We start from the raw sequence: 57671 nt of genomic DNA, 5'->3' as shown, positions 1-57671 counted from the left end.
CAAACTGACCTCCTCGGCCTGCGAACGGTAACACTGGAGCAGAACTTCCGCTCCAGCACTCGCATCTTACAAGTCGCCAACGCCTTTATTGCGCCCATTAATCACGACGACCAACGATTCTGGGGAGAAGGCGAACTTGGCGAGCCATTGCGCGCGATACGGACGCGCAACGAGGAACACGAGGCAGAATGCGTTGTGTCCGATTTGATAAATCATAAGTCGCAACGCAATCTCGATTATCGGCATTACGCGATCCTGTTCCGCAAATCGGCCCAGGCGGCGTTTATCGAACGGGCGCTACGCGCACGGCGCATACCTTACTATGTAAGAGGCGGAGCATCGTTCTACGATCAAACCGAGATACGCGACCTGCTCGCTTATCTCAAGCTTTTATCAAATCCGCTCGACGATCACTTATTCCTACGCGCGGCCAACTCGCCACGCCGAATGTTCGATCGTACGACGATCGAACAACTCGTACGCTGTGCCGCGAGCAGCCGTCAGACCTTGTTTGAAGCGGCGCTCGATCCGGCGTTGGCAACAATGCTCGACCAACAACGATTGTCGGCATTGCACAGCTTCGTCGATGTGCTAACACGTTTACGCCAACGAGCCGAGTACGACGATCCTGCCGAACTCGTTCGTCAGCTGTTAATCGAGTTGCGGTACGAAGAATGGTTGCGCGATACCTGCAACGATCTAAAAATTGCCGAGCGCCGCATGGAGAACGTTATGCAGATCGTGGCGGCGCTCCAGCGCCGCACAAGACAACAGCCCGAGGCACGCTTACCTGAGCTTGCAGCGCAACTCCATCTCAACGCCGCTCTTGATCCCGAAGGCGAAGACGCCGCCGGCGATTGCGTCGCGCTGTTAACGTACGCTGCAGTAAAAGGACGTGAATTTTCCCATGTTTATATGGTGGGTTTTGAGGAAGAAGTATCGACGGCACCGGCAAGCCACGAGGCATTGAATGCCGAACGCCGCTGCGCCTATGCCGTTGTGACACGGGCTAGCGCCGGACTTACCTTCACGACTACCGAACGACGGCGGATCGGCGGCGAAATCGTCGCGCGCCGTCCCAGTCAACTTTTGAATGAACTCCCGGCAGGGACCATCGCCTGGGCGAACGATGAATTCGACCCACCCAATACCGAAAACTCACTATCGAAATCTGACAGCTTCCTCATAAATACTGCCTATCGACCTAAAGGTTAATCCGAAAAACGCCAGTCACATCGTCAAGACATTAGGCTATGCTCTAGGTATCGCCGACGAAGTGCGGTGACCGACGGGCGAACGGTTGCATGTCGGGGCAAGACCAGCGATTATACCCGTGCCTGATGTGCGGTCGACGAACCAGACAAGCGCTCCGCGTTAAGTATTTGCCGGCTCTATGCCGGCCTTGTGGCAGCAAGGAACGACTTAATCACGACAATGGCCGTCATGTTAGATAAACGCGCTAAACGCACCGACATTCACGATCTCTCCGCTCATCAATTAACGCCGGAGACCTTCGAACCCGTTTACAACACCCTCCTCGGGCTCAAATTTCCGATGGATGTCGCTCAAGTGTTGGAACTACGCTATCTCATCAATCACGCTGTCGACGCGTTTCCTGAGCCGGCGATGACGCCGGACTACCGTGAGTTCTGCGACGCATTGCAAACCGTAATCGACGTCACCGGCGTCGAGAACAAACGCCACAGCGAACGTATGTTGCGGATCATGAGTCTTATGCGCGATCTGCATTACACCTATAGCGTCCATACGCGCGATGATGAAAGCGCGCTGCGTGCGGAGATGACCAAGAACCGACAACATCGGCGTCAGTCGGTTCGTTATTGCTTGCTCTACACCGTTGCCATGATCTTGGCCGCGATCGTTTGGACCGGCTTACAGGAACCCGGTTGGATTATCGAATCGCTTACCGCCGGTTTTGCTATCGGCGCGTGGTTGCATCTTCATACCATGCCCGCGCTCGACCGGAAGTTGAAAGCGCTGGAAAAACGCATGAACGATTTGCAGCGACACCGTGTTCGCTCTATCCATTGGCGCGCTCTTGTTCATAAACTCGCCCTCGTCCTTGGCTTCAAACATAACAGCGAGGTCGAAGTGTTCCGCATCGATAACGACTTCGATCGTCCGTATCATTCGCAAGTTCGTCACTAATTGAATCGCCCTCTTATGAGGGCGATGTCTGTCGATACGAAAGAAAAACATTTCAACTACCCCCGCGGATGATGCCGCGCATGCAACTCTTTAAGACGAGCTCGAGCTACATGCGTATAAATTTGTGTCGTCGACAAATCGGCATGTCCGAGCAGCATCTGCACGACTCGCAAATCCGCCCCATGATCTAGCAAATGCGTCGCGAATGCGTGACGCAATGTGTGCGGTGAAAGTAACTTGGCATCGATGTCGGCTTGGCGCGCGTAACGCTTGATGGCGTGCCAGAAAGCCTGGCGGGTTAACGACCCGCCCCGCGGGCTAACAAATAATGCATCAGTCGATTGTTTCTTAATCAACTGAGCGCGGGCAGTATCTGTATACCGATGAAGCCAGGCGACGGCCTCTTCGCCCAGCGGCACTAATCGTTCCTTATCGCCCTTGCCGATTACCCGAACCAACCCTTGTGCCAAACTGACTTGCGACAACGTAAGCCCCACCAACTCCGACACGCGCAGGCCGGTGGCATACAGCGTCTCCAGCATCGCTCGGTCGCGCAAACCGGTAGCGGTGGTGTCATCCGGCGCGGCTAATAACCGTTCCACCTGCTCCTCGGTCAACGATTTCGGCAGCGTCCGTTCCAGCTTTGGCGATTCAATCAGAGCGGTTGGATCTTCTTCGCGCAATTGCTCGCGCAGCAGATAACGATAGAAACGCCGCAACGTCGAAAGCAAGCGTGCAGCAGTGCGCGACTTCGTCAACTCGATACGTCGACGATGATCGAGGTAAACGACCAAGTCATCGCGCATAGCCTGCGACAAGCTACTCGAACGTTCGGATAAGAACCGGCTGGCGCCAGTCAGGTCGCTGCGGTAAGCATCGATGGTATTGCGGCTCAATCCTTGTTCGAGCCAAAGTACATCGCAGAAACGATCGATCAAGTCGCTATCGGCGCCGCTCATGCGCGTCGATCGAACAGTACGGCGACAACGGCATCATAGGATCGGTGATCAGTCATGAACTGACGATACACCGCGGTTGCTAGCGTCGGAAGACCTGGAACAGGCAACGCGACGGTGGCGGAAAAATCCAGGAGAGACGATAACGGCGTGCGTAGCTATTCGCCACGCACGCCGCTGATACCGATCGAAACGACTAAACCTTCTCGCGAATACGCGCCGCTTTGCCGGCGAGTTGGCGCAAGTAGTAAAGCTTGGCGCGCCGCACGTCGCCGCGACGCTTCACTTCGATCTTAGCGATGGTCGGGCTGTAGAGCGGAAATACACGCTCGACGCCTTCACCGTAGGACACTTTGCGTACCGAGAACGAGGAGTTGAAACCGCGGTTACGCCGCGCAATCACCATACCCTCGAACGCCTGTAACCGCTCGCGTTCACCTTCTTGCACGCGGATGTGGACCGTGACGGTGTCGCCCGGGCCGAATTCCGGAACGGCGGCGCTCATCTGACGTGCTTCAATCTCTTGCAGTATCTTGCTCATGGTTCAACTCCCATCATTCACTCTTCAACTGGTCGCCATTCCGTTTGGAATTCAGCGAGTAACTTTTGCTGCTCTTTGGTCAACGTCAACCGCGCTAAAAGCTCTGGTCGCCGCAACCACGTCCGCCCCAACGCCTGTTTCAAGCGCCAACGACGTATCCGTTCATGGTCGCCGGACAACAATACCTCCGGCACCGTCTGCCCTTCGTACAACTCTGGCCGCGTGTAGTGCGGACAATCCAGCATTCCGCTGACGAAGGAATCTTCTGTCGCCGAATCTTCATCACCGAGCGCGCCGGGCAACTGCCGCGCGATCGCATCGATGAGCACCATCGCCGGTAACTCGCCACCGGAGAGGACGTAATCGCCGATCGACCACTCTTCGTCCACTTCCGCTTCGATCAGACGTTCATCAACGCCCTCGTAGCGACCGGCCAACAAAATCAAACGTTCACGGGCAACGAGTTCAATGACACCGGCATGGTCCAGCTGGCGCCCCTGCGGCGACAGATATAGCACCTTTGCCGGCAGCGCCGAATCCGCACGCGCGGCATTGATAGCCCGCGCCAACGGTTCTGGTCGCATCAGCATTCCAGGACCGCCACCGTAGGGTCGATCATCGACCGAACGGTGTTTATCTTCTGTGTAGTCGCGCGGGTTCCACACCTGCAGCGACAACAACCCCGCTCGAATTGCCCGACTTGGAATACCAAATCCGCGTACAGCCTCGAACATCGGCGGGAAGATGCTGATGACATCGATCCGCATGCTCGTTCCCGAATGGGGCTCAGTCCTCGGCATCCCAGTCGACATGAATGACGCCGCCGGCGATATCCACGCGCTGAATCACTGGCTTACTGAACGGCAACAACCGTTCACGCTCGCCCTGTACCACCATCACATCGTTCGCACCGGTCTCGAACAGGTGGCTTACCCGACCCAACTCCTGGCCCGCGAGATTGATCACGCGCAAGCCCTCGAGCTCGGCCCAGTAGTACTCATTCTCAGTAGCGGCAGGAAGCTGATCCAATGCCACTGCAATCGTTGCTCCCACCAGCGCTGCCGCCTGATCGCGATCGGCAATGCCATCAAGCCGAGCGATGATGCCTTTACCATGCATCTGCCCTTCGGCAATCTCGAACGGGCGCCAAGCGCCGCCGATCTCGATTAGCCAAGGTCTGTAATCCAGAATCGCTTCCGGCGGTCGGGTGTGCGAGTACACCTTTACCCAACCGCGTATACCGAACAGACCGGCCACACGGCCGACGGTGACCCGGCGGTCCGTCGTGGCGGTCATGCAGGAATCAGCTGCGCGGTGCGGCTTTCTTGAGCAAGTCCGCTACACGTTCACTCGGCTGAGCGCCTTTGCTCAACCAGTACTGCACGCGCTCCAAGTCGACACGGAGCTTCTCTTCATTGCCAGCGGCCTTCGGGTTATAGAAGCCGATGCGCTCAATGCAATTGCTATTTGGCGCGCGCCGCCGGTCAGTGACCTCAATGCGGTAATACGGACGCTTATTCGCGCCGCCACGAGCCAGACGTATGGTGACCATTCAGTGTATTCCTCGTACCTGGGAGACCCGGCCACAGACGCCGTCCGGGCCAAATAAAGCGCGGCATTCTAACCGTTTGTGCGGGGGAAACAAAGGGCGAGCCAGGGTATTTGCGCATCTATGCCCGGACACGAGCGCATCGCCGGCGGAACCACTGCCTAAAGACGGCAAGTACAGGCGCAAAACCCCGAAAACCCTATTTCAAGCAAGCTACGGCTGGGAAGGCTGGGTCGGCGCCGGGGAATCGTCCTCAAACAGGGACGGATCGACCGGGGCCAGGCCCTGAGCGCCGTCGCTAACTAGATTACGACGGCGTTGGAGATAGGCCTCGCGAACAAATACGTAGGAATCTTCACCGGCCGCTTGTTCGAGGATATCGCCAGCATCCAGCAGCTGGGTGCGGGTATCGATAATACGCACTGCCAGAAGCTTAGAAGCGGTGCTCTGCTCCTCCATATATGTTGGCGGATAGGCCGCATAGTCGCCGACCAAACCAAATCCATCGCGGACATTGCTTGGGCCCAGGAATGGCAATACCAAGTAGGGCCCCTCGCCTACCCCCCACGCTCCCAAGGTCTGGCCAAAATCCTCGGTGTGCCGCTCGAGCCCGACGTGCGAGGCAACATCGAACAGGCCGAATACGCCAATCGTTGTGTTGGTGACGAAGCGACCAAGGTCAGAGGCGGCGTTTTTGAACTTGCCTTGCAGCACGTTATTCAGCAACACCAATGGTTCGCGCAGATTGCTAAAAAAATTTGAAACACCCTTTCGCACCGGTGCCGGCGTGACCGTGCGATATCCAGAGGCAACTGGCTTCAACAGGTAACGATCGAATTTGTTATTGAAGCTATACATCGTCCGGTTGAAACCTTCGAGCGGATCGTTAACGGCGGTTTCCGATTCGGACTCGGGTGTCGCCTCTTGCGCACCGGTCGGTACCGTCGCGCATCCGCTAAACCCAACGACGAACAGGACCAAGATCAACAATCTGCGAACGAAGGCCATGGAATAGGTGCGCGCCCAAATAAAGTAATAGAGAACCAAGGCTAGCGGATGCGAACCTAGGCTGTAAAGCCGCTGCTCGGATACGGGTAAGGCACTGCACCGATACCAACTAGTGGCTGAAGGTCTATATTTAATTTAAGGAGGTCAGCCATGCCCTACGACTATCCATCGCCGCAAGACGCCGGTATCCGCATCCCATCCGATCTCGTCAGCGATCGTTTCCGCGCCGGTTTTGACCATGCCCTCAAAGGCGGGCAGTTGCACCGGGTCGACTATTTTCGGCGTTCTTTTCGTCTGGGCTTTCGCAGTGCCAAGCTTTACCTACGAGCGGTCCGACGACGCCAAGGGGTCCTGGAATTTCCTACACGCCAGCGTTTACGGTTACGCGCCTATTGGCCTGGCACCTGATCGCCCGGTGACTATCCGAAAAAGCCCAAGGACGGGCTGTTTGATCTTATAATCCGCCGCTCCATCTTCACCGCGATCGCTGCCGATGACCCGCGCCGTTCTGACTGATATTGAGGGCACCACTTCCTCGTTGTCGTTCGTTAAAGACGTTCTGTTCCCCTACTCTCGCGCCCACCTCAGTGAATTCGTCCGCGCGCACAAGCACGAGCCCGACATTCAGCGCCTGCTGAACGACACGCGCGCCGCCGCCGGCGCGCCGCTCGATGATGCCGCCGTCGTCATCCAGTTACTGCAGTGGATCGACGAAGACAAGAAAGTGACCCCGCTCAAGGCGCTGCAGGGTCTGATTTGGGAAGCGGGTTACCGTCAGCGCGACTTTACCGGCCACATCTACGACGACGCGCTCACGGCGTTGCGCGATTGGCGCAAGCGCGGTTTGCATCTTTATATATTCTCGTCCGGCTCGGTAAAGGCACAGCAACTTCTTTTTGGCCACACGGACCACGGCGATCTCACGCCGTTGTTCGATGGTTACTTCGACACCACGATCGGTGCCAAACGCGAGCCATCGGCCTATGAACGCATCGCCGTCACGATCGGCCTGCCATCTAGCGATATTTTGTTTCTGTCCGATATTAAGGAAGAGCTCGACGCCGCGCGTACTGCTGGCTACAAAACATACTGGATAGTACGTAGCGGTGAAGCGGCCGGAGCCGGCGATCACCCGATCGCGCGCCGCTTCGACGAGATTCGCTTATAGGGATTCCTACCTATCTCTCTCGGTGGAACGAGTACTGATGCCATACCACTCGGCGCGGCGTTTCCGGTGCTGCCGTACTTCATCGCCGGCGGTGCCTGGACAGCGCTCATTGGCTCGATCGTGCTCGCCGGTATTGCCCTAACAACCACCGGCGTGGTCGTGTCGGCGCTTTCCGGAATTTCGCTAAAACGCAAGGTACTCGAGCTTGTCGGCGCCGGCTTTGCCGCTGCCGCGATCGCCTATCTGTTCGGCTGGTCGTTGCGGGCACTGACTGGCGTCAGTCTCTGACGGACTATACTCAATGGCAGAAATTAGTGCCTATTCATATAAAAACGAGATCTATGTCCCATGCCATTGTTTCTCGATATCGGCCACTGCGAACAGGCGGCACGCCGAACTGCATCTATGGGGAGCTGCATGGTCCTCGTGCCGGAGGGCCGCGACGGCGGTCATGGCGTGATGCTGGCTTGCGCCGAAGGGGTGCCGGGCCGGCCGGAACCGCAGCAGGCAGCGAAGACGGCCATTACCGCGCTCGGTGACACTTATTACGCAGCGACCAGCGGATCGCTCCAGGACGCACTCACGAACAGCGTGAATGCGGCACATCAAGCACTGCTCACTGCCGGTGAACGTGGACGAGCCGTGACAGCCGCGGTGCTGGTGCTACATGGCCAACGTTGGCTGTTGGCTAATTGCGGCAACGTTCGCGCCTGGCTCTATCGCGATCTGCAACTCAAGCAATTGAGCCGCGATCATCTGCTGCCGCGACCGACGCAGCGCGCGGAGATAACCAAGGCCCTGGGCCTGGCGACAACCCTCGAGGCCGACTACCAAACCGGCCAGCTCGCACAAGGCGACATCTTGCTGATTACCAGCCCCGACCTGCATGAAGCGCTGTCGGGTTCGGTCATCGTCGGCGTGTTGCAGTCGGATAGTACCGCTCAGCAAATGTCGGAAGCGCTGGTACAGCGCGCTATCAGCGGACGTGCTCAAGGCTATGTCGGCGTATGCGTAGCGCGCATAGAACGACTACCGCCGGAGTCGGCAAACGACGGACGCGAGGACATCCGATCGTTTCCGGTGATCGATCCGCCGGCGCTCGACGCCAATGTCGACGGCTTCACGATTCAAGAGATCGTGCACAAGAGTCGCCGCTTCCGGCTCTATAAAGCGCAAGATCGAGAATCGGGTCGCATTGTCGTGCTGCGCTTCCCGAACCCTTCCTATCACGATGACACTCGCAGCGTGCAAACGTTTTTGCGCGAAGAATGGATCGGTAAACGTATCGATAGTCCATTCGTCGTAAAAACGCTCGGCCTTCGTCCCGGACGCCGCACCGCACTCTACTCGGTGATGGAGTACCACGAAGGCGAGAATTTGGCCAAGCGTGTCCGCCGCAAACGCGGTCTTCCGCCGCTGGAGGCGCTGCGCCTGGGCGAGCAACTCGTATCGGCGCTCGAAGCTCTGCATCGACAAGGTGTCGTTCACCGCGATGTGCGCGCCAATAATTTGCTGTACGACAAGAACAACCGCGAGCTACGACTACTAGGCTTGGGCTCGAGTCGAATCGATGCACTGCAAGAAAATTCCGTCGAGATTTCCACCAGCGCCATGAGTTATTGCGCGCCCGAATTGTTCCGCGACGCACCGGCGACCGAGGCCAGCGACATTTATGCCGCCGGCGTGACGATTTATCGCATGATCAGCGCCGAATATCCGTACGGGAAAATTCGAGCGCGCGAAGAGGTCGGTAGACAAGGATATACACCACTCAGTCACTACAAAGCCGGGCTGCCCAATATGCTCGATGAAGTATTGCAACGCGCTTGCGCTAACGATCCAATGGATCGTTATCCGAACATGTCTCAGTTCGCGGCAGCGCTCATCGCCGCGCGCAATGCCCTCGAATCGATCGCCAAGAATAAAGCCACCGAACCCGAACGGTCTAACTTGCCGATTAATTGGCAGTTATGGACCGCCAGCATCAGTCTGCTGCTGTTGTTGCTAGCCTATCTCTATTTCGTTTTGCGCTGACGCGAGACAGCCCAAGCACGGACTTTTTCATAACCCCATAAAGCAAAACGCCCCGGTTCTCACCGAGGCGTTTTTTTCCAAACCCGCAAACGATTAACGTTAGGTCGTGGTCGTGGCAGCCACCTCGTTAACCGCCTTCATGCTGAGACGAATGCGTCCCTGCTTGTCGACTTCGAGGACCTTCACTTTCACAACTTCGCCTTCGCGCAGCTTATCGCTGACGTTCTCAACGCGCTCATGCGAAATCTGCGAAATGTGCACCAAGCCGTCTTTACCCGGCAGAATCGTCACGAACGCACCGAAGTCCATGAGCTTCGCTACCTTGCCTTCGTAAATCATGCCGACTTCAACGTCAGCGGTCAGCTGCTGTACCCGCCGGCGCGCTTCTTCGCTCGCCAGTTTGTCGGCCGAGGCAATCTTGACCGTACCGTCGTCTTCGATGTCGATCGTCGTGCCGGTTTCTTCGCACAGCGCGCGGATGGTCGAACCACCCTTACCGATGACGTCGCGGATGCGTTCCGGATTGATCTTGATGGTGATGATGCGCGGGGCGAACTCGGAGAGCTCGGCACGTGGGGTGGAGATCGCCTGGCTCATGATGTCGAGGATGTGCATCCGACCTTCACGCGCCTGCTTCAGCGCCGCATCCATGATGTCGCGGTTGATGCCTTCGATCTTGATGTCCATCTGCAGCGCTGTCACGCCCTTCGACGTACCAGCCACTTTGAAATCCATGTCGCCGAGGTGATCTTCGTCGCCGAGGATGTCGGTGAGTACCGCGAAGCGGTTCTCTTCTTTGATGAGACCCATCGCGACACCGGCGACCGGCGCCGAAATCGGCACCCCGGCGTCCATCAGTGCGAGGCTCGCGCCGCACACTGACGCCATCGAGCTCGAGCCGTTCGACTCGGTGATCTCGGAGACGACGCGGATGACGTACGGATAATTCGCCATGTCCGGCAATACGGCGGCGACGCCACGCTTGGCGAGGCGGCCGTGGCCGATCTCGCGCCGCTTCGGGCTGCCGACGCGGCCGGTTTCACCGACCGAGAACGGCGGGAAGTTGTAATGCATCATGAACGGTTCTTTGCGCTCGCCTTCGAGCGCATCGATGATCTGCGCATCGCGGCCGGTGCCGAGGGTCGTGGTGACGATCGCCTGGGTCTCGCCGCGGGTGAACAACGCGCTGCCATGGGTACGCGGCAACAGGCCGGTACGGATGACGACCGGGCGCACGGTGCGTGTGTCGCGCCCGTCGATACGCGGTTGGCCACCGAGGATGCGACCGCGCACGGTCTTGCGCTCGAGGGTCTCGATGATCACGCTAACTTTATCTTCGCGATCGGGATCGGTGGCGTCGGCAAGCTTCGTCACTACCGCTTTGCGCACTTCCGCCAAACGATCTTGGCGCGCGCCTTTTTCGGCAATCTGATAGGCCGCGGTGATATCGGCTTCAGCGGCGGCAGCGACCACTTGGTACAACGCCGCATCTTCCACCGGCGCCTGCCAGGCGATCGGCGTCACACCGACTTCTTTGACGAGCTCGTTGATCGCCTTGATGGCGGCACGCGCTTGCTCGTGGCCGAATACGACGGCGCCGAGCATCACTTCTTCCGACAATTCCTTCGCTTCCGACTCGACCATCAACACCGCTTTATCGGTGCCGGCAACCACTAAATCGAGTTGCGAGGTTTTGAGATCGGTGTTGCTCGGGTTCAGCAAATACTGACCGTCTCGATAACCGACGCGGGCGGCGCCGATCGGGCCTTGGAACGGCGCACCGGATAGCGACAACGCGGCCGAGGCGCCGAGCAGCGCGACGATATCCGGATCGATTTCCGGATCCATCGACTTCACGGTAACGATAATCTGAATTTCGTTGACGAAGGCATCGGGGAACAGCGGACGGATGGGGCGGTCGATCAGGCGGCAGGTGAGAATTTCTTTCTCCGACGGTCGCCCTTCACGCTTGAAGAAGCCACCGGGGATGCGGCCGGCGGCGTACGTACGTTCTTGGTAATCGACGGTCAGCGGAAAGAAATCCTGACCGGGTTTTGGGTTTCGCGCCACGACTGCAGTCGCGAGTACCACGGTGTCGCCCATGGATGCCAGCACCGCGCCGTCTGCTTGACGCGCGATCTCGCCGGTTTCAAGGCGAACGGTGTGGTTGCCGTATTGAAAGGTCTTCGTGACTTTTGCCAATGCCCTGTCCTCTGGTTACTTGCGCAGCTTCAGGCGTTCGATCAAATGGCGATAACGTTCGCTGTCCACTTTCTTCAAGTAGTCGAGCAACTGGCGACGCTTATTCACCATCTTGAGCAGGCCGAGGCGGGAATGGTGATCTTTCGGATGTGTCTGGAAGTGACCAGACAGATCATCGATATGCGCCGACAACAATGCCACCTGGACTTCCGGCGAACCGGTGTCACCTTGGTGGGTTTGGTAATCCTGCATCACTTGGGACTTCTTCTCTGCCGTGAAGGACATCTCTACCTCGGTTAATTCACTATTCGTTACCTTCGAAGGGCGCGTATTCTACCCGCGCGTTCCCCCGCTCACAACCCGGATTCCGCTATTTAGGCCGGTAAAAAATCCTTTGGCATCACCCGCCTATGCGGCAAACATTAAAGCTTCTGCGCCAGCAACCGCCGCGGCGCGACCCGACCGTCGTCCAGTACCTGCCCCATCCCGAGAAAGCGATTCTCTGGATCGTACAGGCGGACCCAGCCGGAAGCGTAATCGTGACGTGCCGTAACTGCTTGCCCACGTTGAAGATAATGGGCAGCGAGCGCCGTCAGGTGAATATCCGGGATGGCGCTCAATACCTGATCCGCCGGGATCAACCGGGCCGCACGCGCAGCCGGATCGGCCAATGCCTCGAGTGACTCAAGGGTAACGGCCTGATCGACCCGCAACGTACCCACCGATAAACGCCGCAATTCCGCCACATGGGCACCGCACCCAAGCCGCTCGCCCAAGTCATAGGCCAAACTGCGGATATAGGTACCCTTCGAGCAGGCGATTTCGAGCTCGAGGCGGTCACCTTCCAATGAGTGCACAACGATCTCATCGATCGTCACGCGCCGCACTTCCCGATCTACCTCCAACCCTTCGCGCGCTAATTCATACAGCGGCCGACCTTCATGCTTGAGCGCCGAATACATGGGCGGAACTTGATCGATCTCACCCCGGAATTCGACGAGCGCTCGCTCCAGCATCTGCCGGTCGACGGCTACCGGCCGCACCTGCCGTACCTCGCCCTCGCTGTCGAAGGTCGTGGTGGTTACCCCCAGGCGAAATACGGCCCAATAACGCTTCTCGGCCTCTAACAGAAATTGCGAAAGCTTGGTCGCCTCGCCGAAACAGAGCGGCAATAGCCCAGTCGCCAGCGGATCCAAGCTACCGGTGTGCCCGGCCTTACAGGCTTCGAGCAGGTGTTTTACCAGCTGCAACGCGCGATTCGAGGTCGGCCCGCGCGGTTTGTCCAACAGCAATACACCGTCGACCGGGCGGCAGGCGGCACGACGTTTCATTTGTTGCCCGATCCGCGGTCGTCCTTGATCGCTTTATTGATCAACTGCGTCAACCGATCACCGCGCTCGATCGACTCGTCGAAATAAAACCGAATGGTCGGCGCAATTCGCAATGACAGACGCCCTGCCAACTTATGTCGCAGATGAGCAGCAGCACGATTCAGCGCGTCAGTCACCGGCTTTTCGCCGGCAGTACCGGCGAGCAGCGTGAAATAAACGCGAGCATTTTTGAGATCCGGCGAAACATCGACGTGCGTCAGCGTCGCCTGATGCGTACGCACATCATCGAGCTCGCGTGGGATAAGCATCGCCAGCTCTCGTTTGATGAGCTCGGCGACACGACGGGGTCGGTTACTTTCTTTCATAATAATAAAAATCGCTTTAGCGACCCGACTTCCCCTCCCCCTCAGGGGGAGGGCAAAGGGTGGGGGTGGGTTTAAACGGAGGGGGCTGGAGTCATAGCGAAATCGCTACACCCACCCCAACCCCAACCCGCCCCCTGAGGGGGCGGGAGTTCCTAATGTAACGATATTTTTCTTCTTCTCGTACGGGCGAATCTTATCATCCCCAACCCAATGCCGATAACGCCAATTGGCTATGCAGCACGGGAATTTCCATAACTTCTTCTCCTTTTCGATCGTGTAGGCGGCGAAATGAGCGGTGGACTAGATACATGCTTTTTGCGAGCGTGCTGAAAATAGCGACTAAAAGGTAAAAATTTGCCCAATATTCGCCGGATCATGCGGTCAACGACATAGAGGGCGAACAAGGAGTTGGTCACGGCGTAACGCCGCCACAATCGACGCGGCTCACACAGTAGGCGATAGAGCCATTCCAGACCGGCGCGGCGCATCCACGGCGGCGCCCGCCGCAGGCTGCCAGCGTGGTAATCGAAGGCCGCGCCGACGCCAATCATGACCGCCTTAATACGACCGCGGTGCCGCGCCATCCAATATTCCTGTTTTGGGCAACCGAGTCCGACGAATACGATCTGCGCGCCCGACGCATTAATGCGTTTCACGGCGCCCACATCCGCTCGGATTGCGCCTTCGGCAAACGGTGGCGATTCAGCGCCAACGATGGTTAGTTTGGGAAATGCCGCCACGAGTCGCTCTCGTAGTCGGCTCAAGGTCTGCGGCGTCGAACCATAAAGATATATTTTCTCGCCGGTGCGGGCGGCGCCACGGCAAATCGCCCACATGAAGTCCGGCCCATCGATTCGCGGCTGGCCTGGGTGCCCGGAACAACGCAACAACCAAGCGATCGGCATGCCATCAGGGGTGGCGAGATTCGCATGGTTCAACACCGCGCGAAATTGCGCATCACGATGGGCGGTGACGACGGCATGAACATTACAGTGACACACATAGCGTGACTCACGCCGCGCCGCCCACCGCAATACGGTTTCCGTAGCATCATGCCATCGCAACACATCGATATCGCAACCCAACACGTTTTCGACAGTACGCCGCCTAGTTACATTAGTCCGCCATCCGTACTTAATAGGAGTGTGCATCCATGACCTCCTGATAAATCTGCGTGAGCTCCCTGTAGTTTTGCTCCGGAGTAAACTTCGTTTTATATTCGAAACGCGCGTTCTCTCCCCATTGCCGCAACTGCTCCGGATGGGCTTCGGCCCAGGCGATGCAGCGCGCCAAATCCGTCGCCGAGCCCGCCTCGAATAACAGGCCGGTACGGCGGTCATCGATCAGCTCGGCCATTGACCCCAGGCGGCTGGCAATGACGGGCAGTCCGCAAGCGAAGGCCTCGACCAACGTGCGCGGAAAATTCTCGTACCAGAGGCTCGGCATGACGAGATACGCCGCCCGGCGCATGCGCGCATAGACAGCGTTCGGTTCCTGCCATCCGAGCAGACGAACGCCGGCACGACCTTCGAGCTTGGCTTGCTCTGGGCCGGTACCGATGACATCGACGTGGGCGTCCGGTAACCGGCTAAGTGCGGCGAGCAAAATATCCGTGCCCTTCTCGGACGAGAGCCGACCGACGAACAAACCGCCTTTGCGCATTTGGCTTTCTTGCGCGGGAATATCCACAAAGTTCGGCTTTACTACGATGCGCTCCGGCGGCAAGCCGCCGTCGATGAACTTGCCTCGGCAAAACTCGTTGAGCGCGATATAACGCGTCACCTTTTTTTGATAAGTCCCCAAGACGCGATGCAACGCCAGGCCACTTACCATTACCGCCGACTGCAACGTCGAATCGCGATAGCACTTGCCGAGTACGCCGCGCCAGGGAAGATGGCCGATACATTTTTCACAGACCTTGCCTTGCTTGAGCAGCATTGCCTGCGCACACAGCAGCCGAAAATTATGCAACGTCTGCACCACCGGCACCCCGGCCCGCGCCGCTGCCCAATAGAGCGCCGGCGACAATAGCGGAAAGGTGTTGTGCACATGAATCACGTGCGGGCGGAAGTCTTGTAGCAGCTGTTGTGCCTCGCGCCGGGTGCGCTCGGACCATAACGTTTGCAGCGCCACGGCGGCGCGATTCGCGCCTTCAATCTCGTAGTTATCGCGCAGCAATCGCCGCACCTGATGGCCGTGCTGCTGCAGCAACTGTGTCTCGGCGTCGACCACGGCGTCTTCACCACCGCGCTGTTGATAGCGGCAATGCGCAATCACCACTCGCAGCGGTTCAAGGTTCATAGCTCTTTCGGCCCCGGTCGCGCGTCGATCGACGTGCCGGCAACTGGCTCGGCGACATGTAATTTGCCGCGATGCTCGCGCAGCAGCGACCAATCCGGCCGCAACGCCTGCGCCTGCAATTCTGCGGCCAGCGTCGGCGGCATCGACAACTGTTGCTGCCAGGAGGACTTGTCCTGACCGGTGCGCTGACGCCAGGCGGATAGCCCGTGCAACACCGGTTGCTCGCGCGTGCCCCACCCCATCGACAACGCCGGCGGTTGGGCATCGAGAAATAAATTCCCGTCCGACAAGTTGTCCGATGATTTGCTCGGCAATACGATCGCGCTCTTACCGTTCCAGCCCAGGACGTTGGCGACGACGCGATTGTTCCGCGGCTCGAGCTCCGGCCGCATCACGTTTTCATCGATGATGGCGATACCCTCCATGCCATTGCCGACGACTAAATTATTGGCGATCACTGAACGCGAGCTTTTCGGCAGATAAATGCCGCGCTGTTTATTACCGAAGACGTAATTGTTGTAGATCTGCGCGCCGGCACTCGCTTCGTAATGGATTCCCATGCCGCTGTTGTAGGCGACAATGCTGTCATGCAGGCGGTTGTTCTGGTTTTTCCAATCGAACCAGATGCCATCGCCGTTGTTACCATAGGCGCGATGTCCGCTGATCTCGGAGTCCTGCAGTCCACCGGCGCCGACGAACTTGGCGCCGCCCGCCTCCCACCATTTGTTGAAGCCGCGGGTGTTGTTGTAGCTGGTTTCGTTGTCGATCAAGCGTGCCTGCTTGCCGCGGACCTTCATGCCGACTTGGCCGCAATAATTGGCCGAGCTGCGGCTAATGCGGTTGCGGTCGCCGGTGATGTCGAAGCCGTTGCCGTCGACATAACGCACGTGCACATCGTCGAGCACGATATCGTGTCCATCGAGGGTGAGTGCGCCGGCTTGACTCACGTCGGTGGTGTTGGCGTGTTCAAAATGCAGATGACGAAGTAGCAGATGACTGACACCATTCCCAATTAATAGGTAGGGCCGAGCGCTGACTTCCACGACATGCTGATCCAGGTCATCGTTGCCGACTTTGACGTACAGAATTTGCGCGGCGGCGTCGTAGTAGAAACTGTTGTCGACCAGCTGTGGCACGCCGCCGTCAACGCGCTTGGGCCAGATGCCGCCCTGCGACGCATGCAGCCGCGCCAATCGGTGGTTCTTGCGATGCGGGAACCCACCAAAGATATCGCCGCCGATCTGTTTCAGCGCAACGCCATCGACAAACACCTGCTGACTGTTGATCGACCACTGGCGCTTAACGAACAAACCGGGCGCCAACCGCTGCCAGCCTTGAACGACGTCCGACCCTTTGATCACCACGTTCGCCCCCGGCGCGGCGTCGATGCGAGTCGCCGGCGTGGCATCGCCCAAGTCGCGCAGTTGGGTCTGACGCAAATCGATGGACTCGCGATAAACACCTTGCGCCACGATAAGCGCGTCACCGGGCGCGAGCCGGGAGACGGCGGTGCCTAGGGTTTTGAACGGAGACGCCGACGACCCGCGGCCATTGTCGGTAGCGTGGGCGGCGGCGGGATTAACATAGTAGGTCGCGGCATTCGCGCTGCTGATGCTCAGCAACATCAGCGGCGCCAAAACCAAAGGATGCCATTCTTGACTTAAAAGCCATCTCAAAAATACCCAACACAGCGCCCCGCTTCCCTCATCCCCGGCCCTTCTCCCGGGAGGAGAAGGGCGTAAAACCCCTCTCCCTCCAGGAGAGGGGTTGGGGTGAGGGATTTTTGAGATGGCTTCTAGTTTCATGGCAGCGCCCGCTCCGCCGGTTCCGTGCGTCTCGTCGCCACCGCATAGATCTGATTCATCGCTTCGATTTGTCGATGCCACGAAAACTCGTCGGCCCGCACCGCTGCCGCCTGCGCCATCGATTGACGCAACGATCGATTCGCGGCTAAACGCCGTAGCGCCTCGGTCAACCCAGCGATCGCGCTCGGTTCATCATCGGCCGGCACCGGAATCCCGCACTGCTCATTCACAAGGAATCCGGGGCCACCAAGGTTTAAGCACACGACCGGCACACCGAAACTGAGCGCCTCCAGCACGGCGTTACCGCTCGAATCGTGCAAGCTGGGAAAGAGCAGGACGTCGTACTGCGGGTAGATCTCAAATACCTTCGACTGCGATAGCCACGGTATCCAATCGATCGCCTGCGCAATGCCCAATTGCTCGCTGAGCTGTTGTAGGCGCGCGCGCTCAGGTCCACTACCGACGATCGTGAAACGCGCCTGCGTATCCTGATGTAATAGCTGCGCGAACGCGGGCAAGGCTAAGTGCAGACCTTTTAAATAGACGAGGCGTCCGACGAAAAGCACGCGCAATCCCGCGTTTTTGTCATTCCCGCGTTCGTGGGAACGACCGGAGACATTGCTCGAATGACCGGTAGTCGTGCCAATCTCCAATTGCACGCGGCACTTTGCCTGATACCGCCGCGGGATCGCCGCCAGCGTCTCGTGCGTCTTGCACAGAATGATCGACGCGCGACGAAACACCGCATGCATGAGCGGATCCCATTTCGCCCAGGCATTGGCAAGATCGCGCAATAAATCGATCGCTTTGCCAGCGAACGGAAAACTGCGGCGCAGATGCTGCGGTGCGCACTCGCCGCCGCCGACCGGGCCAAAAATAAAGGGCAGCCCGAGAAATGCCATGAAGCTCGGCTGGCGAAACACGCCAAAGCTAATGTGGTGTGCCAGATCGAAACGGTGCCGACGACAGAGCTTGCGCGCCATCCGGAAAGCGCCCCACTGCCATAGAAAATAATAAAGATGTACACCGCGCCCGCCGCGCTTCCAGCCGCGAGCCCACGGCGGCAGATCGTAATAATGAAAATACAAACGTGGCACCGCGCGATCGCCCAGCGCCGTCTCGATGACGTGGCGATTATTCTGGCGCGTGATGACATGTATCTCGTGTCCGGCAGCGGCGAGATTCACGGCCCAGCGCCAACCGACGCCCGGCTCTGAACCACGGTGGGGTTCGCAGGCATAGGCTGAAAGTAAAACACGCAGACGCGGTTCGGCTCCCACCCGCCGCCGCAAACGGGCAAAGGAATTTGACGGAGTCGCGTTGCCAACGATCAATTGATCCATTGCGCACGCTCCTGCATGAGTCGGCAATAGCTCTTGATCACAGGATGGTTCTCGAGCACGCGGCCGCGCGATTCGCCATAGAACAGCACGGTGTGGAGCAAATAACCGAGGCAATGCGCCGCTACGATCGGGCGCGGCCAGTGAAATTCGGGATAAGCATGCAGCGCCAGCGCTTGCGCCCGGTCCAATGCGGTCTTCAATTGCGTCAGGCTGATGCCGCGCCCTGTCACTGCCAGCGGCGCGAGGAAGAAATGACACACGTCGCGCAACGGCAACGCACCCTCGGCGGCGTATTCCCAATCGAATACGAAAATACCGGCGTCGTGCAAGCGCACATTCCACGGCGCAAAGTCGCCGTGCGCCAACACAAACGGGCCATGCCAATGCGCCAAGCGCTGACTGCAGTCGCTCAAGCTATCCGCCAACAAGCTAGCCATCGACTCGCTCAGGATCGACCGCAGCTGCGCGAGTGAGTCTAGTAAATACCGACAGGCCGGCGAATCGGCAAAGCGCCCGGTCATAACGCGTACGCGCGACAACTCCGTCAGGAACGCCGCGTGCGCCGACGTAAATCCGCTGGCAACCGCACAGCCAGGGGCGACACTCGCGGCGAGATAGCCGCGCCCACTACGCACGCTACCGTGCGCGAGCAAACGCGGCGTTTTGCCGCGCAGTCGCTCTTGCTGTCCGAGCTCGCATAACCAGCGCGTCTCGCGCGCCACCATGTCGTCGGCGCTCTCCTTGAGCGCGATCTTCACCAACGCCAGCGGCGTACCGCCGTCGGACATAATCAACATCGCCGCCTTCTGATACGGACCCGGCGTGCCGATGAGGAACGCGAGTTGCGTGTTGGCCGGCAACGGCAGTTCGTCTAACAAGGTCGGGCCGCTCACCGGCGGTAGCGTCATCTCCGGCAGTAGTTGCGCCTTTGGCCACCAGCGATTGGCCTGCAGCATCGTCTGCGCGTATAAACGCGACAGCGGGTTGCTAATGAAGAATTTAACGCTGCTGCGCTGTACCCCCGGGCCACGCGACGGCACCATCAAGGAGCGCGGCTTGTCGCTGAACAATGCGCGCCAACTTCCCCAACTCTCATGCCGTTTTACACAACGCCACACCTGCGCGTCGGCGTTGCCGACATCGTTATCGATCGACAACGAATCGCCGATCGTGCGCCAGGATTCGGCGAGCTGCAGACTCATCCTGCCTCTATCGCCTGTTGCTGCAACCATTGCCGAACCTCTTGCGGCACGCGTGCGTGATAACCGCCGGCGACGGTCTTGGATAGCACGCGCAGGCCGCGGGCTAACACATGCAACGCCGGGTACAGCGCCGCTGTTTGCCGATGCCAACTGCGTCGATGGCGGATACACATGTCTTCGCGCTGCGCTTGTGGCCGCAAGCGGCGCGTCTTTTGCGCCGGATAAAAACGCATGCACGAGAGATAACGCGGCAGATGGGCGATGGTCGTGCGCGCGGAAAAACGCTCCCACAAATCGCCGTCCATGGAGAGATTGAATCCGGCATCGAGCCCACCGACCGTCTGATACAACGAGCGGCGCCAAAACATCGACGGCTGCGGGATGTAGTTATGGTCGTAGAGAAACACGAAGCGATTAAACGGTATCTCTTTTTTTGCCCGCAGCAATCGCCCGGCATCGTCGATCCATAACGAATCCCCGTAAAGCGCCTGCGCCCGTGGGTGACGCGCAAAAAATTCACCCACCGCCTGCAACGCGCCGGGCAACAACAAGTCGTCCGAACACAGCCAACCGAAAATTTCGCCGTAACTGTGATTGAAACCCTTGATCAAGGCGTCGGTCTGACCGCGATCCGTTTCCGACACCCAATAAGCGAGCTGATCTTGATAACGGCGAATCGTCGCCAGACTGGTATCCGTGGAACCGCCGTCGATGACGAGGTATTCGAGATGCGGATAGCCTTGCTGCAACACCGAACGCAGGGTCGTCTCTAAATAGCGTCCCTGCTGATAGGAACAGGTGACAAGGGAAATGCTTGGCAGTGTCATCATGATTCGTTCGCCTCAGCGCCGACGTAGTACCGCGCGAATGTGATCGCGCGTAAACGGGTCCCAGGGTTGCGCGCCACGCTTGCCTAAGTGCGCCGCCAAACTGGCGTAGGCACCCCGCGCGGTACAATAGAAGAAGACTTTGATCAGATCCTTGGCCGTGTGCAGACTCAGCGGACTAAGACGGCTCTTGTGGCGGCGCTCCTGCAGATAAACGATGTCGAAGCCACAGCGGCGGGCGATGTGCTCGAGCGAACGGCGCGACCAAAATACGTGGTGCTCGAACAAATCCACGTACCACCACTTGCTGAGCCCATAGCGGCGCGGCCATTCGCTGTCGACATTTCCGGTCTCGAGCAAAACCCATCCGCCGCGCTTGACCAGGCGCTGCAAGTTCTTGAACGCCAGCAACGGCGAGTACAAGTGCTCGAGCACATCGAACAACGTCACCACCTGATACGGTTTACCGCTCCAGTGCAGACGCGTGACGTCGGCAAAACCTTGAATGAACTCGCCGGTGAGGTAGCGCATCAAACCCGGGTGCACCACCACGTCCAACGCCGATAGCCGACCGCGAATTCCGCCGATGGCGCAGCTTTTCAAAAAATCACCGTTGCCGGCGCCGATGTCGAGCACATCGCGCAGCCCACTGCCAGCGACGCGCTTGAGCTCGGCCACTTCGAGCGAGAAGTCGTTGGATTCCATCCACTTCATTCCCGTCTGCCGGCGGAATACCTGTGCCAGGAAATCAGGCGTCGGCAATACGTTCTTATAAACTAAGCGACAGTCGGTACAGACCAATACCGCGATACCCCGATCGGGAAAATGAATCCGCTCGTTGCCGAAGAAATAAAAAGTGTTGGATAGCGCGTGACGTTCGCGCACGCGCGTCGAACCGCAACTCGGACAACGATCGACGGTAAGCCACTGCGGCACCGGCGACGATGGCGCAATGAGCTCGGCTAACGGCGCCGGAGAAATCGCCAATTGGGTTGGGTTATCGCTTGGCTCTACGGTTTGCATGCGCGCCATCCTTAGAACGCTGAATGATGTGTTGAAAGACCGGCTTGCTCTCGGCTGTCATCTTGCTAATCACTCTTCCGACCTCCGCACGACATCGCTGCGCAATGCCAGCCCGAGTAAAAATCCGAGGCTGATCCATACGAGATAGGCCATGCCCGGCTTCAACATGATGGGGTTGAAGCTGTAGGTAATGACGGCCGCGAGCGAGATCACGGCCAAGGTGTGCACATAGGGTGCGAGTGGATGCGACAGGTAACGCGAGGCCAACATTCGGCAATAGGCAAAGCGGCCAATGCGTATCAATCCCAACGCCCATAAGCCGATGCCAAGCGCTCCGCCATTAGCCAACAGATCCATGACGTCGCTGTGCGTCGGCAACACATTGCGCGTGCTGCCGACCGTATAGAGCCTGAATTTCTCGACACTCGCGACAACGAACCCCGTGCCCCAGAACGGCGACTCCAGAAATCGTTCCCACGCCAGCGCATAGGTGTGGCTGCGAAACTCGACATTGCCGCTAGGCAGATAGGTCTCGCGGTATTCGAGCAGGAGGACCGCCGCCACGACTGCACCGAGCAGCACCACGAACGCCATGTAGTAGCGCCATACACGATGCACCGGCGAGGTCGCGCCGTTATCGCGCCACCAAAACAATAAACTGAGATAGGACGCGGTCAGCAGCGTCACTAAATAAGAGGTGTTTTTGGCCGACAACGCCGCCAGACCCAAAAAAAATAAGACGCTGCCCCAGCGCGCGAGCCCGCGCCGGAACTGCAGCAAACCATACGCAGCCAACGGAATAACCAGAAAGATCTCTTCGTGATACACCTCACGGCGGCGGAAGTACACGATCAGGCCAACACCCATCGCCAACGCGCCCCACAACAACAACTGGCAGAAGACATGGACGATGCGTTCCGGCGTTGCACTCTGGGTAATGAAACTCGCGCCGGCAAACGTAAGGCCCATGTACAGCCCCATATTGAGAAACGACGTCTGCACGCCAAGCGCGAGCCGCGCGTAGCCGCTGCCGGCGACAATAAATAAGGTCAGCAGCGCCAACGGCCAAGCAACGCGCAAGCTCGTCGTCGCAGTGGGCTCGATACGCTTCGCAGATAAACGCCGCTCGATCAACGTGAATGTAAACAGTGGCAGCGTGAGCAACAACGGTAAATGCTCGAAGTAAGGAATTTGTTCGACGGGCCACACGAAACGGCTGACGACAATCAGCACGGCGAGCGCAATACACAGCAAGAACAATTGTTCCGTCCAACGCAACGAACCGGCGCGGCGCTGCAGACCGACGGGTACGACCGGCGAAACCGCCATGGTCATGGCCATATCTCCAATTTCGTGTCGCGCACCATCGCCGACAGAATTGTTGCCGCCGCTTCACGCGGCAACAATCGGTTAAATCCGACCACGGTATGGCACGGCGGTACGTCACGGGTCACGACCGCATTGGCGCCGATCGTGACTTCGTTACCGATGCGCACACCGCCCAACACCTTGGCGCCGACGCCGATGTAGACGTCGTCACCGACGATCGGCGCCAGGTTCTCGTCCATATCTTTGCCGCCCAGCGTCACCTGCTGCATGACGGTGACGCGTTCACCGAGGCGTGCCTTGGAATGGATGATGATGCCGTAGGGATGCGGCAGACGGGTTGATGGCGCGAGCGTGGCGTAGATATCGCTGTTGAATAGCACGCGCACTAACCGGCTGAAGAACGGTATCTCATGGCGACAGAAAAACAGCAGCACGCGTGCGCCCAGCGGATTATCCGCGGATACGGCGCTCGCATTGAGCCGCATCCGTGTGCGCTCGGCGAGATGCGCGAGCACCGCCGAGCTCGCTTGCGTCACGACCTCCGCTAGCGGTCGCGCTGCGTTCAGCAGCACCGCATTGTCGAGCCGTGCCGCCAAATCGCGATAGGCCGCACGCTGACGCGCCGATTCTGCGAACGTCACCTCCGATTTGCGCGCCTGCGCCACCTCGGCCGGAACATCCAGCACTAACCAAAGATCCGGTGACGGAATCTGCCGGCCGATCGAGCGCGGCCAACGCATCGATGCACGGTAACGATAGCGCCGCGGATCGACCAACAGGTCGTGATAATAACGATCGAACACCACCAGGCCCGAGCGCACTAAGCGCGGGCGAATCTTCAGCAGATAACCCAAACCGTAATCGGCCAGGAAGTAAATCGGCTTAATCAACGAAACGAGCCAAGCATGCGGCGGTTGCGCCTGCGGCTGGGTGACCGGTATCGCCGCCGCCGCCCGTTGAAATAGGCGCGGACGCAAATGGAAGATCTCGACCCGACGGAACGCCGGTTGCAACACCGAGGAAAGTTGCTGAATCAAACTGCTCTTGCCGCTGCCGTCCGGACCGAGCACAACAAGCAGTAATCCCGTCGGTTGCGCTAAACGTGCCCAGCGTCGCTTGAATTCGGCGAACGTGGCGCGCGCCGACTGCCGCAATTGCCGCTGTAACGCCTTCCGCAAACGTGGCAACGAAACCGACAGCGCGCTCCAGTCACCGCTTTCCGCCGCACACGCAAGTTCGGCGACATCGGTCGCACTGTCCCAAAAGTACTTGAGCTGACACCGTGCACCTTGACTATCTTGCCGCCACTGCGCGCTCAAATGGCTAGCGTGACACTCATCGAGCTGTTGCTTATCGACGCGCTTCATCAGGTAATAAATAAATTCGTCGGCCGGCGCGGCGACGAAAAAGCCGCGCGCGCGACCCACGCGATCGCGCGCCGCGGTGCGTTCCGACAACAATTGCTGCGCCGTCAGGAACAGACGGCCGTGGCGGTAATAATCGCCGCAGAAATCCACCGCCAAATAAATCGGACCACCGTCGACGTCGATCCGGCTCAGCACGAAATAATGCGCGTTGTGTTCGTGCGACAGGCATTGCACAACACGCCATTCATGGCGCGCGCAGAACGTTTGCAGCCTACCGGCCAAGCTCGGTAAGCAGTCGGGCGCGATCACGATATCGACATCGCTGGCGATGACGTGCGGAAAATCGCGGCTGTCGCCCATGACGCAATAGGCTATGCCGTGCTCCTCGAGAAAGCGGAACAGGGCCAAGAACAGCTGTGCGGACGAGTGCTCGTTCATCTCAGGCCACCAGTCGCTGGTAGTGTTGCAGCGCGTTCGCCGCGATCGCTTCCCAACTGAGATAGCGCAAGGCATAGTCGCGGCCGCGCAACCCCATGGCACGCCACTCATCGCGCCGTGCCATGAGTGTCGCCAATCCTTGGTGGATCGTGTTCGCCGTCGGTTTTGCCACCACCACACCGCAATCGCTCGCTTGCACGTGCGGGGCAACGCCAGCGGTGCGCGGCACGAGCACCACACGCGCTGCCAGCATCGCCTCCAACGCGCTCAAACCGAAGCCTTCGTAACGCGACGGCATACATACGACATCGTGCTCGATCATGACGCGCGGCGATGGCATATCGAATACCGGCGGGCGAATCTGTACGCGCTCCGGAAACGGCAGCTGCATGACCAGCCGATCGACGGCGGCGCGCTCGCCGGTCCAATCCGGTCCTTGAATAGTCAGTTGGGCGTCGTGCTCGGCGCCGAAGGCAGAAAAGGCGTCGAATAAAACATCCAGGCCTTTGTTATGCACCGACAAGCGACCCCAATACAGCAGCCGCGCCGGTCCCTGGCGGCGCCACACCAAGTCTTGTTCCGGCACTATGTCATCGACCGAAAACCCATTCGGCGTTTCAATCACCGGCCGTTCGATGCCAAGGCGCCGCGACCATACGGCGTGGCGTTTATCCAAGAACTGAATCGCCTCGGCGCGCTGCAACAGCGAGCGTTCGACTAGAAACCAATACGGCCATTTGAGATAGGAATTTTTCTGGAACATCACCGGGTGATACGGCCCGTGCGGCGCCACCACGAACGGCAGGCGCTGGTCTTGCAACAAACGCGACAACGAATAAAGACTCGGATGAAAGATGCCGTTGAGCACAACCAGGACATCGCCGCGCGCGAGCCGTTCGATGTAGGCGCGCAGACTGGGCGCCAGACGAAAGCTGCGGTATGGCGCTTGATTCCGAAAGCAACGGATGTCGTAGCCGGCGTCACTCCGCCGGCAACTGTCCTGCGGCCCTTCACACAACACCGTCACCTGCGCTCCCCGCATCACCAGACCGGCAGCGAGCCCGTGTACCGCCTTGTTGGTGCCGACGCGCAACGGCGCGCCAGCGGCGGGAAAATGCTTTAGATAGAACAGCACGTTCATGAATGGACGACCTCCGCGATCGGACGTACTGCCGCCAGCGACGACAAGTAGTGGCGTGCGAGCTGGCGCGCCGCAACCATCGCCGCACAGGCCGACGGCGAAAACGACACAGGCCGCGACATGACCGAGAACAATCGCTGGACCACACGCGGCGGCTCGTCGTTGGGACCGAAGCTGTCGTCGTCCAGTCCCAAGCTGTCAAAAAAATTGCCGAGCTTGGGCGTCGCCGAGTAACCGATCACCGGCGTGTGCTGCGCCAACGACAAGATGGCGGCGTGCAAACGACTGGCAAGCACCGCGCGGCTCGCACCGAGCAACTGGCGCACTTGCGCGAGATCCCGTCCCGCGTGCAATTCCACACCCGCCGACAGCAAGCGTTGATAGACGCGGGTCGCCGGCGCCAAATCCTGCGCCGTACCGGTGGTAAAGATGGCGATCGGTCTGACGTCGGCGTTGCGCGCAAGCACCTGCCGCACGATTTCCACCAAGCCGTCCTCGTAGCGCGACTGCGACGATGTATACGGCGTCGCCACCTGACTCACGTTGACCGCCAACAAATAGCGTGCGGTCACGCGCTGCGGACCATCGTCCGCGTGCAGACGATTTGTGCTCAAGGCAAAGTCGCCGAAGATGGGAACGCAGCGATCGAGCAACGGCACTACACGCTCGGCGGTAGCATGATCGCGCACCGCCACGTAACAACTGGTCGCGAGAAAATCGCGGACGATTTCCCGCCCGCGCGCCGACCACTGTCCGTCGGCGCTGCAACCCAAGCACAATAGAGGTTTGCGCAACCGGCGCGCGGCGTGCGTCAGCACCGCCAGCGATTGCATGAAATGTAGATTGATGTCGGTCAATAACGCGCCGCCGCCGACACAGATCGCATCGCAGTCGGTCAGCAGTGGCAGCAACCGGCGCATCAGCAGCCGTTGCCTGATACCACGCAGGCTACGCTTGGCCGCCGGTAGAGAATTCAACACCGAGGTCGCGCGCCAGCGCAGCTCGCGCAACTGCGCCACCTCCGCCACGCCGGCGGATGCACAGCTGGCCGGCCGCAGCGCGCCCAACTCAAAGCTGCGTACCTGCCAGCCGCACTCGTGGAAGAACGCCTGCACGCCCTCATGAATCGCATGATCGCCGATATTGGTCTGGCTCCATTCACCGAAGACGGCAATGACAGGGCGCATCTCAGGATCTCCGCACTGCCGGATGAAGCACGCGCCGATAAATCACGGCGGTGGCGATGTACAGCACGATGCTGATGAGTAACATCGACAGCGCGATACCGACAATACCGAACGACACGATCAAACCGATGCCGCAGGTCAGGAGCAGCGCAATCGATAGCAAATTGATATGGAATAATCGACGCGGCTCACCGGCGGCCAGCACCGCGACCTCCAGCGGATAGCGCGCGAAGCTGATCGCTTGCGCCGCCGCCGCCAGTGCCAGGATGAGCCCTAATCCCATTCCGGAGAATTTGCCGCCGTACATCAAGCGCAATAGTTGTTCCGGGAAAACGACCAGCAGCAATACGAGTGGCGCCAGTAATAGCAGCAGACGCGTGCCCACATGCCGCACCCAACACGCCAAACCGGTATACCCGTTCGCGGCGAACATTAGACTGGCGCGCGCCGGCAAGTAAACGAAGGCAGCCTGACGCAACGGATTGATCAGGTTCACCAGGTGAATCGCCGCCCGATAGAGTCCGACGACTTCGGTGCCGAGCAAGGCGCCGACCACCCAGGCGTGACCGTTGGCGCCGAACCAGGTCGTCACGTTTTGCGCGAGCAACCAACCGCCGAAGCGCCAGACTCGTGCTGTGCTCGCCCGCAGACGTCGCTGAAAGCGCACGCGCCAGGCGAATTCGACGTGATCGCGCAGCTGGTAGACGCCAAATAGCACCGCGATCAGCGACGAGCCACCGAACACCAACAGCACCGCAACCGCCGTCAGCGACGACGTGCTCAAATAACGCACCAACAGCAGCACGCCGATCAGCTGTAAACCGTAACAGATGACATCGTTCATCGCGGCCGCGCGCGCGGCACTGCGGGTGTACAGCACGCGCCGCACAAATTCTTGCGCCATCCAGGGAAACGCCGCCGCCGCTAGCGTCATCCATAGGATGCCATTAGCGCGCGCGCCAGACAGGAACAACCCACAACCGGCAAGCGCCAACAGCAGACACACGCCAAGCCCGGCGACGATCTGCATGACGATGACAGCGCCGGTAAAACGCCGGTAACACTTACCCTTGAGCTTGGCACCGAGCACGTTATGCGACTGCGTGAGCAGCGAGGTCTGAAGACTGGTGACGAGCAAGAGTCCGGTCTGGGCTAACACGAATCCACCGAATTCTGCGGCCGCCATGAAACGCGCCAGCAACAACACCGACAAAAAATTCGCCAGACTGACGATCGATTGATCGATCAGGCTCCAGCTAGCGGCGTGATAGTTGCGCCGCCAATGACGGTAACGAAATAGCAGCGAGGACCAGCTGTCCCGCACAAACCCCTGCCCCTCGGGAACCGGATCGCTCCCGTGCTCGCGGCCTTCGTACTTCCCGGCATGGCAAGTCGGCGTGCGGGAAAAATTGGCGAGAGGTTTCGTCATTTTGTCGCGGTCTTACCCTCTTGCATCACCAACGGCGCCGGGATGACAGCCGCGTCTTGTTGCAAATACCATTCATACGTACGCTGCAAGCCGTCGCGTAAACGATAACGAGGCTGCCATCCGAGCGTCGTTATCCGACCTAGGTCCAACAGTTTGCGCGGTGTACCGTCCGGCATACTGGTGTCGAACCGAAACTCACCGGTAAAACCAACGACCTCGCGGATTGCCTCGGCCAACTCGCTGATGCGAAGGTCCTCGCCACAACCGATGTTGAGCATGTCGTCGCTGACATCACGCTCCATCAGAAACACACAGGCCTCGGCCAGATCATCGACGTACAAAAACTCGCGCCGTGCTTGGCCCGACCCCCAAATCGTCACGGCCGGATCCGCGCGCAATCGCGCCTCGTGCATCTTGCGCAGCAATGCCGGCAGCACATGGCTGGTCGCAAGATCGAAATTGTCGTTAGGTCCGTAGAGATTGGTCGGCATCACCGCAACGTAATGCGTGCCATATTGACGGTTGAACGATTCGCACAACTTGATCCCAGCGATCTTGGCCACGGCGTACGGTTCGTTCGTGACCTCGAGCGGACCGGTCAATAAATATTCTTCCTTGATCGGCTGCGGACAATCGCGCGGATAGATGCAACTCGAGCCGAGGAACATCAGTCGCGATACGCCGGCCTTGAAAGCGGCGTGAATCACGTTGGTTTCGATCATCAGGTTCTGGTAGATAAAATCGGCGCGCAAGACGTTGTTCGCGTGAATACCGCCGACCTTGGCCGCTGCCAGAAAAACATAATCCGGCCGCTCTTGCTCCATGAACCGATACACCTGCGGCTGGTTCAACAGGTCGAGCTGCTGGCGTGTTCGCCGCAGCAAGTTGCGAAAGCCGCGTTGCTGGAGGCAACGCACCAGCGCCGAACCCACCATGCCGCCGTGGCCAGCGACGAATATCTTGGCATTCTGGTTCACCGCCGCTGCTCCTCAGGACTCGAGATATTTGAAAGTCTTGAATCCTTGCTCGCGACACAGCGTGTCACGTTCGGCCAGCGCCAAGTCCTCGCGCACCATCTCCGCGACCAACGCGGCGAAGCTCGTCTTCGCTTTCCAACCGAGCTTGCGCTGCGCGGCACTGGCGTCACCGAGCAAGGTATCAACCTCCGTCGGACGGAAGTAACGCGCATCCACGCGAACGATGGTGGCGCCGACGCGCAGGCCACACGCGCGCTCGAGCTTGGCGACAGTACCGGTCTCGTGCACACCGAAACCCCGCCAACGCAGCGCGATACCAAGCTCGTTGGCGGCGGCGTCGATGAAATCGCGCACCGAATGCTGCTCGCCGGTGGCGATCACAAAATCCTCGGGCTCAGGCTGTTGCAGCATGAGCCATTGCATTTCGACGTAGTCGCGCGCGTGCCCCCAGTCGCGCTTGGAATCGAGGTTGCCGAGGTATAGGCAATCGTCCAAGCCCAAACTCACCCGTGCCAGGCCGCGCGTGATCTTACGCGTGACGAAGGTCTCGCCGCGCGTGGCCGACTCGTGATTGAACAAAATGCCGTTGCAGGCGTACATGCCGTAGGCCTCGCGATAATTCACCGTGATCCAATAGGCATACAGCTTCGCTACCGCATACGGGCTGCGTGGATAGAACGGTGTCGTCTCGCGCTGCGGCGTTTCTTGCACTTTGCCGAACAGCTCGGAAGTCGAGGCCTGGTAGAAACGTGTTTTCTTTTCCAGTCCGAGAATGCGGATAGCCTCGAGCAGGCGCAACGTGCCGAGCGCGTCGGACTCGGCGGTGTATTCCGGTTCCTCGAACGATACGGCGACGTGACTTTGGGCGGCGAGGTTGTAGAGCTCATCAGGCTGGACCTGCTGCACGATGCGGATCAAGCTGCTGGTATCGGTCATGTCGCCGTGATGCAGGATCAAGCGGCGCGGCGAGGTATGTGGATCTTGATACAGATGATCGATGCGATCGGTGTTGAACAACGACGTGCGGCGTTTGATACCGTGGACTTCGTAACCTTTGGCTAATAACAGCTCGGCGAGATAAGCGCCGTCTTGACCGGTAATGCCGGTAATCAATGCTGTTTTCATGCACCGCCTCCTTGCGACCGAAACAATGAAACTATCTCAACGTAGCTATCTCCTCTCCCAGAGGGAGAAAGAGCTAAATCTGCCTCCTTTCACCATTCCTCAAAATCGATTCAACACCGTGCCGATGACCTGTACCTGCGCGCGCCGCAAGCGTTCGGCGAAACTCTTGGCATCGCTTAGTCGCGTGCGATGACGGCGCAGCAACATCAAAGCGCCGCCGCAATGGTGGGCGATGACATGCGCATCGCCGAAGCGACTCCCAGGCGGCGTGTCGACGATAATGACGCTGAACACCTGTGACAATTCCTTCAACGCCTCCGCCAAACCGCCGCGATCGAGCAGTTCGAGCGGGTTCGGCGGTACCGGCCCTGACGTCATGAGCGAAAAGGTTTTGACGGCGGCGACGTGCTGCACCGCCTGGCCCGGTCGCATCCGGCCGGCCAGCAGCAGCGACAAGCCAACACGGTTCGGCACGCCGAATAATTCATGCTGGCGCGGCTGGCGCATATCGGCATCGATCAATAACGTCTCGCGTCCGAGTTGCGAAAACAACATCGCCAAGTTGGCGGCGAAATAACTGCGCCCGTCGGCGGCATACGGCCCGACAATGGCGAGCGTACGCTGAGCACCGAACCAGTGTTGCACCAGCAGACTACGCTGATCGCGTAGCTGCTCGACCTGCGCCGACGCCGGCCTGTGTGCCACCACAAGCTCGCGCGACAGCTTGGTGTCGCCGGCATCGAACGGCAGATGCGCGAACTGCAGCGCTAGCGCGCGTTCAACATCCTTCGCTTTGACCAAGCCGAGCTTGAGTGCCGCTTCACCGAACCGCAGCCCAATCTTTTTCTCTTGCAGCACCAAGATGTGTTCGACCTCGGCGACTGCAAGCACGCCGTCCTGCACCAGAATCTCGCCGATACTGCGCGTGCACGTCACGGATGGCGCATGGCCATTCGCGAACCAAGACTCGCGATCGGCGTATTCCGTAGGCATGACGCTCATATCAGTCTCCCTTCAGCAACTGGCCAAAAACCGGCAGGCCGAGATCGGCCTCGATGTCGCGCACGGTGCGGATGCGGCGGTCGGAGATCTCGCGCAACAGCGCCATACCGACGCCGAGAATCAAACCGACGACAGCGCCAATGAATAGATCGAACTTCGGTCTTGGAAATGACGGCGCCACCGGCACCATGGCCGGACTCAAAACCGACACGTTGGCCTGATCGAACTGCCCTTCCAGACTGGTTTGGTTCAAGCTCTGCAACATCGTGCCGTAGGCGTGCTGGGCGTTTTCCACCTCACGTTTGAGCATGTCCATCTGGTCGTACGCCTGGCGCAAGTGCAGCACCTTGGATTTTTGGTCCGCCAGCGAGCGGCGCAACGACGCCTCCTGCGATGCCGCGGCCTGGTATTGCGGATGGTTCACGCCAAGCTGGCGCGCTTGCGCGTCGTAACGTTGCGCTTGCGCAGTAATCAACTGCGCCGACAAATCCGCCATGCGCTGCGTCTCTAGATCGAGGCGATCCGCATCACCGACAATGCCGTGACGCTGTTGATACGTCGTCAGTTTGCGCTGCGCCCGCTCGAGCGCTTCGCGTTGCACCTTCGCTTGCTGTTCCAACCAAGCGGAATTGCGCTGCGCCGGGCTAACGTTCAATTTCAGATTGGTCTCGAGGTATGCCTGTGTGAAGGCGTTGGCGACGTTGGCGGCAAAACGTGCCTCCGGCGCCGAAAAATGAAATTCCACGACGCGACTCTCGCGCGCCGGTTGCACGTGCAAATTCTTGAGCAGTTTTTTGGCTAACCAGTCTCTCATGTCGCCACGTTGTCCATAGCGCCGAAATTCCTCACGTAGCGACGCATCATCATCCAACTTGAGCGTCTCGATGACGCGGCGCGCTACCGGATGGCTCGTGGCGATATCGATCTGGGTCGCGAGGTAACCGGGCAACAGCGATTCCGCGGTTCCATTTTTATCGAACGGGTCGCTGGTCTTGAACGCAATCACCACCGCCGTGGTCGCGGTGTAAGTCGGCGGCCAGTAAATATTGACGGCGAGCGCAGCACCGATCGTGAGCGCGAGACACGGTACGATCCAGCCGATGCGGCTGCGCAATATCGCCAACAGTTGCCATAGATTCATCAATCGTCCCTCGCTAGAACAGGCTCTCCTTGACGTAAATCACATCGTTCGCTTGCAGCGGCGAATCGAGACTCGACGTTACGACATTTACCTTGCCCTCGTTGTCACGCCGGCGGATCTCAATGCCACGTTGAGTGCCGCGCGCGGTCACGCCGCCGCCGACGGCAAGCGCCTGCATCAAGCTCATGTCGGGTTCCAGACGATAGGCACCGGGTTTATGCACCTCGCCGTAGATATAAAACAACTCCATGCGCGGCACGAATACGATGTCGCCTTCGTTGATCGGGATGTTTTGTGCGGCATCGCCGCGCGCCAATAGCGCGACCAGATCCACGCGCTTGTGCACGGTCTGCCCGTTCGCGCTGCGTTGCGTCACCATGAGATAATCGGCCGCCGTCGGACTCGGACCACCGGCAACCACCAACAAGTCCGCTATGGTTTTCACGTCATCGGCTTCGGGATTACGCATCGGGTACTTACCGGGCTTCGCGACCTCGCCCAAGATCGACACCAACGGGCTGCGGAAACGTACGACTTGAATATTGACCTGCGGCCGTTGCACCAACCCGCCCACGCTCAGCAGGGTCGCGAGCCGCGTGCTCGCCTCCTCGGTCGATAAGTTTGCGATCTCGACTTCTCCCAGCAACGGGAAACTCAGCTTGCCCGATTCGTTGATGCGCGCCTCGGTCGTAAGATCCGCATGGTTGTAGACCGTGATCTTTACGACGTCGCCCGTTCCCAATTTGTAGTCCTTGGCGGCCACCGCCGGCAGCGTGAACACGAGGCACCCTGCCAGCATGACGCAACGAATTAACACCGCCGCTCTCATGAATGGATTCCCAATTTCCATCGTCAGCCTCTCAAAAACTCGCACGCAGCGTGGCACTGACGCTGTGGTAACGATAATCGCCGTTGTCGGTGTTCGAATCGCGCGTGCCGGTCTTCCAAGCGAGATCGAGGTGAACATAATCGACCAACGCATAACCCAATGTGACGCGCACCGAATCGAGTCGATCGACGCGCTTTGGCGCCGAGGTCAATATCGGCGTGGGATCGCCGCGATAATCGCGCCGCTCGTTGATCAAGGTCGCGGAGAGTTTGAGCTTGTATGTCATCGCCCAGCTCGGTCCGAGGTTCGTGCCTTGCGAGACCACGTAACTTGCACTCTGATCGTCGGCCTGCGTCAGTTCGCGCCACGCCGCCATGGCCAACGTCGTCTTGCCACTCAGTGGCCAGTCGAACGTCGCGCGCCCAGTGCCACCGGAGAAATCCCGTTGCGTGACATCTAGGTAGCGACGATGGGTGTGCCCCAGTCTTAGCTGCGCGTGCGACCCTGCGGGGAAACGCCAATCCGCGACCCAGGCGGTCTCGCTTTCGTCGTAATCGTTGTCGACCGCCACGCCGGCAACATCCTGCGATTGCTCGTAATCGCCGTGGATGAACCGCTGTTGCAGGCCGAAATAGTTGGGCTCCGACATCGGTTCATCCGTCGCCGTCCCGGCAGGCACACTCAAATAGTGCAACGCAAGCGCGGTGGATACGGCCGCCGTATCGAGCACCCGGCGTTCTTCCAGGCTGTTGTCGACCTCGCGCCGTTCGGCGTCGCCCTGCACACGCCAGCGCGATAACATTAAATAGTTGGCCTCAACATAGCCGCGTTGATCACCCCGTAAATTGCGTTCGTCGGCGATCTGGGTCTCCAGATTCGCGAGCGAGCGGTCGTAGTCATAACCCAGTTTTCCGTTCCAGCGATTGCCGACGACCCAGTCCCAACGGCCGCGCGCCGAGCCGCCGTCGCTATTCAGCGCGGTGAACCGAGCAAAACGCGTTTGATCCACCGCACCATGCAGGTTGAACACCTGTCGCGCCGCCTGTCCCTGAAGGTCGACACCGGCCTCGAACACGCGATAAACGTCACCGCGCTCGTCAGTACCTAAGAGCGCTTGCGTATCCGCGTTGTCAGCTAGACGAAAGACATTGTCGTCATGCGTGACGCCGATAAACAGGTAAGGCGACAAGCCGGCGGCATGGGCCGAGGCGAGCAAGCCGTCGCCCAACACCAATCCGCTTGTGATGGCGTAGGCGGTGCACGAGGTCCAGGTCAGGCGGCGCCGATGTCGATTATTTTTCATTGAATGTGTTTCAGCGCGCGGCCACGACGGTGAACACGACGATCGAGTTCACTAAACGCTGCCAGACGAAAACGACTGCAACATCGGCCGGCGTCACCGGCGCGTTTAGCGATACGGGCGGCTCACACTCGCGGACAGCAATGTTATGCTTACTAGAATGGACATGATCGTGCCCCGCGTGCGTTCCATACATCGCGGCAACAGAGAAAAAGATTGAGCGCGTCACGCTGTGACACAACTTCAGCAAAAGGATGATGAGGATATTCATCCCGACGCTTCCCTTATTGTTAAAATTCTTCCTTGTAAAACTACGGATTACAATTCTGTTACAACGTCGAACCTACGCGCGCACGCGACAACAGCACAACGCATAACCGAGCGGCGGTGTAGTTTGGCAGCTGAAAGCAAACGGACGATGTTGGTGTGGCCAATAAATGGCCACACCACTTTGGACAGATTTATCGATTGAAAGAGGAGAGAAATCCCGCTTCGCTTAGGCGAAGCGTTAGACGGTGCGCGCGACTTCGACCCGTTCGAAGACTTCGATCTGGTCGCCTTCCTTCACGTCGCTATAATTCTTCACCGAGATGCCGCACTCGAGGCCAGCCTTTACCTCGCCGGCATCGTCCTTGAAGCGGCGCAACGATTCGAGCTCGCCTTCGAAAATGACGACGTTGTCACGCAACACGCGGATCGGTCGATTGCGTTTGACCACACCTTCGGTAACGAAGCAACCGGCAACGATGCCGATACGCGGTGCGCGAAATACTTGCCGCACCTCGGCCAGGCCAAGGAACTGCTCTTTGATCTGCGGCTTCAACATACCGCTGATGGCCGCCTTCACTTCGTTGACGGCGTCGTAAATGACGCTGTAGTAATGCACGTCGACGCCATGGGTCTCGATCAGACGACGCGCCGACGCATCGGCACGGACGTTGAAACCCATGATAATGGCGCTCGAAGCGCTCGCCAGATTGACGTCGGATTCGCTGATACCACCGACCATGCCGTGGATGACCTTGACCTTTACCTCACTGGTCGACAGCTTCTCCAACGACGCCGTCAGTGCTTCAACCGATCCCTGCACGTCGGCCTTGATGATGAGATTGAGCGCCTTTGCATCGGCGTTTTCTTGCAGCTGCTCGAAGACATTTGTCAGCTTGGTACTGCGGGCCGCGAGCTGAACATCTTTAAACTTGCCCTGACGATACAGCGCGATCTCGCGTGCTTTGCGTTCGCTTTCAACCACCACCACTTCGTCGCCCGCGCTCGGCACACCGGCGAGACCTTGAATCTCCACCGGGATCGATGGCCCCGCTTCCTTCACTGGCCGACCTTTCTCGTCGAGCATGGCGCGTACGCGGCCGAATTCGCGGCCGGCAAGAACGATATCGCCTTTATGCAAGGTACCGCGCTGGACCAGTACGGTGGCAACCGGGCCACGGCCCTTGTCCAAACGCGCTTCAACCACGAGGCCGGACGCCGGACCGGTCTTCGGTGCTTTCAATTCGAGCACTTCCGCCTGTAACAATACGGCCTCGAGCAATTTATCGATACCGGCACCGGTTTTGGCGGAAACATCGACGAATATTTCCGAACCGCCCCACTCTTCGGCAACGACCTCGTGCTTGGTCAATTCTTGGCGAACGCGGTCGGGCTGCGCTTCCGGCTTATCAACCTTGTTGACCGCAACCACCAGCGGCACCTTAGCGGTACGCGCATGATGGACCGCTTCGACCGTCTGCGGCATGACGCCGTCGTCAGCCGCGACCACGAGAATGACGATATCGGTTGCCTTGGCACCACGGGCACGCATGGCGGTGAACGCCTCGTGACCCGGCGTATCGAGGAACGTCACTACGCCCCTCGGCGTTTCAACATGATACGCGCCGATATGCTGGGTGATACCACCGGCTTCGCCGGCGGCGACTTTGGCCTTACGGATGTAATCGAGCAACGATGTCTTGCCGTGATCGACGTGACCCATAACTGTTACTACCGGCGGGCGCGGCTCAGCATCGATAGCAGCAACCCCGCCGGCATCGGCGAGTAGCGCCTCGGGATCGGTCGATTGTGCGGCCTTGGCGACGTGGCCCATTTCTTCGACGACAATCGTGGCAGTGTCGCGATCGAGTACCTGGTTGATAGTCACCATCATGCCGAGCTTCATCAAGCTCTTGATGACTTCGGCGGCCTTGACCGACATCTTCTGCGCGAGTTCAGCGACGGTAATTGTTTCGGGCAGCGCGACCTCGTGCACGATCGGCGCTGTCGGCCGTTCGAATGCGTGCTGGCCGGACATGCTCGTCACTACCGACCGCGGCTGTGGGCCGCGGGTCTTGCGGCGCATCTTTTTGCCTTCGGCAAGATGCAGCGAACCGCCGCCACGGTCTTTGTCGTTGATCTTGTTGCCGTGCCGATCTTTCTTGCCGTGCTTATCGTGCTTCTCTTTTTCTTTGACCGGCGGCTTTTTGACTTCGGGCGCCGGCGCTGGGGCGGGCGCACGCGTCTCGACCGGGGGCGCAACTGGCGCAACCGGAGCGATCACGACCGGCTCGGGGACTGGTGCCGGTTCAGGCGCTACCTCGACAACTATCTCGGGTACGGTCGGCACCAATTCAACCACTTCTTCTTGCGACTCCGGTTGCTCTTCCTCTTCCGGCGACGCTGCCGGACCTTCGATGGAGCTGCGCTTGACGAATGTGCGCTTCTTGCGCACTTCGACCTGCACGGTACGTGCCGGCCCGGTACGCGACGACTGCGTTACCTGGCTGGTCGATTTACGCTTGAGCGTAATTTTCTTGCGGCCGGAGGTATCGGTGTCGTTGCCGGTGTGATTGCCGCGCAGATACGAAAGCAGCGTCAGCTTCTCTTCGTCGTTCAGCTCATCGCCAGGATTTTTCCCGGGAATGCCGGCGGCGACGAGTTGTCGCAGCAACGTGTCCGGCGGAACGCCGATTTGCTGCGCAAAGCCTTCAATAGTGGTATTTGCCATGTAACCTTTCGCTGCCGCTAGTACTGCCTTAGGCGGTATTGCCCGCCCTGTCATCACTCGGCTCGTCGAACCAAATCGCACGTGCCGTCATGATCAATTCCTTCGCGCGCTCTTCCGTCATACCTTCGACGACAAGCAGCTCGTCGACCGATTGCTCGGCCAATTCTTCGCGCGTCTTGATACCGGAACTCGCCAACAACCGCGCGGTATGCTCGTCCATGCCTTCCATAGTGAGCAGATCTGACGATGGCTCAGCCATATTAATTTTCTCTTCTTGGGCGATCGCCCGTGTCAGCAACACATCGCGCGCACGATTGCGCAACTCCTCGATCAATTCATCGTCGAACTCTTCGATCGCGAGCAATTCCTGCTTCGGCACATAGGCCACTTCATCCAGGTTGGTGAAACCCTCCTGGACCAAAATATTGGCGACGTTCTCGTCGACGTCGAGGCAGTCGATAAAGAGCTTAACGGCGTTGGCCGTTTCGTTCGCGCCCTTCTCGGTGGCTGCCTGCTCGGTCATGACGTTCAGCTCCCAACCGGTCAGCTCGGAAGCAAGACGCACGTTTTGACCGCCACGACCGATCGCCTGCGACAACTGCTTCTCGTCGACGATGACGTCCATGCTATGAGTCTCTTCGTCGACCACGATCGACACGACCTCGGCCGGCGCCAAGGCATTGATCACAAACTGCGCCGGATTATCGGACCAAAGAATGATATCGACGCGTTCGCCGGCGAGCTCATTCGACACGCTCTGCACACGCGAACCGCGCATACCGACACAGGCGCCGATCGGATCGATGCGTTGATCTTTAGAACTGACAGCGATTTTGGCACGCAAACCGGCATCGCGTGCGGCGGCGTGGATTTGAATCAGGCCTTCGCTCGCTTCCGGCACTTCGAGCTTGAACAGCTCGATGAGCAGCGCCGGCGCGGTACGGGACAGGAAAAGCTGCGGGCCCCGCGGTACCGAACGCACGTCTTCGAGCAACGCCCGAATGCGATCGCCGGGACGCAGACCTTCGCGGGGGATCATAGAGCTCTTCGACAACAACGCTTCGGCATTGCCGAGATCGATCACGGCGTCGCCACGCTCCAGACGTTTAACCACACCCGTCACCATCTCGCCCTTACGCGGCGAGTACTGGTGCACGATTTGCTCACGCTCAGCCTCACGCACTTTCTGCATGATGACTTGTTTTGCCGCTTGCGCGGCGATGCGGCCGAACTCGACCGCTTCGAGCGACTCTTCGATGAAACCGCCGACCTGTGCTTTCGGGTCGCGCTGCAGGGCGTCGCTTAGGCGAACTTGCCGATCAGGAAACTCGAACGGATCGATGTCGTCAGGCACGATTTCCCAGCGACGAAAGGCGTCGTAATTGCCGGTGTCACGGTGGATGTGTACACGCGCGTCGACATCTTGCGTATAGCGTTTGCGCGTCGCCGTAGCGAGCGCCGCTTCGATTGCTTGGAAGATGGTTTCTTTCTCGACGCCTTTTTCGCGCGAGACCGCATCGACCACCATCAATACTTCATTGCCCATATCGAATTTCCGTCAACGTACGTCGTTTACACCTGGGGCACAAGTTTCGCCCGATCGATCGCATCGAACGGCAAGTCAAAACGTTCGCTGTCGACGTCGATCACGATGTGATCGTTCGCCACCTCTAACAGGCGTCCGGTAAAATTACGCCGGCCACTGGCCAACGCTTGCAGCAACCGCACCTTGATCGTCTCACCCTGAAACCGGTGATAATCCGCCGGTGTCACCAACGGCCGATCGAGCCCCGGCGAAGACACCTCAAGCAGGTAACTTCCGGGAAACGGATCCTCGACGTCGAGAATCGCCGACAGCTGGCGGCTAACCTTGGCGCAGTTGTCGACCGTTATGCCGCGCGGGCTATCTATATATACGCGCAATAACCGATGCTCACGACCACCGGCAAGCTCGACATCGACCAATTCGAACCCGAGCGCCTGCACGCCCGACTCAATAAGCCCTCGAAGGGCGGGATGCACGCGGCTCATAACCCTTTGTTCCACCAGGAAAAAAGTTCATGGAAGAACTTTTTTCGGAAAATCTATAAACACAAAAGTGGGCGCGCGGCCCACTTCTCGTTACACCCCAATAACAACGGGCGGGAATTATAAGCACCAAACGGCAAAGCGGAAAGCCCCCAGGACTTTATTTGCCGAGGGACGCACACCGCTGACTAAGACTAAACAGCAAATAATGAACTAGGTAGGGGGACTAAATTCCTACAGCGTAGGCCGCTAAATTCGCTGCCATAATAACAACATATGAGTTCCTTCTCTAGCGATTATTCGGCCTTCAACCCCTTTCGAACGACAGCTTCGTTGGGAATCGCCTGATAGCGCAGCTGCCGCGCGCCTTTTTTGACCCGGTCCCGAATAATTTCGATCGGTCGCTCTATTGCTGTTATCAAGATCCAGGCCAGAATGCAGGCAACCGGAATCGCCAGAAGTGCCAATCGCCAATCCGGCCGCCCTATATTGACACCCAACGTCGCGCATACTCCCATGATCAGTAATCCGCTTTGATAATGCAGGAGGTAGATTGGGTAACTGTAGTCTCCCAGTCGCTTATCCAACCGTGTGGGCATCGAAAGTAAGGCGCGATTGTTGGTCAGCGATAGGATGAGGATCGCATTGAGCAACAGGTTTACATAAAAAGACAAATTAAAGACTAGACCGGTTATGTCGCCGACGTACCAATTCAACAATATTAGAAGAATAAGAACTGGCGGCGCAAAACCATGGTCGAGCCCTTTCCATAACCGCAGCAAATCGGCTTTGTAAAAGTAAATTAAGGCGCCCAAAGAAAACGGCAGCGATGCCGCCGGAAGGACGTTGTACTTATATTTCCATCCCAGGCCCAAGACGTTGATGGCAACGTGATAAATGACCCCAAGCAAAAGCCACATTAATACCCTGCGTCTATTTTTGGACAGACCCAGTCCGATGAGGGCATAAAAAGCTAACTCAACCGTGAGCGCCCACGAGGGAGGAACCAGACGCGGGTAACCACCCGTAGGAAAGAAGATAAAGGCATTTTTTAAACTCGATAATACATTCTCCGGCGGGTACAGACCGGGGTGGAGCGTGACGGAAAAACTCTTCCCCACCCATAGAATGATCACAATCGATACGACGCACGCCGCCCAATACATCGGATAGATCCGCAAAATCCGATTCATCCCATACCTGAATAGTCCCCGACGCGAGTATCCGTAGCTCTCCTGAACAATCAGCGTCATTAAATAGCCGCTTAGCGTGTAGAACCCGAAAACGGCATAGGTCCCTATACCTTTGACACCCGCCAAATGACCAGAAAGCACCATCAACGCCAACAGTATTCGATATGTTCCAAACATCGTCCGATAGCCTCCCTGGGAAACTGATAGTTCTGCGGGGATCCCCCATGCAGTTGCCGTAAAACGGCAAAGCACGACATCACCACCGATCTTCGGCCGATGACAAACAGACACAGTTAAAACCGCGATAAATTTATTGCAAGGATTCCACGCTGCCGCAATTGATCGGAGTAATCTGCAATTTTCTCTTTTTAGAGAATTTCGGATTAACCTTGACCCGGCTGGCACAGTACCGAAGGACCATCCCTAGCCGAATCTGATTAGTGACATTAGCGCCACCCGTGTGCAGATTGCGCGGATCAAACAGACAAAATTCTCCCGCCTTCATCGGAAAAATTTTGATATGGTCGCGCAGCCGCTGTGCTTCCTCGGCGCAAATTTCCTGATAGCGGCGGGATGGTTTTCCACCGGCTGCAGACAATTGCTGGCTGCGGTTGGTCTCGACCAGACGATGTAGATCGATATGCCGATAATGCACGGCCTGAAGCGCGCCCATCTCGACCGGAACATCACCGAGCGCCAACCACGTCGTAATCGAGTGAAAGTCACCCGATCCATCGCTAAGCAGGCTGGGCTCAAAATATTGCAATTGATCAATATCAATATGCCAATTGACGCCCGATTGCGGCAGTTTCGGATACAACCGGGTCTCGACCAGTTGCAACGAGTCTTCCTCGAAGACTTCACTAAGCCGAGCGGTAATTGCTTTATCCGTCACCAAGTTCATCAACCTCGGCCAGGATAGATGTAAATCGAATTGGGCGGCTCGGCTATATGTTGCCGTTTGCAACTTTTCGGCGCCTTCGATCCGCAAGGCCGCCAACTCCTCGGTCGACCAACTGATCCGAAATAGCGAGGAATACCCTGTCTCCTTGATCGTTTCCTTCAGTACGTTCATGATCGTTTTTCCCTTGATCGTTTCTAGTCAGCCTTGGTTTGCTACGACAGCGTCTCTTCCGCCGTTAGCTTGGAAATCGTTGGCGAATCTCGCCCGGTCGTCACGTTGTCGCGAATGCGTCCCTCATCGAGAGTGACGATGCGATCGGCAATATCGAAGTACCGGTCATCGTGACTAATCACGATGGCAGTCTTACCTTGGGCTTTGAGCTCCGGCAGTAACATCTGATAGAACACGCGTCGGAACACGGGGTCTTGATCTGCTGCCCATTCGTCCAGAACGTAAATGGGGCGATCTTCTAAATAGGCAGTCAGCAAGGCCAAGCGTTTTCGTTGTCCGCGGGAGAGATCAACCGTCGAGAACATCCCCTCGCGAATACGCACCTTGTCGTCGATCTCCAGCGTTTCCAGATAGCGCTGTGCATGTTGTTCGACACGATCGCGATTAAGTCCGATAAGACCGTCGAACACCGGAGTATCGGCAAATACCAGGCTGAACAATTGCCGAAATACTGCGCGATTCTCGTCGTTGACCGGCACCCCATCGAGCAACAGCTGCCCGCTGTCAGGCAGATATAGACCGGCCAGCAATTTTGCTAAGGTGGTCTTGCCGCTGCCGTTGCCACCGACGATAAAAACCAACTCGCCCGGCGACAGCATGAGATCAATCGGTCCTAATTCAAATGGATGGGCGTCCGACTTTCCGCCGTAGCTGTAGCACACACCCCGCAGCTCCAACCGTTGCCATTGCGGCACCAATGCTGCCGCATTAAGTCCCTCGCCGTGTTCCAACGTCAAACGCAATTCACCGATCTTGCGTAAAGCGACGCGGGCACGTGACATTAGCGGCAACCACGCCATGATGCGTTCCAGCGGCGCTGTCAGGTAAAGGATCACCAGCACATACGCGACCAGCGTCGCATGACTCAACGGAAACGACGCCGGCCGCGCGAATATCAACAAACCGATGGCGACGAAGAACAGCAATCGCCCGAGCGTCGCCGCCGTGTTTTGAATCGAGAATCCGGCGATCTGTTGTTCGCGCACCTTGGCATCAGCCGGCGCCAACAGCTCGACCATAAACGCCCGCCGGCGACCGGCATGCACCTTTAATTCCTTGACGCCGCTGATTAAGGTGTCGATGTGATGCATCAATTGGTCGAGATATTCGCGACCTCGTTGCAGATAGACGTGTGCACGGCGCGAGACCATTCGGTAACTCAGCACGCCGATGCACAAGAACACCAGCGTCGGCACGAACGCTATCGGTGATAACCAGCCGAGATATAAAATGCCAGAGAGCATGATGATGACACTGACGAATACCGTCGGCAACGCGTTCAACGCATGGGCGACCGCGATGACATCGGTCGTCAGCGTGGCATAGAGTCGGCCGGCGCCGAGTTGTTCGATTTGCCGCAGCGGCGCGTCCATGATTCGCTCACACAGGTGTTTGATCAGCTCCGACACCGAATGCTGCGATAACCGTGTCAACAACGACTGCGAAATAATGCGCGATATTAAAATGACGACGCAAAGACCGATAAACAGCCACATATTGATAGACGCTGCCGAATCCGGCTCGCGTAACACGCGATGAATCAGTCCTATCAACGCCACGCTGGCTACACCACTAATGACGCCGATAAGCGTCGCCAATAGCACGACGCGGCGTGACGCCTTAAGCAGAAACAATATGAGCCCCATAATTCCTCTCTTCTTCCTTCGCGTTACCGATCGGTCAGCCGCTCGAGCAACGCGTGTTCAATATTTTCGATGTTAGGCTCACGCATGATGGCATAGTGGTTGCCGCGAACCGGATGTTCTGTCAGCTTTGTAAAAAGTGACTGCCAACGCTCGGCCGTATCAAAGTGGCGGCGCGCGCGCCTTGACGCCTTCGCGGTCGGATTATGGGCACGAAACAGCAACACCTCACCGTCATAAGGCAGCGGCTGGTAACGGGTAAGCGCCTGGACATGCAGCTGACAAATTCGCGCGAGATTCTCCAACTGCTCCTCACCGATTTCCGGCGGTAAAATCAATGTCTTGCGCGCACGTTGCAGCACCGCCCGCCAGCGCATCCGCTTCGGCAACGCCAACAACATCTGCGCCGGCACACCGAAGCGGGCGGCAATCCATTTGATCGCCGCGTCATCGTCGAGCACCGCCGACGGCTCCTGCGATTTCGGTAAGTGCGTATCGAACATCGCAAGCAACTCAACAGATTGCCCTTGGGTGCGCAGCTGCTGCGCCATCTCGAGCACCAACATCCCACCCATGGACCAACCACCAAGGCGGTATGGACCTCGGGGCTGCCGTTCGCGGATTGCCGCCAGATAGTAAGAGGCCATCTCCGTTAAATCACCGTGCGCGGCCCGCTTGCCGTCAATACCGGCCGCCTGCAGGCCATAGATCGGCAAACGTTCGCCTAAGCGGCGAGCAAGATCAGCGTAAATCGCCACATGCCCACCCAATCCATGCACCAGAAACATCGGGCGCTCGCTGTTACCGGCGGCTGCCAACTCGACGAGTGGTGAGTCCGAATCGGGGACGAATAGTTTCTCGACGATACGGACCATCTCCGACGACGTTCCGGTGTCGACCGGTTCGAGCGACGATTGGCGGCCATCGATCGCTATCGCCAGTTCCGCTACCGTCGGTTTTGCAAACAATGCTACCAATGGCAATTCGACCGAGAATTCCGCACGAATCCGTGTCATTAAGCGCACGGCCAGCAACGAGTGACCGCCGAGATCGAAAAAATTATCGCGCCGACCGACCCTTGGAACGTTCAGCGTCTCGCCAAAAATATCGGCCACGCGCCGTTCCGTCTCCGTGACCGGCGATTCGTACGCGGTTTGCAGCTCGACCGCTCGCCGCCCGACCTCGTTGGCTAACAGCTTACGATCGATCTTTCCCGTCACCGTCAGCGGTAACTCAGATACCGTGACGAACGCCGACGGAACCATAAATTTCGGCAGCTGCTCACTCAGAAATTCCCTGAGCTCGGACGGCGACGGCGCATCAGTGCCGCCGACAACACAAGCGACCAACCGCGGTGAACCAACGGCGCCCACGCACGTCACCACCGCCGCCTGGATGACACCGGGATGTTCGTTCAGTACTGCCTCGATCTCTTCTGGCTCGACGCGGAATCCGCGCAACTTCACCTGCATGTCGACCCGGCCCATGAACTCAAGCTCACCATCCGGGCGCCAGCGCGCCAAGTCACCGGTACGGTATAACCGCACCTGGGAATCCCTCTGGAAAGGATCCTGCACAAAACGTTGCTCTGTCAGCGCCGGATCTCCCAGGTAACCGCGCGCCAAGCCTTCGCCGCCCAGATAGAGCTCACCAATGATGCCAACCGGCACCAACTGCATGAACGCGTCCAGCACCCGTGCTCGTACGTTAGCAATGGGTCGACCGATAGGTACCGGCATCAGCCGGTCGTCGCATGTCGGATCCCGCGCCTCGTGACACGTCGCAATTACGGTCGACTCGGTCGGCCCGTAGGTATTGAGCAGGCACACACCATGACCAACCTGCTGGATCCACGACGCGACCCGTTCCGGCAATGCCCGTTCGCCGCCGATCACCAATAGCCGCAACGGCAGCGGTGCCCTCTGCTCGTGCGCCGTCAATGTCGCTACCCATTCATGCCAATAAGCCGTCGGCAAGCTCAATACCGTGATACCAGCTGCGGTACAGGCCTCGGAAAATCCGGAAAAACTATCGAGCATGGCATCGGTACGCAGCACCACCGCCGCACCGACGCAGAGTGTCGGGAAGATTTCCTCGATGTGGGCATCGAAACTGAGCGAGGCGAATTGCAGCACGCGATCAGACGGACACAGCTGATACGCATCGGTGACCGCCTGGATGTAGTTCATCAGCGCGCGATGCTCAATCATCACGCCCTTAGGTTTACCCGTCGAACCCGAGGTGTAGATGACGTACGCCAGATTGTGCGCATGCGTTATCGCCACCAGATTTACGTCGTCAGCAGGCAGATCGTCGAGTCGCTCGATGACCATGCGCTCCACGGCGGCCGGTAACACCGGTAATAATCGGTTCGATACCACGCTGCTGATAAGCACCCGTGCACCACACTGCGACACGATCTCATGCAAACGTGCCGACGGCGTCTGCGTATCGAGCGGCACATAAGCGGCACCCGCTTTGAGGACGGCAAGGATGGATACGATGAATGCCGGCGAACGTTCCAACAACACGGCGACCCGATCATCGGCCGCTACACCCAGTGCACGCAAGCGTCGCGCCAAACCATTGGCTCGTGCATTAAGTTCGGCGTAGGTCAATCGTACGCCGGCGCATTCCACCGCTAACGTGTCGGGTGTCGCCGCTGCCTGTTGCTCGAACCGGCGATGCACACACGCATTTTCGACGAGTGGCAACGACGCTCCTGAACCGAGCGCCGATATCCGTTGGATCTCGTCTGCGCCCATCAACGGCACACGCGAGATCGGTAGGTCGGGGTCGGCGATAACCGCCTCAAGCGCGGTTTGATAGTGATCGAGCATACGCTCGGCGACCTCCTTCTCCAGAAGATCGCAGTTGTAGCCCAACGCCAATTTGAAATAATCGGCGTGCCTGACCCCTACCAGTTGCAAATCGAATTTAGACGAACCGGTGCCGGATTTAAGCGGCGTGAATTTAACCCCGGGTACTTCACGCGACAGGTTGCCGCGCCCCGCTTGCAGCACGAACATGACTTGGAACAGCGGATGCCGACTGGGATCGCGTTCCGGCCGCAACTCTTTGACCAACGTCTCGAGCGGCAATTCTTGATATTTGAATGCGTCCGTTACCGTCTCCCGGACGCGCTGCAACAACTGGCGAAACGTCGGCTCGCCATTAAGATCGGTACGCAACACGGTCATGCTGGCGAAATAACCCACCAGCGGCTCGAACTCCGGCCGCGACCGGTTGGCCACCGGCGCACCGACGACGATGTCGTTCTGCGACGAATAACGTGACAGCAGTAGCTTGAATACCGCCAGCAATAACATGAACAACGTCGACCGTTCCGTGCGAGCCAACGTCCGCGCGCGATCGATCAACTCGAGCGGCAGATGAATGCGTCGATGTGCGCCGCGATGCGTCTGCATCGCCGGACGCGGACCCTTGAGCGGCAACTCTATCGCCGCTATTGGCGGCGCCAGCTTGCGCCGCCAATACGACAACAATTCTTCCAGACGCGCGCCTTGCAGCCGCTGTCGTTGCCAAACGGCATAGTCCCGATACTGTAGGGTCAGCGGCGCCAGCGGCGACGGCAAGTCCTGGGAAAAATTTTGGTATAGCGCGAGCAGCTCTTGCATCACCACATTGATCGACCAACCGTCGGAAATAATGTGGTGAATTTTGAGATAAATCAGGTATTCATCGTCGGCAAGGCGAAATAATCGCGCACGCCATAGCGGTCCTGTTTCCAAGTCGATCGGAACGTGGGCCTCACGAGCGCATAGCGTCTTGATCTGACTCTCGCGCTCGTCCGGCGTCAACGCCGAAAGATCCTCCAGCGGTAACTGAAATCGCATATCGGACAACACTTGTTGCACGGGTTGGCCGTCTACCGCTGGCAGGACGGTACGCATCACTTCGTGACGCTGGACGATTTCATCGAACGCACGTTCGAACGCACTGATATCCAACTGGCCGACGATGCGAAAACCACCATGTTGGTGATAGACCGGGCGGCCCTGCAACATTCTGTCGATAAACCACAGCGGCTCCTGGACCAGCGACAACGGATAGTGTGTCGGTTTAACCCGCGCGCGCTGCTGCAGCAGTTGCGCGAGCAACTTGCGCTTCTCCTGCGCGGACAACTGCTGCATCTCACTCGCCAGATCACTCACCGCTGGTACTCCACTAACATCTTCTCCAGCAACGAATCGACCTCGGTGTCCGACAACGCGTTCATTTGCTGTAACAGGTCCGGTACACCGTCGACCGCCTGCAGCTCGGTCTCGGTAACCAGCGACGGCATCGGCACATTCGGCGCCAGTGAACCGTCGACATCGGGATAACCGAGTTCACGCGCCAGTTCGCGGGTGGGCGCACCGAGAAATTCGCTCGTCATCACCCGCGCCCAGCGATCGGCAACGCTTGGATCGATCTTCTTATGCTTAACCAGAAAATTCTGATCGCCCTGCATGCGACCCTCACTGACGGTGGCATCGACCATGCGCTTGTGCATGTCGCGGTACGGATCGGCCATCGCCTCGTCGTAGGGGATCTCGCAAAACTCCGACAGCGCCTGCATGCTCCGTTCTGGCTGCCGCACCAGATCCTCGAACGACAGGCGTGTGTGCCGCGATGCCGGAATCGACGATAGGAAATCCAGCACGTTCTGGTGACTAATGGTCCAGACCAGCTCGGCGATCTGCCGCGCCGAATACGGAAATTTCTGCTTGACGCTGTAACGCACGCGATAGGTCTGATCCATCTTGTAATCCAGGAACGACCGGATCATGCCGCACGGGTGGCGCAGCAGATGTACGTACAACGGCTTATCGAAAATCATTTCGGCGCGCCGCAGAATCTGGATTTGCGATGCATAGCTCGGCGTCTTATCCACCAAGATGCGATCGCCAATCGGCTCCTGCATCAATCGATATAGATCAGCGGTCGACATGCGCTCGGTCTCATATTTCCGCATCGCCGTACTCGCCTCCTCATTGGAGCAATCAAGCGCTTCCATCAACGCCCGCGTCGTGCCTTCCAGCCAGAGGCCAGCCATCCCGGCATAGGCCTCGCGCCGTTGACCCAGATCATCGAACGGCAACAACTCCAGTTCCGGCGGTGCGAATAATTTCGAGTTGCCCGCCAACATGACCCGCAGTAACGTCGTGCCACAACGCGGCGGCGACAAAATGAAGATCGCTCGTGGATTCTTCTTGCGCTTGGGCGAGATCTTGCCCTCTTCGCGCACGATGTAGCTCTCCACCAACGCCCGCGCCTTCGACACTTCCTCATCAGTGATGCTCGTCGGCCAATCGGGATCGACGAACTCGGTTTCACCGACGACCTCGCTCGGACACAACCGCTTGACCGCAGCCGGGTAGTGTCGCCGTAAGTACTCACTCAATTCCGCGACCGTCTGCGCCTCAAAGATGGCGAGGATGTGAATGGTCTCTTCGAGCTGCTTCTGAATTTGATTGATCAGCGTCGCCGCTTGCAGCGACTCGCCGCCGAGTTCAAAGAAGTTGTCACACAGGCCGATGCGGTCGATCTTCAGAATGTCCTGCAACCGACCGACAACGAGATGTTCAAGTTCGGTACGCGGCGGCTCGTACGGCACGCTCAAATTCGGCCGCGGGCGTATGCCATCCACTGTGGCTGGCGCCGCCGACGGCACAATCTCGGCCGCTGTCGGCGTCGGTACGGCATCGGCTACCGTGCTATTCTCGACCGGTGGTTGCGGCAGCGCGGTCTTGATCCAGAAACGCCGCCGCTGCCATGGATAGGTCGGCAACGATACGCGCCGTTGCGGCGCCGACTGCAACCGCGACCACTGCAGCGCATGTCCGGATACATATAAGTGGGCGATCGTCTCCGCGAACGACACTGCCGAGCCGTCGGCACCGAGGGCAACGACCCGACCATGCGGGTTGAGTGCTGCAAACTGCGGTTGCAACTGGCGGGCGAGCGACGCCGGACCGATCTCCAACAGGCAGTCTGGCAAACCATCGCGCAATACCTTCAATACCGCGGCGATGTCCGGCAATGCACCCAACGATCCTTGCTGCCAGTACGACACATCCAACACCCTACCATTGCGCACCTCGCCGCGACTGGCACAGATGAACGGCAAGGCAGCACTGGCACTACGAATCTTACTCATGTGATCGCGGGTGGCGTCCGTCGGCGTGCTCGACTCATCGCGAAACGCGGCAATTGAAATGGCATGTTCCGGTTCTAACGCCCGTGCGACATAAGCCGCGGCCAAGTCGCCCTTACCGAAACCAACGACGGTGTCAACGGCCACGCCGATATCGCGCAGGGTGTCGGCAAGCGCCGCTTGCAGCGCGAACAACAATTTATTTTCATGCCCGAGCGCGAGCTTGGCGGTAGCACCCGCCATAATCGCCGCCATCGGCGAAAACGCTGTCAATGCCTGCAATCGTTGGTCCCACTCGCGCAGACGTCCGCCGAACACATTGACCTCGGCGGTAAAGCGCGGCGCGAATGCCGACCATGCCGATGCATCATCGGCGAAAACGAATACTGTGCGTGGGCGCCGACCATAGGGCTTGACGCCCTGATGCAACCCATCGGCCGATTGATCGTCGATATAGGCGTTGAGCTGCTTGATCGTCTGCTCGCGTGTGGCAGGAATGAGGACTAACCGCTGATCGTGATGATCGCGCTTTGCACCAGCGGCATAACAAACGTCGGTGAGCTCGACCGCAGCATCGGCCAGAAAATGGCGATAAGTCTGCGCCAGTGTCTTTAGCGCCTCAGGGCTACGCGCCGACAAGCACAACATCGGTTGGCGCAAACCTGCCGGCGTTTGATCATTGACATCGGGCGTCGCCGCTTCCGCCAAGATCAAATGCGCATTGCTACCGCCGAAGCCGAAGGCACTGACGCCGGCGACCGCCGTCGCCGCCTCTGGCCACGGCGTAAGCTCGGTTGCGACCTGCAAGCCGAGACTCGGGAACGGAATATTCGGATTCGGCTTCTCGTAGTGTACCGTCGGTGGTATCTGCCGATGCTTTAATGCCAGCGCTGCTTTGATCAAGCTGGCGATGCCGGCCGCGGCTTCCATGTGTCCGAGATTGGTCTTGACGGCGCTGAGCAGACACGGCTGACTGCGACCGCTGCCGACGCCGACGACATTCGACAATGCCATCGCCTCGATCGTGTCGCCCAGCAGTGTACCGGTACCGTGACACTCGACGTATTGCACTTCATTCGGCACCACCTGCGCCTGCCGGCAAGCGGCGCGTATTACCGCCTCTTGCGACTGCCGGTTGGGCGCGGTCAAACCGTTGCTGAAACCGTCTTCGTTGATGGCACTGCCGCGAATCACGGCGTAGATCGAATCGCCGTCGGCGCGCGCCTTCGACAATGTTTTGAGCACGACGATGCCGGCGCCCTCGCCACGCACGAAGCCGGCGGCCGCAGCATCAAACGCCCGCACGCAACCGTCCGCCGACGAGAAGCCGACCTTGGTAATATTAACGCCGTAGGTCGGCGACAAAATCACATTGACGCCGCCCACCAGCGCAACGCTCGACTCACCGCTGCGCAAACTGCGGCAGGCGAGATGGGTCGCGACCAGTGACGATGAGCAAGCGGTGTCGACCGCCATGCTCGGACCATGCAGATCGAAAGCGAACGACAGACGGTTGGCGGCGATGCTGAGCGAGCTGCCGGTACCGACAAAGGCATCGGCCATCCGCAGATCGCTCGACAACAGCAGGCCATAGTCGCTACCGCAGATACCGATAAACACACCGGCGTCCGAACCGCGTACCGAGCTCGGCGGAATGCCAGCGTCTTCCAACGCTTCCCAGGCGAGCTCCAGCAACAACCGCTGTTGCGGATCGATGCTGCAAGCCTCGCGTTCGGAAACTCCGAAGAACTCGTTGTCGAACAGATCGACCTGCTCGAGAAAGCCACCGCGGCGTGTGTTCATCTTGCCAGGGGCCTGCGGATTGGGATCGTAAAAGGCATCGGCATCCCAACGATCGCCCGGCACGTTACTGATGGCCTCGCGTTTGTCGCACAGCAACTTCCAATACGATGCCGGATCATTGGCGCCGCCGGGAAAACGGCAAGCGATACCGACGATGGCGATCGGCTCGTTGGCGGCGCGTTCCAGCGCCTCCACGCGCGCGGTTTTTTCCTTCAACGCGAACACTGCGCGCTGCAACGGGGTTAACCCACTGAAGCGATCCGAAAGCTTCGTCATAAACACTCCATAATTAAGAATAATAAAAAATTAACTTACGACGCTTGCAGTTCTTTGGTGACGAGCGCGTCCATTTCTTGCTCGGACATCTCTTTCACGTCGGCCAACACGCGATCTACCGCGTGATCGGTCGCCTTCGGCGGCGTCGGTTCCGGCGGTGCCAGCCCCAATACCTCGTAGGCCAAATGCAGCGATAACTTCTCGAGCGTCGGATGATCGAACAGTATCGTCGGCGGTAAGTGCCGGCCGACGGCGTTACTCAAGGCATTACACAACTCCACACCCATAAGCGAATCGAAACCAAGTTCATTGATCGGCCGCTGCGGATCCGGCAGATTGGCGCTGCTGCCCATTACCAGCGCCGCTTGTTCGCGCACGAACGCCAGCACGACATCGACCTGCCCGCCCATTTCCATTTCCGCCAAGCGCTTTTTCAAATCCGGTCTGGCGCCGTCCTGCTTTTGCGTGCGCGTCGCCGCGGCAATCGTCAGTAACCACGGCGGCTCCATTCCCTGCGGCAGTCGTCCCAGTAACTTGCCCCAATCGAGCGGCAACACCGCCACCTGCGGTTCGTCACATTCGAGCAGATGACCGAAGGTCTCGAGTCCGCGTTCGAGATCGATACGTTCGACGCCGGCACCTTCGAGTCGATTACCTTTGGCGCGATCAAGTTCCGCCGCCATACCGACTTCCGCCCAAGCGCCCCAATTAATGCTGAGCGCCGCCAACCCTTGGCGACGACGTTCATGCGCGAGCGCATCGAGAAAGGCATTGGCCGCGGCATAGTTCGCTTGCCCCGGTGAACCCAGCAGCGACGCCGCTGAAGAGAACAGCACGAACAGATCGAGCGTGGAACCGCGCGTGAGCTCGTGCAGATGTAATGCACCCAATACCTTCGACGCCATGACCGTGTCGAATCGTTCGCGCGTTTGCTCGCGAATGATGCCGTCGTCGAGCGTGCCGGCGGCGTGCAACACGCCGCGCAGCGGCGGCTTAATGGCAGCAAGTAGACGTTGCACATCATCGCGGCGGCTGATGTCCGCTTTGACGACGTCGATCTCAGCACCGAGCAATCGCAGCTCATCGATCGACGCGAGTGCGTTCTCGTTGGCGCCGGAACGACCCGTCAGTACTAAGTGGCGCGCACCCTTGTCCACCAACCATTTGGCGAACTTCAGACCTAGACCGCCCAAACCACCGGTAATGAGGTAAGCGCCGTCTTCGCGGATCGGACCACGCAATGCATGCGCATCGACGGCGCTAGCAGAGCTAACCACCACTTTGCCGATGTGTTTAGCGCGCGCCATGTGACGGAAGGCGGCGACCGTTTGCTGGATCGGATAAATCTTGAGCGGTAACGGCTTGAGGCGGGCGTCGGCAATCTCCGGCAGCAACTCCTGCAGCAAAGCTTCGACGTATTCCGGAACGGTCGCCATCATGTTATCGAGCGCGATGGCGTGGAAACGCAGCGTCGGATTGACCGCCGCGACGCGCTCCTGGTTCCAAAGATCGGTCTTGCCGAGTTCCAAGAAGTGGCCATGATCGGCCATCACCGAAAGACTGCCGGCGATCGATTCGCCGGTGAGCGAGTTGAGCACTAGCTTAACGCCGTGTCCTTGCGTCAGCGCCTTCACCTGATCGGCAAACTCGAGCGAACGCGAATCCAGCACGTGCGTAATGCCGAGGTCGCGCAAGAACTGACGCTTCTCGTCGCTGCCGGCAGTCGCAAAAATCTCGGCACCGGCGCGTTGTGCGATCTGCACCGCTGCTAAACCTACGCCACCCGAGGCGGCATGGATTAACACGCGATCGCCTGGCGATATTTCGCCCAATCGACGCAACGCATGATGCGCGGTCAAAAACGCGATCGGCAATGTTGCCGCTTCGGCATCGCTTAACGATTGCGGCGTACGCGCGACGAACCGAGCGGACGTGACCGCGTGACTAGCGAAGCTCGCCGGCACTAAGCCGAACACCGAATCGCCGACCGACAAGTTCTGCACGCCGTCGCCAACCGCCGTTATCACGCCGGCGCACTCGCCGCCCAGCGGACCGGGATTACCGGGATAAAGACCGAGCACGTTCAACACATCGCGGAAATTGAGCCCGGTTGCTCTCACTTCGATCTCAACTTCTCCGGCGCCCGGCGTGCGGCGCGCTACCGGCCGCAGCTGCACATGTTCGAGCTCGCCGCGACTGGTGATCTCCAGACGATACGGCTGTCCGTCCGGTACCTCGAGCCTCGAGCCGGCGCCGTCCTCGAGCGCCGTCAAACGCGCCACGTAGCGGGCGTCGTCGCGGTAAAGGATTTGGTCCTCGCGATCGGCGGCAAGTATTTCCTGTACCAACGTGCGCGCGTCGTCCGCCACCGATGCGTTCGGGTCGAGATCGATGCGCGTGCAATTCAACTCTGGATGCTCGGCAGCGATGACACGTGCCAAACCCCACAACGGCGACTGCGCGAGCGCAACGCCGGCGGTGCTTCCGTCCAGCGTCTGCGCAGCACGCGTCACTAAGTACAGTCGTAGCTTCGCACTCGTGTCGTCGGTCAACGCTTGCACAACATCCAGCGTACGGCCCCATGCCCGTTCGCGCGCCAGCGCGATGTGTTTCGGCAAGCATTCCCCGGCACGGCCGGCATCGAGGCTCGAACAATGGATGACACCGCGACAAGGGACCGTGTCGGCGTCGATCGCCGCCCGCACTCGTGCGCATACCTCGTCAGACGTCTCGGCGGCGGCGACCACATCACAATGCTCGCCGTGTGCACGCAAAAGACCGGCTACCGCAGCACCGACACCGCGCTCGTCATCCAACACCAACCAACCGCCGCTTTCCGCTGAAGCGGGCTCGCGTGGCGGTAGTGCCGCCGTCTGCCACTGAAGTTTGTACAGCCACTGCGGATGCCGTTCACCAAGCGCGCGCCTGACCCATTCGCTGGTGACACGCTGCAACTTCACACCGTCGAGCGCGAGGAGCGGCTCGCCGGCCGGTGAGTACATCCTGACCTCCGCTTCCGCGGTCGAACCGTTTTTAGCGGTGATGGAACTGTGATACCACGCATCGGCTTCGAACTTTTTCAACACGCGCACGCGCTTTATCGCTACCGGGACGATGGCGTCTATGCCGGCGCCGGGCAGCATCGACCCCGCGAGCTGTATGCCGCAGTCCATCGCGCCGGGATGGAACACGAAGCCAGCGACGTTGTCCGCCGCCCGCGCCGGACGCATATGGCCGATACTTTCGTTGTCGCCGCTGTACCAATGCTCAGTCATCCACGTGAAGCCAGGGCCCATCTGCATGCCCGACTTGCGCAAGATCGCACGGCGCCATTCATCGTCATAGGCTGTACCGTCGAAGCGATTGCGTAGCTGTTGCAAATCGACCGTGGTTTGCGCCGCCGAGTGCGCATCGGCATCGAGCCGAATGCGACCGAACGCGTGCGTAACGAAGTAAGCCGGCCGCGTTTCGTCGGCTTCGACCAGGCTGACAATTTTGAATTGATAACTGTCGAATCGCTCTGCCGTTACGATCGTCTGCACCGTAACCGGGCGCTTCGGATCCAACACCAGCGGTCGAGCTAAACTGACGTCTTCCAGCATCCAGTCGCCGTCGCTGAGCGTCGCTGCTGCCGCCAGCGCTTGTTCGAGGTAGGCCATACCCGGCATGACGACACGCCCGTAGATGACATGATCGCGCAGCACTGCCGGTTGGTCAGGCGTAAGCCGCGCTTCGAAAATTTCTTGCCCGTTCAGTGCCAGCCGTAACTTGCTGCCAAGCAGTGGGTAGCCGGTGGCGCTGGCTTGGTGCGTCACCTCGGCGCGCGTCGTACCCGCACCCGGCTCCACCGACCAGAAACGTTGACGCTGGAACGGATAGCTCGGCGTGTCCAATCGCTGGCGCGCATAAGGCGCGTCAAACGCCGCCCAGTCGACATCGACACCCGCGGTGTAGACTGCCGCCAGACTTTCAAGAATCGTTTCCCATTCATTGCGTCCCTTGCGTAGCGACGAAAGCCATATCCCACTCTCGCCGCGACCAACGCATTGCCGTCCCAAACCGATCAAGGTCGCACTGGGACCGACTTCGAGGAACATGCGCCGACCTTGTTGCCACAAGCCGTCGATGCCGTCCTTGAATTTCACGGCTTCGCGAATATGACGGCGCCAGTAGGAAGCCGTAGTGACCACGTTGGGTTCTACGCTCGCGCCGGTCAGATTGGAAATCAACGGCACGCTCGGCGCGGCCAGCGGAATAGCGGCAACGAAACGTTCGAACTCATCCAACATCGGTTCCATCAGTGGCGAATGGAACGCATGCGACGTCGCCAATACTTGCGTCGTTACGCCGTCCGCCTGCAACTGGGCAACGGCCGCGTCGATGGCGCTGGTGTGACCGGAAATCACGCAACTGTGCGGACCGTTGACCGCCGCCAGCGCCAACTGCTGCGGATAGGCCGCCAGCAACTCGGTTAATTTTTCCGGCGTCGTCGATACCGCCACCATGCGGCCGTCGTGCGGCAACGCCTGCATCAAGCGAGCGCGCTCGGCGATGAGTCGGATACCGTCTTCGAGGCTGTAAACCCCGGCGACACACGCGGCCACGTATTCACCGACGCTGTGTCCCATTACCGCCGTCGGCCGAACGCCCCAACTCATCCATAACTGCGCCAACGCATACTCCAACGCGAACAACGCCGGTTGCGTGTACTGCGTTTGATGGAGATCGGCGTTCACGTCCGCCGCAGCACCCAGCAGCGACAACAACGAAAAGCCGGCATGCTGTTGCAGCAGCTGGTCGCAACGTTGCAGCACATCGCGGAATAGCGGCTGGGTGTCGTACAGCGACATACCCATTTGCGCATACTGCGATCCCTGTCCGGTGAACAGGAACACGACATCCTTGCTGCGCACCTCGCTCTGCCGGCTGCTGCGGACAAATGGCAGCGCGTTCTCTTGCTGCAACGCTTCGAGACCTTGGCGCAACACCTCATGACTCGCGGGCGCGTCCGCTTTGATCACTATCGCCGCGCGCTCACCGAAGTGCGCCCGCAGTGTGTTGGCGCTATAAGCGAGATCGGCGACGACGCATTCTGGATTCGATTCGAGCTGCGTTAGATAACGTCCGGCCATTTCTTTCAGTGCCGGTTCGTTACGCGCCGACAACGTTAGAATGTGCCGCGCGCGCTCGATCGCGGGCACGCTCGGCGGCGGCGTTGGTGCCGGTGCTTCACCGACAATGATGTGCGCATTGGTGCCGCCGAAGCCGAAGGAGCTTACGCCGGCCAAACGCGGACGTTCGCCGCGTGGCCATGGCAACAATTCGTCCGGTAGCTTGAATACGCCG

Annotated in this window: 44 protein-coding genes (2 of these 44 running past the window's edge); 6 read left to right on the top strand and 38 right to left on the bottom strand. The window is 59.0% G+C overall.

Annotated elements, in window-relative coordinates:
* Both HY308_06530 and HY308_06525 read left to right on the top strand, forming a co-directional pair.
* Positions 1–1215, top strand: partial view of a UvrD-helicase domain-containing protein gene (locus HY308_06530; GenBank protein MBI3897937.1) — the 3' portion only. It extends 783 nt beyond the left edge of the window; only the last 1215 of its 1998 coding nucleotides appear in the window; the start codon falls outside the window, past its left edge; the stop codon is at positions 1213–1215.
* Positions 1216–1434: 219 nt separating this feature from the next.
* Positions 1435–2169 (top strand): hypothetical protein, encoded by a 735-nt coding sequence (locus HY308_06525; GenBank protein ID MBI3897936.1) that lies wholly within the window; start codon positions 1435–1437, stop codon positions 2167–2169.
* Positions 2170–2225: 56 nt separating this feature from the next.
* Here the strand turns inward: HY308_06525 and xerD are convergent, their stop codons facing one another.
* The 6 genes from xerD to HY308_06495 form a co-directional block, all read right to left on the bottom strand.
* Complete coding sequence (gene xerD / locus HY308_06520; protein MBI3897935.1) at positions 2226–3128, bottom strand: site-specific tyrosine recombinase XerD; 903 nt, start codon at positions 3126–3128, stop codon at positions 2226–2228.
* 193 nt (positions 3129–3321) lie between these two features.
* The gene (gene rplS / locus HY308_06515) at positions 3322–3666 is read right to left on the bottom strand and encodes a 50S ribosomal protein L19 (protein ID MBI3897934.1); all 345 of its coding nucleotides are present in this window, start codon (positions 3664–3666) and stop codon (positions 3322–3324) included.
* A 17-nt stretch (positions 3667–3683) separates the two neighbouring features.
* Positions 3684–4433, bottom strand: a complete 750-nt coding sequence (trmD, locus tag HY308_06510) for a tRNA (guanosine(37)-N1)-methyltransferase TrmD (protein MBI3897933.1) — start codon at positions 4431–4433, stop codon at positions 3684–3686.
* Between the two features lie 19 nt (positions 4434–4452).
* Complete coding sequence (rimM, locus tag HY308_06505) at positions 4453–4962, bottom strand: ribosome maturation factor RimM (protein MBI3897932.1); 510 nt, start codon at positions 4960–4962, stop codon at positions 4453–4455.
* 7 nt (positions 4963–4969) lie between these two features.
* Positions 4970–5218: a 30S ribosomal protein S16 gene (rpsP, locus tag HY308_06500; protein MBI3897931.1), complete on the bottom strand. Its 249-nt coding sequence runs from the start codon at positions 5216–5218 to the stop codon at positions 4970–4972.
* A 210-nt stretch (positions 5219–5428) separates the two neighbouring features.
* Complete coding sequence (locus HY308_06495; protein ID MBI3897930.1) at positions 5429–6223, bottom strand: VacJ family lipoprotein; 795 nt, start codon at positions 6221–6223, stop codon at positions 5429–5431.
* A 150-nt stretch (positions 6224–6373) separates the two neighbouring features.
* Between HY308_06495 and HY308_06490 the strand changes: the two genes are divergently transcribed.
* The 4 genes from HY308_06490 to HY308_06475 all read left to right on the top strand — a co-directional run bounded on the left by HY308_06490 (position 6374) and on the right by HY308_06475 (position 9425).
* Positions 6374–6631: a hypothetical protein gene (locus HY308_06490; protein MBI3897929.1), complete on the top strand. Its 258-nt coding sequence runs from the start codon at positions 6374–6376 to the stop codon at positions 6629–6631.
* Between the two features lie 85 nt (positions 6632–6716).
* The gene (mtnC, locus tag HY308_06485) at positions 6717–7391 is read left to right on the top strand and encodes an acireductone synthase (GenBank protein ID MBI3897928.1); all 675 of its coding nucleotides are present in this window, start codon (positions 6717–6719) and stop codon (positions 7389–7391) included.
* 12 nt (positions 7392–7403) lie between these two features.
* Complete coding sequence (locus HY308_06480) at positions 7404–7679, top strand: VIT1/CCC1 transporter family protein (GenBank protein MBI3897927.1); 276 nt, start codon at positions 7404–7406, stop codon at positions 7677–7679.
* A 60-nt stretch (positions 7680–7739) separates the two neighbouring features.
* Positions 7740–9425, top strand: coding sequence for a protein kinase (locus tag HY308_06475; protein ID MBI3897926.1), 1686 nt, complete (start codon positions 7740–7742; stop codon positions 9423–9425).
* A gap of 99 nt (positions 9426–9524) precedes the next feature.
* Here the strand turns inward: HY308_06475 and pnp are convergent, their stop codons facing one another.
* The 32 genes from pnp to HY308_06315 form a co-directional block, all read right to left on the bottom strand.
* Positions 9525–11627, bottom strand: coding sequence for a polyribonucleotide nucleotidyltransferase (gene pnp, locus HY308_06470; GenBank protein ID MBI3897925.1), 2103 nt, complete (start codon positions 11625–11627; stop codon positions 9525–9527).
* Between the two features lie 15 nt (positions 11628–11642).
* Positions 11643–11912 carry a 30S ribosomal protein S15 gene (gene rpsO / locus HY308_06465; protein MBI3897924.1) on the bottom strand — a complete coding sequence of 90 codons (270 nt, stop codon included), beginning with the start codon at positions 11910–11912 and terminating at the stop codon, positions 11643–11645.
* A 137-nt stretch (positions 11913–12049) separates the two neighbouring features.
* Complete coding sequence (gene truB / locus HY308_06460; GenBank protein ID MBI3897923.1) at positions 12050–12958, bottom strand: tRNA pseudouridine(55) synthase TruB; 909 nt, start codon at positions 12956–12958, stop codon at positions 12050–12052.
* Entirely contained in the window at positions 12955–13323 is a 369-nt protein-coding gene (gene rbfA / locus HY308_06455; protein ID MBI3897922.1) for a 30S ribosome-binding factor RbfA, read from the bottom strand. Before rbfA ends, truB begins: the two co-directional genes overlap by 4 nt.
* Before the next feature lie 230 nt (positions 13324–13553).
* A complete protein-coding gene (locus HY308_06450; GenBank protein ID MBI3897921.1) occupies positions 13554–14474 on the bottom strand; it encodes a WecB/TagA/CpsF family glycosyltransferase in 921 nt (306 codons plus the stop codon).
* Positions 14458–15624 (bottom strand): glycosyltransferase, encoded by a 1167-nt coding sequence (locus tag HY308_06445; GenBank protein MBI3897920.1) that lies wholly within the window; start codon positions 15622–15624, stop codon positions 14458–14460. The genes HY308_06450 and HY308_06445 overlap by 17 nt, the downstream gene beginning before the upstream one ends.
* Complete coding sequence (locus tag HY308_06440) at positions 15621–17249, bottom strand: right-handed parallel beta-helix repeat-containing protein (protein MBI3897919.1); 1629 nt, start codon at positions 17247–17249, stop codon at positions 15621–15623. Before HY308_06440 ends, HY308_06445 begins: the two co-directional genes overlap by 4 nt.
* 176 nt (positions 17250–17425) lie before the next feature.
* Positions 17426–18616: a glycosyltransferase family 4 protein gene (locus HY308_06435; protein ID MBI3897918.1), complete on the bottom strand. Its 1191-nt coding sequence runs from the start codon at positions 18614–18616 to the stop codon at positions 17426–17428.
* A gap of 143 nt (positions 18617–18759) precedes the next feature.
* Positions 18760–19974 (bottom strand): aminoglycoside phosphotransferase family protein, encoded by a 1215-nt coding sequence (locus HY308_06430; protein MBI3897917.1) that lies wholly within the window; start codon positions 19972–19974, stop codon positions 18760–18762.
* Positions 19971–20804, bottom strand: a complete 834-nt coding sequence (locus HY308_06425) for a glycosyltransferase (GenBank protein MBI3897916.1) — start codon at positions 20802–20804, stop codon at positions 19971–19973. Before HY308_06425 ends, HY308_06430 begins: the two co-directional genes overlap by 4 nt.
* Before the next feature lie 12 nt (positions 20805–20816).
* Entirely contained in the window at positions 20817–21824 is a 1008-nt protein-coding gene (locus tag HY308_06420; protein ID MBI3897915.1) for a class I SAM-dependent methyltransferase, read from the bottom strand.
* A 69-nt stretch (positions 21825–21893) separates the two neighbouring features.
* On the bottom strand, positions 21894–23159 hold the full coding sequence (locus HY308_06415; protein ID MBI3897914.1) for a hypothetical protein: 1266 nt from the start codon (positions 23157–23159) through the stop codon (positions 21894–21896).
* A complete protein-coding gene (locus HY308_06410) occupies positions 23156–24958 on the bottom strand; it encodes a thymidylate kinase-like protein (protein MBI3897913.1) in 1803 nt (600 codons plus the stop codon). The genes HY308_06415 and HY308_06410 overlap by 4 nt, the downstream gene beginning before the upstream one ends.
* Before the next feature lies 1 nt (position 24959).
* Positions 24960–26099, bottom strand: coding sequence for a glycosyltransferase (locus tag HY308_06405; protein ID MBI3897912.1), 1140 nt, complete (start codon positions 26097–26099; stop codon positions 24960–24962).
* The gene (locus HY308_06400; protein MBI3897911.1) at positions 26096–27286 is read right to left on the bottom strand and encodes a polysaccharide pyruvyl transferase family protein; all 1191 of its coding nucleotides are present in this window, start codon (positions 27284–27286) and stop codon (positions 26096–26098) included. Before HY308_06400 ends, HY308_06405 begins: the two co-directional genes overlap by 4 nt.
* A 1-nt stretch (position 27287) precedes the next feature.
* A complete protein-coding gene (locus tag HY308_06395; protein MBI3897910.1) occupies positions 27288–28715 on the bottom strand; it encodes an oligosaccharide flippase family protein in 1428 nt (475 codons plus the stop codon).
* A complete protein-coding gene (locus HY308_06390) occupies positions 28712–29692 on the bottom strand; it encodes a GDP-L-fucose synthase (GenBank protein ID MBI3897909.1) in 981 nt (326 codons plus the stop codon). The genes HY308_06395 and HY308_06390 overlap by 4 nt, the downstream gene beginning before the upstream one ends.
* A 12-nt stretch (positions 29693–29704) precedes the next feature.
* Positions 29705–30817, bottom strand: coding sequence for a GDP-mannose 4,6-dehydratase (gene gmd / locus HY308_06385; protein ID MBI3897908.1), 1113 nt, complete (start codon positions 30815–30817; stop codon positions 29705–29707).
* A 99-nt stretch (positions 30818–30916) separates the two neighbouring features.
* Entirely contained in the window at positions 30917–31819 is a 903-nt protein-coding gene (locus HY308_06380) for a polysaccharide biosynthesis tyrosine autokinase (GenBank protein ID MBI3897907.1), read from the bottom strand.
* Between the two features lies 1 nt (position 31820).
* Positions 31821–32960 (bottom strand): hypothetical protein, encoded by a 1140-nt coding sequence (locus HY308_06375; protein ID MBI3897906.1) that lies wholly within the window; start codon positions 32958–32960, stop codon positions 31821–31823.
* Positions 32961–32973: 13 nt separating this feature from the next.
* Positions 32974–33810: a polysaccharide export protein EpsE gene (epsE, locus tag HY308_06370; GenBank protein MBI3897905.1), complete on the bottom strand. Its 837-nt coding sequence runs from the start codon at positions 33808–33810 to the stop codon at positions 32974–32976.
* A gap of 10 nt (positions 33811–33820) precedes the next feature.
* Positions 33821–35092 carry an outer membrane beta-barrel protein gene (locus HY308_06365; GenBank protein MBI3897904.1) on the bottom strand — a complete coding sequence of 424 codons (1272 nt, stop codon included), beginning with the start codon at positions 35090–35092 and terminating at the stop codon, positions 33821–33823.
* A 10-nt stretch (positions 35093–35102) separates the two neighbouring features.
* The gene (locus HY308_06360; GenBank protein ID MBI3897903.1) at positions 35103–35360 is read right to left on the bottom strand and encodes a hypothetical protein; all 258 of its coding nucleotides are present in this window, start codon (positions 35358–35360) and stop codon (positions 35103–35105) included.
* 237 nt (positions 35361–35597) lie between these two features.
* Positions 35598–38087 carry a translation initiation factor IF-2 gene (gene infB, locus HY308_06355; GenBank protein ID MBI3897902.1) on the bottom strand — a complete coding sequence of 830 codons (2490 nt, stop codon included), beginning with the start codon at positions 38085–38087 and terminating at the stop codon, positions 35598–35600.
* 28 nt (positions 38088–38115) lie between these two features.
* The gene (gene nusA, locus HY308_06350; GenBank protein ID MBI3897901.1) at positions 38116–39633 is read right to left on the bottom strand and encodes a transcription termination/antitermination protein NusA; all 1518 of its coding nucleotides are present in this window, start codon (positions 39631–39633) and stop codon (positions 38116–38118) included.
* Positions 39634–39659: 26 nt separating this feature from the next.
* Positions 39660–40118, bottom strand: coding sequence for a ribosome maturation factor RimP (gene rimP / locus HY308_06345; GenBank protein MBI3897900.1), 459 nt, complete (start codon positions 40116–40118; stop codon positions 39660–39662).
* Positions 40119–40411: 293 nt separating this feature from the next.
* Positions 40412–41485 carry an acyltransferase gene (locus HY308_06340; GenBank protein ID MBI3897899.1) on the bottom strand — a complete coding sequence of 358 codons (1074 nt, stop codon included), beginning with the start codon at positions 41483–41485 and terminating at the stop codon, positions 40412–40414.
* Between the two features lie 133 nt (positions 41486–41618).
* A complete protein-coding gene (locus HY308_06335) occupies positions 41619–42383 on the bottom strand; it encodes a phytanoyl-CoA dioxygenase family protein (protein ID MBI3897898.1) in 765 nt (254 codons plus the stop codon).
* Between the two features lie 41 nt (positions 42384–42424).
* Positions 42425–44089 (bottom strand): cyclic peptide export ABC transporter, encoded by a 1665-nt coding sequence (locus HY308_06330; protein MBI3897897.1) that lies wholly within the window; start codon positions 44087–44089, stop codon positions 42425–42427.
* Between the two features lie 23 nt (positions 44090–44112).
* Positions 44113–48261: an amino acid adenylation domain-containing protein gene (locus HY308_06325; protein MBI3897896.1), complete on the bottom strand. Its 4149-nt coding sequence runs from the start codon at positions 48259–48261 to the stop codon at positions 44113–44115.
* Positions 48258–52325: a sulfotransferase gene (locus HY308_06320; protein ID MBI3897895.1), complete on the bottom strand. Its 4068-nt coding sequence runs from the start codon at positions 52323–52325 to the stop codon at positions 48258–48260. Before HY308_06320 ends, HY308_06325 begins: the two co-directional genes overlap by 4 nt.
* A gap of 35 nt (positions 52326–52360) precedes the next feature.
* Positions 52361–57671, bottom strand: the 3' portion of a protein-coding gene (locus tag HY308_06315; GenBank protein ID MBI3897894.1) for an SDR family NAD(P)-dependent oxidoreductase. Its footprint extends 1259 nt past the window's final position; 5311 of the gene's 6570 nt are visible here — the last part of the coding sequence; its start codon lies off the right edge, out of view; its stop codon occupies positions 52361–52363.

This window comes from Gammaproteobacteria bacterium, from assembly GCA_016199745.1.
Taxonomy (GTDB): Bacteria; Pseudomonadota; Gammaproteobacteria; order Acidiferrobacterales; family Sulfurifustaceae; genus JACQFZ01.
Note: the sequence above shows the minus strand (reverse complement) of the source record. Positions and strands in the feature narration are given on the sequence as shown.

What these genes read in the sequence shown, in the direction of transcription:
- HY308_06525 (MBI3897936.1), top strand. Translation starts at nt 1,435, where the DNA reads ATGGCCGTCATGTTAGATAAACGCGCTAAACGCACCGACATTCACGAT.
- xerD (MBI3897935.1), bottom strand. Translation starts at nt 3,128, where the DNA reads ATGAGCGGCGCCGATAGCGACTTGATCGATCGTTTCTGCGATGTACTT.
- rplS (MBI3897934.1), bottom strand. Translation starts at nt 3,666, where the DNA reads ATGAGCAAGATACTGCAAGAGATTGAAGCACGTCAGATGAGCGCCGCC.
- trmD (MBI3897933.1), bottom strand. Translation starts at nt 4,433, where the DNA reads ATGCGGATCGATGTCATCAGCATCTTCCCGCCGATGTTCGAGGCTGTA.
- rimM (MBI3897932.1), bottom strand. Translation starts at nt 4,962, where the DNA reads ATGACCGCCACGACGGACCGCCGGGTCACCGTCGGCCGTGTGGCCGGT.
- rpsP (MBI3897931.1), bottom strand. Translation starts at nt 5,218, where the DNA reads ATGGTCACCATACGTCTGGCTCGTGGCGGCGCGAATAAGCGTCCGTAT.
- HY308_06495 (MBI3897930.1), bottom strand. Translation starts at nt 6,223, where the DNA reads ATGGCCTTCGTTCGCAGATTGTTGATCTTGGTCCTGTTCGTCGTTGGG.
- HY308_06490 (MBI3897929.1), top strand. Translation starts at nt 6,374, where the DNA reads ATGCCCTACGACTATCCATCGCCGCAAGACGCCGGTATCCGCATCCCA.
- mtnC (MBI3897928.1), top strand. Translation starts at nt 6,717, where the DNA reads ATGACCCGCGCCGTTCTGACTGATATTGAGGGCACCACTTCCTCGTTG.
- HY308_06475 (MBI3897926.1), top strand. Translation starts at nt 7,740, where the DNA reads ATGCCATTGTTTCTCGATATCGGCCACTGCGAACAGGCGGCACGCCGA.
- rpsO (MBI3897924.1), bottom strand. Translation starts at nt 11,912, where the DNA reads ATGTCCTTCACGGCAGAGAAGAAGTCCCAAGTGATGCAGGATTACCAA.
- truB (MBI3897923.1), bottom strand. Translation starts at nt 12,958, where the DNA reads ATGAAACGTCGTGCCGCCTGCCGCCCGGTCGACGGTGTATTGCTGTTG.
- rbfA (MBI3897922.1), bottom strand. Translation starts at nt 13,323, where the DNA reads ATGAAAGAAAGTAACCGACCCCGTCGTGTCGCCGAGCTCATCAAACGA.
- HY308_06450 (MBI3897921.1), bottom strand. Translation starts at nt 14,474, where the DNA reads ATGCACACTCCTATTAAGTACGGATGGCGGACTAATGTAACTAGGCGG.
- HY308_06445 (MBI3897920.1), bottom strand. Translation starts at nt 15,624, where the DNA reads ATGAACCTTGAACCGCTGCGAGTGGTGATTGCGCATTGCCGCTATCAA.
- HY308_06440 (MBI3897919.1), bottom strand. Translation starts at nt 17,249, where the DNA reads ATGTTGCTGAGCATCAGCAGCGCGAATGCCGCGACCTACTATGTTAAT.
- HY308_06430 (MBI3897917.1), bottom strand. Translation starts at nt 19,974, where the DNA reads ATGAGTCTGCAGCTCGCCGAATCCTGGCGCACGATCGGCGATTCGTTG.
- HY308_06425 (MBI3897916.1), bottom strand. Translation starts at nt 20,804, where the DNA reads ATGATGACACTGCCAAGCATTTCCCTTGTCACCTGTTCCTATCAGCAG.
- HY308_06420 (MBI3897915.1), bottom strand. Translation starts at nt 21,824, where the DNA reads ATGCAAACCGTAGAGCCAAGCGATAACCCAACCCAATTGGCGATTTCT.
- HY308_06415 (MBI3897914.1), bottom strand. Translation starts at nt 23,159, where the DNA reads ATGACCATGGCGGTTTCGCCGGTCGTACCCGTCGGTCTGCAGCGCCGC.
- HY308_06410 (MBI3897913.1), bottom strand. Translation starts at nt 24,958, where the DNA reads ATGAACGAGCACTCGTCCGCACAGCTGTTCTTGGCCCTGTTCCGCTTT.
- HY308_06405 (MBI3897912.1), bottom strand. Translation starts at nt 26,099, where the DNA reads ATGAACGTGCTGTTCTATCTAAAGCATTTTCCCGCCGCTGGCGCGCCG.
- HY308_06400 (MBI3897911.1), bottom strand. Translation starts at nt 27,286, where the DNA reads ATGCGCCCTGTCATTGCCGTCTTCGGTGAATGGAGCCAGACCAATATC.
- HY308_06395 (MBI3897910.1), bottom strand. Translation starts at nt 28,715, where the DNA reads ATGACGAAACCTCTCGCCAATTTTTCCCGCACGCCGACTTGCCATGCC.
- gmd (MBI3897908.1), bottom strand. Translation starts at nt 30,817, where the DNA reads ATGAAAACAGCATTGATTACCGGCATTACCGGTCAAGACGGCGCTTAT.
- HY308_06380 (MBI3897907.1), bottom strand. Translation starts at nt 31,819, where the DNA reads ATGAGCGTCATGCCTACGGAATACGCCGATCGCGAGTCTTGGTTCGCG.
- HY308_06375 (MBI3897906.1), bottom strand. Translation starts at nt 32,960, where the DNA reads ATGAATCTATGGCAACTGTTGGCGATATTGCGCAGCCGCATCGGCTGG.
- epsE (MBI3897905.1), bottom strand. Translation starts at nt 33,810, where the DNA reads ATGGAAATTGGGAATCCATTCATGAGAGCGGCGGTGTTAATTCGTTGC.
- HY308_06365 (MBI3897904.1), bottom strand. Translation starts at nt 35,092, where the DNA reads ATGAAAAATAATCGACATCGGCGCCGCCTGACCTGGACCTCGTGCACC.
- HY308_06360 (MBI3897903.1), bottom strand. Translation starts at nt 35,360, where the DNA reads ATGAATATCCTCATCATCCTTTTGCTGAAGTTGTGTCACAGCGTGACG.
- infB (MBI3897902.1), bottom strand. Translation starts at nt 38,087, where the DNA reads ATGGCAAATACCACTATTGAAGGCTTTGCGCAGCAAATCGGCGTTCCG.
- nusA (MBI3897901.1), bottom strand. Translation starts at nt 39,633, where the DNA reads ATGGGCAATGAAGTATTGATGGTGGTCGATGCGGTCTCGCGCGAAAAA.
- rimP (MBI3897900.1), bottom strand. Translation starts at nt 40,118, where the DNA reads ATGAGCCGCGTGCATCCCGCCCTTCGAGGGCTTATTGAGTCGGGCGTG.
- HY308_06340 (MBI3897899.1), bottom strand. Translation starts at nt 41,485, where the DNA reads ATGTTTGGAACATATCGAATACTGTTGGCGTTGATGGTGCTTTCTGGT.
- HY308_06335 (MBI3897898.1), bottom strand. Translation starts at nt 42,383, where the DNA reads ATGAACGTACTGAAGGAAACGATCAAGGAGACAGGGTATTCCTCGCTA.
- HY308_06330 (MBI3897897.1), bottom strand. Translation starts at nt 44,089, where the DNA reads ATGGGGCTCATATTGTTTCTGCTTAAGGCGTCACGCCGCGTCGTGCTA.
- HY308_06320 (MBI3897895.1), bottom strand. Translation starts at nt 52,325, where the DNA reads ATGACGAAGCTTTCGGATCGCTTCAGTGGGTTAACCCCGTTGCAGCGC.